The organism is Micromonospora xinjiangensis (assembly GCF_056150165.1).
Genome location: NZ_JAXCFO010000006.1, coordinates 228,580 through 284,483, shown reverse-complemented (window position 1 = coordinate 284,483; position 55,904 = coordinate 228,580). Strand labels below are relative to the sequence as shown.

The window sequence follows — 55,904 nt, the reverse complement described above, 5'->3', positions numbered from 1 at the left end:
GCCCGGGCAGCTGAACCAGCCCTGGTAACCGACCGTGATCTTGCCGACCACGTCGCCGGGCGGGCTGGCGGCGGCGGCCGGGGCGGGAGCGGCCAGGTCGGGAAGGGTGGCGAGCGCGGAACCCGCCGCCACGGTGCCGATCAGGGTGCGACGGGTGAGCGCCATGGGAACCGCCCCTTCGCCGGGTCGGGGAATTGACGGCCATCATGCCAGCCGCCGACATGAGACGGCAATAGTCAGACAGTCACCTGAAAAATGCCGATCATCCGGCTGTAAGAAGTGAATGGTACGGCCGGAGCCGGCCGCTGACCCGTAGGGTCGGCTCGCAGGGACGGTGCGGCGCGGGGCCGGGTGACACGATGGCGGCGGCAGCGGAGGACGGCGCGCGGGCGGTCGCGCGGCACCCGGCACGCCCCGCCTACCAGGAGCTCTTCTTCGACCTGGTCTACGTCTTCGCGCTGGTGTCGCTCAGCGGGACGCTTGTCGACGACCAGACCTGGACCGGGGCCGCCCGTACGCTGGTGCTGCTCTTCGCGTTCACGCTGATCTGGGCGCTGACGACGTGGGCGGGGGACACCCTCGACCTGGCCCGCCCGGTCGTCCAGGTGCAGGTCGTCGGCGTGGCGGGAGCCAGCCTGCTGCTGGCCGCCGCGGCGCCCGAGGCGTACGGCGACCGGGGACTGCTCTTCGCGGTCACGTACCTCGTCATCCATCTCGGCTCCAGCGCCTACTACCTGCTGTTCGCCCGGGACCCGGCGGAGCCGCGCCGCAGCGGCCGGGTCGCCTTCTGGGAGACCGTCGCCGGCGTCGGCTGGATCACCGGGGCGCTGGTCGACGGCGACGCCCGGCTGCCGCTCTGGGCGCTCGCGGTCGCCGTCGAGTTCACCGCCGCCGCACTCGGTTGGCCGGTGCCGGGGCTGGGCCGTTCCCAGCCCGCGGAGTGGCGGTTGGTCGGTGAGCGGGTGGCTGAGCGGTACCGGCAGTTCGTCATCGTGGCGCTCGGTGTGTCGATCTTCGTGACCGGGACGACGTTCAGCGGGAACGACTACACGATCGACCGGGGCTACGCCCTGGCGGTGGTGTTCACCACCGTGGTGCTCATGTGGCGGATCTACATCTACCGCGCGGGGGAGCTGCTGACCGAGGCCATCGCCCGCTCGACGAACCCGTCACTGCTCACCCAGTCCGCCGCGGTCACCCATCTGATCATGGTGGCCGGGATCGGCGGCACCGCGGTCACCAGCCAACTCGTCGTGGTCCGCCCGACCGGCGACACCCCGGGCTTCTGGGCCGCGGTCATCCTCGGCGGGCCGGCGTTGTTCCTGGTCGGGCGGGGGCTGCTCGACTACACGGTGTTCGGGCGGGTCTCCCGTTCCCGCGTGGCCGGGCTGGTGTTGCTGGCGGCCGTGGCACCGGCCTCCTCCGTCCTGTCACCGGTCGTCGTCGCGCTGGCCGCCATGGTCGTGCTCGCCCTGATCGCGGTCGCGAACCTGGTGAGCACCCGGCGGCGCGCGCGCATGCCGGCGCCCCCCGGGCACGGCTGACCGGCCACGCGGGCGCGGTCGGTCCGGCGGCGGCGCGCGGCACGTGGCCGCCGCCGGCCCCGCGGGCGACAGGGCGTTCGCGGATTACGGCTCTGCCCGGCGCCGACGATGCCTAGGCCCCGTCTCGAAGTGCGGGTAGCCACTCGTTGACGGCGGTGGCGTGGATGGTGGCCGGCAGCGGACCGGCGGGGTACGGTCGCCCGGCACGGTCAGCGAGGTCTCGGCTGTCTCAGCCTTCCTCCACGGCCTGCTTCGGCAGGGAGAGGCTGGCCGATGCTGTCGGCGCGGTGGGAGAGGGTCCGCGAAGTCCGGCGAGCACGTAGCCGAGGTGTCGCCGCCAGGCGTCCGGCGCGGCCTGTCCGGCGGTGTGGATGATGCCGCGCAATGCCCAGATGGTCGCCGCGACGTCGGCGAGGGTGACGGATGGTGCAGCCCCGCCCCCGCGCTGGGCGCGGTCGAGCAACTGGCCCGTTCGGGCCTCCAGCTCGCTGACGAGTTGGGCCGGTGCGAGCTCGCCCCACATGCCGTGCATGAAGCCACGCCTGGCGGCCAGCTGGTAACCAACGGTTTCGAAGTAGACGTCGAGGCAGCGCTGTGGTGGTTCGGTCAGGGCCTGCCCGGCCAGCTCGACCAGTTGACCGAAGAACGTGGCGAGGACCTCCCGAACCAGTGCGTCCTTGGTCGGGAAGCGCCGGTAGAGGGTGGCCGGGCTGACCTCGGCCGCGCGGGCGATCTCCTCCATGCTTGCTTCGGGCCCGCGTTCGGCGAACACGCGTTCGGCGGCGTCGAGTAGGCGCCTCCGGTTGGCGGCGGCGTCCCGACGCAGTGCGCCGGTCGCGGATGCGGACGTCATGGTCTTTCCCTTCTACGGCCGCCTGAGCAGCGCTGTGAGCGACGGTATGGAATTCCCCTCGTGCAGCGTCGCGACGGTCTTGACGATCGCGGCGCCGGTCTCGTCGCCGAGCACACCCGCGACGTTGTCGGTGAACTTGCGTTCGATGTCGGCTGAGGTCGCCGGGCGGGTCGGGTGGCCGCGGAATCCGGCCTGGTAATGCCCCAGGTGGGCGCCGTCGCGCAGCTCGATGTCGACGCGGGCGCTGAACACCGGGTCACCTGCCGGGATGGGCATCGCATACGGCTCGATCAGATCGCCGATGGCTAGGATCACCGGGTCGTTCCACCGGTTCGGGTCGAAGTAGTCGGCGGGCGCGTTGCGGCCGGTGACGAACTGCAAGCCGGCGCCGAACGCCAGACTGAACTGGGCGGAGATCGCGTCGGTCGGACGGGTGATGGCGGCGCCGTGGCCGACCGCGAAGTCGACGAGCCCGATCCGGATCCGCGCGATCTGCCCTGGGTCGATCGGAGTGCTCTCGCGCAGGTGACGGATCGCGTCGAGCGGTGCGTGCACGGTGCCGACAGCCGGGTAGAAGCGAAAGATCGTGTCCAGTACCTGCCAGTGCTGCCACGCGGCCCCCGGGATGTCCGCCCCCTCGGCGCCGCCGAAGAGCCCGAAGACGCCGCGATGCCCCTCGAAGATCGTCGGCGGGCCGGTCAGACCGAGCCGGGCGAGTTGCGCGGCCTCCGTACCGGCGCGGGCCGCGGAGCCGGCGTGCAGGCGCTTGACCTCGCCGCCGCTGCGGTCGTACTCCATCGTGCCGGAGGCGTCGCTGCCGGCGATCCCGAACGCCCGGGTCAGCTCGGCCGGGCTGAGCCGCAGGATGCGGCCGGCTGCGGCGGTCGCGCCGAACACCCCGAGAACCTTGGAACCGTGCCAGCCGGTTGCCAGCATGCCGCTGGTGGTCACCGCGCCCAACAGTCCCATCACCTGGATCCCGGCGGCCACTGCGGTGATCAGCTCGCGGCCGTCGGCGCCGTCACGCTCGGCCAGCGCCAGCGCGGCCGGCACCACGGCCGAGGAGGTGTGCCAGGCGACGGCGTGCGCGTCGTCGTACTCGCAACTGTGGCCGAGGGTGCCGTTGACGTAAGCGGCCTGCACTGCCGTGGTCTTCCGGTCGCTGCCGGTGACCGTGCTCTCGGGTGCGCCCGGTGCCGCTGCTGCCAGCTGGCGCACCGGCTGGATGTTGGGCAGGGTCGAGCCGAGTACCTGCACTCCGAGCTGGTCGAGGATCACCTGCTCGGTGCGCTCGACAACCTCGGCGGGCAGATCCTCGAAGCGCAGGCGGCTCGCCCAACTGGCCAGGCGTCCCGCGACAGTGTCTTCATCAGCCATAAATGACAGCATGCACTACCAATTGAGAGACCGCTCTGTCATTTACATCACTCAGGCAAACATCGTCGCTCGCTCAAGTCACCCCTGGACCGCCGCCGAGTCACCCTCGTCGAACCGGGCGCGGTCCGGACCGACTGGGGTGGCATCGTCGATGCGGATCCCCGAGGTCGGCGAGGACTTCCGGCGGGCCGTGGGCCGGATACACGACTTCCGCCGAGTTTCCGCCGCCTGGCCCGGCCGTGCTCGCGTACCAGCGGTCAGGCGGAGGGCTCGGTCATCGTCTTTAGCATGCGGGTGACGTGCGTTCGCAGCGTCTGCGGGTCGGCGTCGCGCAGCGCGCCGGTGCCGATGATCCGACGCATGAGCCACACGCCGGCGATGAGGGCCAGTCCCAGCTCGGCCCGCTCCTGCGCGTGCGGCCCTTGGAGGGCGTCGGCGAACCGGGCGCCGACGTGCTTCTCGATGCCGGCCCGGATGATCTCGGCGGCCCGTGGGTTGGCCGCCGACCTGAGCATCAGCTCGAACGGCCCGAGATGGTCGGCGTCCGGCGCGGTGCGGCCGATCAGGGCGCGCGCCGTCTCGCCCGCGAGATCGTCGGAACGTCGCGGAACCATCGTCGGCTGCGCGAACGAGACATCGACAACCTCGGCGAACAGGCCTTCCTTGGAACCGAAGTAGCGGTTCACCAGCATCGCCGTGACTCCGGCGTTCGCCGCTATCTCGCGTACGCCCACCCCGTCGTAACCGTGCCTGGTAAACGCGGTGACCGCCGAATTGAGGATCGCCTGCCGGGTATTCCCGGCATCGCGGGGCCTGGGCGTGGCGGTTGTCATACCGACCAAGTCTACAGGTGGCAACTTGGCGACGTAGTCTACGCGTGTAGACAGCATCGCTTCGATGACAAGGAGTTCTCATGGATCTGCGACTGGCAGGGCGTCGCGCATTGATCACCGGCTCGACGTCCGGGCTGGGTGAGGCCATCGCTCGGCTGCTCGCCGGCGAGGGTGCGGAGGTCGTCATCCACGGCCGCACCGACGAACGCGCGCGGGCGGTGGCCGACTCGATCGTCAACAACGGCGGTCGGGCCTCGATCACCACGGGTGATCTCGCCACCGACGCGGGCGCCGACCAGGCAGCCGAGGGCGCACTGGCCGGTGGGGCGGTCGACATTTTGGTCAACAACGCCGGCTCCTACGAACACCTCGACTGGGCCGGCGCCACCGCTGACATCTGGCAGCAGACCTACAACATCAACGTCGTGTCGGGCGTACGGATGATCCAGCGCCTCGTCCCGGCGATGCGGGAGCGGGACTACGGGCGGGTCATCACCATCGGCGGCGGCCTGAGCATGCAGCCGTTCAACAACCACCCGCACTACAACGCCTCGCTGGCCGCCCGGCACAACCTGGCCGTCTCGCTCGCCCGCGAGCTGGCCGGCACCCGGATCACCTCCAACGTCGTGTCGCCCGGCGCGATCCTCGTCCCGGCCGTCCAGGACTTCCTGACCAAGCTCTCGCCGGACCGCGGCTGGGGCGAGACCTGGGAGGAGATCGAATACAACTCGGTCCGCGAAATCGTGCCCAACGACCGGGTGCGGTACGGGCGGCCCGACGAGATCGCCGGAGCTGTCGCCTACCTCTGCAGCCCCTACGCCGAGTACATCAGCGGCGCCACGATCCGCGTCGACGGCGGAACCGTCCGCGGCGCCTTCTGACACGCGGCCACCGCCGGCCGCTGCCCATGCCGATCGTGTACGACGACACACCGGTTCAGCTGCGGCCGATCTCCCGTCAACCGACACGAGTCAGGTCACTCGGACAGGATCATCCGTCGTGGCTCGGCGGCCCCGCGGCGGCCGGGTCACGCCGGTGGCGGCTTCGCGGTCTCGGCGATACGACAAGCTGGCCGTCCGCTACGAAGCCACCAATCACGTCACCGCCATCAACGAATGGCTACCCGCACTTCGAGACAGGGCCTAGGCTCGAAAAGGACGCCGGCCGGTCGCGGACCCGGGCCGGCGCGCAGACCGGGCAGCGAGCGGGCATCGGGGGAGCCAGCATGGTCCAGCAGGACGGACGGTCGGACAGTCAGCCACGGCTGCACCAGCACGGCAGGGAGATCCAGCCGTTCGGCACGATGCGGCAGCTCCCCGTGGGCCTCTCCGACGACGTACGGGCGTACTCGTGCGGGCGGTTGAACCAGGTCCTCGCCGACAGCCGGATCCTCTACTCGCTCTACAAGAAGCACCACTGGCTCATGCGCGGGCCGACGTTCTACCAGCTCCACCTGCTGCTGGACAAGCACGCCGGTGAACAGCTCGAGCTGATCGACATGATCGCCGAGCGGATCCAGACGCTCGGCGGGATCGCGGTGGGCGACCCTCGACACGTGGCCGAGCTGACCCGGGTGCCGCGCCCGCCCGACGGCGCCGAGGAGGTCCCGGCGATGCTCTCGCGCCTGCTGGAGGCCCACGAGATGATCCTGACCGACGCGCACGACGCCGCCGCGCGGGTGGCGGAGCGCGGTGACGACGGCAGCAACGACCTCCTGGTGTCCAGTGTGATCCGCACCAACGAGCTGGAGACCTGGTTCGTCGCCGAGCACCTCGTCGACACGCCGGTCGTCCGGGTCTGAGCCCGGTGGCGGACCGGGTCTTCGTGGACAGGAAGCAGGTCGGCGCCTGGGTGGCCGGCTACGAGAAGGCGTGGCGGACGCCCGGCACGGAGGCGCTGGCCACGATCTTCACGGACGAGGCGAGCTACCGGCAGGGTCCGTACCTGGCGCCGCTGGTCGGCCTGCCCGCCATCTCCCTGATGTGGGAGGGCGAGCGCAGCGGCCCCGACGAGGTGTTCCAGATGACCAGCGACATCGTCGCGGTCGACGGCGACACGGCGGTGGTGCGTGTGGAGGCACGCTACGGAGACCCGGTCGACCAGGAGTTCCGCGACCTGTGGATCATCCGCTTCGCCGAGGACGGGCGCTGCTGGTCCTTCGAGGAGTGGCCCTTCTGGCCGGGGCGGCCCATCGCCCCCGACACCGACGGGCGCTGACCCGGCGCCACCGGGAGTCAGGCCGGCGAGGCGCGGACGAGGCGGGCTCGCGGAGCCGCCGTCTCCGCGACCAGGACGAACAGCAGGACCAGGTCCGCGACCGCGAGGACGGCCAGGGGCGGGAGCGGCGCCAGGACCGGGGCGAGCGCGGCGAGCACCGCGATTCCCAGTGCCCGTGCCCAGCGGAGCCGGCCGGTGACCACGGCGTCGAAGAGGCAGCCCCCGAGCAGGAAGAGCGCCGGCCCGCCGAGGAGGACGGCCAGCCAGGCGACCGGTGTGCTGCCGAGCGGCCGGTCGATGACCATCGACGCGCCGGTCGAGACGAGCAGCACCCCGGCCACCATCACCAGGTGGCTGTAGGAGGTGGAGGTGCCGGAGCGCACCCGCTCGACCGACGTGGAGTGGGGCGGTGTCAGCAGCCGCCGCATCCGGTGAACGTAGAGGTGGAAGAGCAGGACTCCGCTGCCGAAGGCGACGGCGCTCGCGGCGATCCGGGCCCCTTCGAAACCGCTGGCGACCAGCCCCATGCCGACGGAGAGGATCAGCTCGCCGATCGCGACGAGATAGATCTGCTGGTGCCGTTCGGACAGGTGCGCCCCGGTGAAGATCTGGCTGGCCAACTCGGTGCGCCCCAGCCGCGGGGTGGGCCAGCCGATCCGCGCCGAGCCGAGGTCGATCACCACGGCGACGCCCCAGAGCACCAGTCGCGCGGTCCCCTCCGCGAACACGCCGGCCACCCACGGCGTCGCGGTGACGACGAACCAGAAGAACACCCGGATGCTGCGGGCCTGGACGTCGCGGTTCACCCGGGTGCCGGGGATGAGCACGCTGTCGCGGACGACGTGGATGCCGAAGTACGCCGCGACGAAGAGCCACCCGTGCTCGCCGAAGGCCTGCGGGACCGCGATCCCCATCACCAGGGCGCCGAACATGACGAGCAGGACGGTCGCCTGGATGATGGGCAGCCGCGGGTTGAACAGGTCGGTGAGCCAGGCGGTCAGCACCCAGACCCACCAGGCGGCCATCAGCAGGACGGCGGTCTGTGCGACACCGCGCACGGAGAGGTCGTCGGCCAGCCCGGCGGAGAGCCGGGACAGCATGAAGATGTAGACCAGGTCGAAGAAGAGCTCCAGGAAGGTCGGTAACTCGGGCTCGCCGCGCCGACGCAGGAGCCGGGGGAGCGGGCTGGACGTCACCCCGTCTGCCTCCTCTGACCTGCGTCACGGACGCCGAGACCGGTGGGGGCACCTGCCACGCTACCGGGCGGTCGCCGGCGGCCACGCCGAAACGGCGGGTCGTGCCCCTGCGGCGGCCCGTGCCCCACCTGACTGCCAGGCCGGCCGTGGGGACTGGTGATTTCACCGATGCGGAGCCGGCGCACTCCCAGAAGACTGACGCACGTCGATATCCCCTCCGCTAGGGAGTTCCCGACGTGTCCGCACCCACCACCACCGGTCCCCGTACCCTTCTCGCCCGCGCCGCCCGGACGGCCATGGCTGTCGCCCTGGTCGCCGGCGGCGCCCTCGCCGCCTCGTCCGGGCCCGCCCAGGCCGCCGACAACCCGTACGAGCGGGGCCCCGCGCCGACCGTCGCGGTGCTGGAGGCAGCCCGCGGGCCCTTCGCCACCGCGTCGCAGAGCGTCTCCTCGCTGACCGTCACCGGCTTCGGTGGCGGCGTCATCTACTACCCGACCGACACCAGCCAGGGCACCTTCGGCGCGATCGCCATCTCGCCGGGCTTCACCGCCTCGTGGTCGAGCATCGACTGGCTCGGGCCGCGGATCGCCTCGCACGGCTTCGTGGTCATCGGCATCGAGACGCTCACCCGGCTCGACCAGCCCGACAGCCGCGGACGGCAGTTGCTCGCCGCGCTCGACTACCTCGTCCAGCGCAGTTCGGTGCGCGGCCGGATCGACGCCAGCCGGCTGGCCGTGGCCGGGCACTCGATGGGTGGCGGCGGCAGCCTGGAGGCCGCCCGCTCCCGCCCGTCGTTGCAGGCCGCCGTGCCGCTCGCGCCGTGGAACCTGACCAAGACCTGGTCCACCCTCCAGGTTCCCACCCTGATCATCGGCGGCGAGAGCGACAGCGTCGCCCCGGTCGCCAGCCACTCGGTGCCGTTCTACAACAGCATCCCCGCCTCCGCCGAGAAGGCGTACCTGGAGCTCAACAACGCCAGCCACTTCTTCCCGCAGACGGTGAACACGCCCACCGGCCGGCAGATGGTGGCCTGGCTCAAGCGCTTCGTCGACAACGACATCCGCTACGAACAGTTCCTCTGCCCCGGCCCGAGCGGGCTGCAGATCGAGGAGTACCGCAACACCTGTCCCAGCGCCTGACGGCGACGCGCGGGGCGGTCGCGCCGGCGGCCGCCCCGCGCGCTCGTCCGGCCCACCGGATCGACACATCGAAGGTATTGACGCGGTAACCGGGAAATGTACACTGCGAGTGTAAATAACGGCCGCCGCTATCCCCAGGGACGGGTGATGGAGCAAGGGCTCGCGCTGCACCACATCGGGGTCCGGTTCGGAGGCCTCACCGCACTCGACGACGTCTCGCTGCGGGTACCCCCCGGCCGGGTGGTGGGCGTGATCGGCCCCAACGGCGCCGGCAAGACGACACTGTTCAACGTGATCTGCGGCTTCGTCGCGCCGGAGACGGGATCGATCACCCTGGACGGTCGGCCGCTGCGGCCCCGCCCGCACCGGCTGACCCGGCTCGGCATCGCCCGGACGTTGCAGGGCACCGGGCTCTTCGCCGGGCTGACCGTGCTGGAGAACGTGATGGCCGGCGCCTCGCACACCGCGCGCGCCGGTCTCCTCCCGGCGCTGCTCGGCCTGCCCCGCAGCGACCGGGACGAGGCGCGGCTGCGCGCGGAGGCCCTCCACGTCCTCGACGGGCTGGGCATCGCGGCGCACGCCGACGCCGCGCCGGGCACGCTGCCCTTCGCCGTACGCCAGCGGGTCGCCCTGGCCCGCGCGCTCGCCGCGCGGCCCCGGCTGCTGCTGCTCGACGAGCCCGCCGGCGGCCTCGGCGCCGAGGACATCGCCGAGCTGGCCGAGCTGATCCGGCAGCTGCCCCGGCGTGCGGCCGACCCGTGCGCCGTGCTCCTCGTGGAGCACCACATGGACCTCGTGATGGCGGTCTGCGACGAGCTCGTGGTGCTCGACTTCGGCCGGGTGATCGCCGCCGGCACCCCCGACGAGGTCCGCGACGACCCGGCGGTCACCGACGCCTACCTCGGTGCCGCCGTCGACGAGGCGGCGGCATGAGCGACAGGGTGGTGGAGCGCGGTGCGGTGTCGCCCGGCGCGCTCGCCGGGCAGGCGGAGGACCTGCTCGTGGTGCGCGGCCTCGTCGCGGGCTACGGCGCCGCCCCGGTGGTGCGGGGCGTCGACCTCACGGTTCCCGCCGGCACCATCACGGCGGTGGTCGGCGCCAACGGGGCCGGCAAGACCACCCTGCTGCGGACGATCTCCGGCATGCTGCGCCCGCTCGACGGCCGGATCCGCCTCGACGGCGCAGACCTGCGCGGCGTCCCCGTCGAGCAGCTCGTCCGGCGCGGCATGGCGCACGTGCCGGAGGGGCGCGGCGTGATCGGCGAGCTGACCGTCGACGAGAACCTGCGTCTCGGCGGGTTGTGGCGGCGCGACCGGGCCGACGCCGCGCGTGCCCTGACGGAGGTCTACCAGCTCTTCGAGCCGCTGGCCCGGCGCCGGCGGCACCTCGGCCACCAGCTCTCCGGCGGTGAGCGGCAGATGCTGGCGCTCGGCCGCGCGCTGGTCGGCCGGCCGCGCCTGCTGCTGCTCGACGAGCCCTCGCTCGGCCTGGCGCCGCGGGTGGTCGCCCGGATCATGGCCCTGCTGCGGCAGCTGCGCGACAGCACCGGCCTCACCGTGCTGCTCGTCGAGCAGAACGTCCGCAGCGCCCTCTCCGTCGCCGACCAGGGCGTGGTCATGTCCCTCGGCCGGGTGGTCACCTCGGCCCCGGCGGCCGACCTTCGTGACGACGTCGACCTGCGCCACTCCTACCTCGGCTTCTGACCTCTCGGGAGGAGAACCTGTGGACCGCTTCGTCTTCCTCACCCTGGACGGCCTGTCCCGGGGAGCGGTCTACGCCGCGTTCGCGCTCGCCCTGGTGCTGATCTGGCGGGCCGCGCGCGTCGTCAACTTCGCGCAGGGCGCGATGGCCGTGGCCGCGGCGTACGTCGCCTACAGCGTCTCCGCGGCGACCGGATCCTACTGGCTGGGCTTCGCGGCCGCGCTCGCCGCCGGGCTGCTGCTCGGGGCGCTCGTCGACCGGGTGGTGATGCGGCACGTCGACCACGCCTCGCCGCTCAACCCGGTGATCGTGGCGCTCGGGCTGGTGCTGCTCATCCAGGCGGTCCTCGGCATGGTCTACGGCAGCGAGTTCCGCCCCGCCGGCACGCCCTTCTCCCGCGGCGCCTTCACCGTCGGCGGCCTCGCCGTGCTCTCCCCGTACGACCTTTTCGTCTTCGCCGCCGTCGCGGTGGTGGTGGTCGCGCTCGCCTGGATCTTCGCCCGCACCGCGGTCGGCCTGCGGATGCGGGCCGCCGCGTTCGCCCCCGAGGTGTCCCGGCTGCTCGGGGTCAACGTGGGCGGCATGCTCACCCTCGGCTGGGCGCTCGCGTCCGGGGTCGGCGCGCTGGCCGCCATGCTGGTCATCCCCACCGAGCTGGGCCTGCACCCGCACGCCATGGACCTGGTCTTCGTCTCGGCGTTCACCGCGGCGGTGGTCGGCGGGTTGGACAGTCCACCAGGGGCGGTCGTGGGCGGCCTGGTCGTGGGCCTGGTGCTCTCCTACGTCAGCGGGTACGCCGGCAGCGACCTCACCCCGCTCGCGGTGCTGGTCCTGCTGCTGGCCGTGCTGCTGGTCCGGCCCGGCGGCCTGTTCGCCCCGGTCGCGGCGAGGCGGGTGTGAGCGCCACCCGGGCGGCCACGCCGCCGCACCCGCGTACGGCCGGGGCGGGCGCCCGGGCGGGGGCCCCGCGCCGCCGGATCGGCACCCTGCTGCGCCACCTCGCCGTCGTGGCGGTCGCCGGGCTGCTGCTCGTCGGCGTGAGCTACGCGCTGGAGCCGTTCCGCAACTTCCAACTCGCCACGGTGGCGGCGTACCTGTGCGCCACCGCGGGGCTGACCGTCCTCACCGGGCTCAACGGCCAGCTCTCGCTCGGGCACGGCGCCCTGATGGCCACCGGTGCCTACACGGTGGCCTTCTGCCAGAACGCGTTCTACGACCGGGGCGTCACCAGCGCTTGGCTGCTGGTGGTGTCGCTGGCCGTGGCGGTGGTGGCCACGGTCGTGGTGGGCGCCGTCGTCGGGGTGGCCGCGGCGCGGCTGCGCGGGCCGTACCTGGCCGGTGTGACCCTGGCCGTCGCGGTCGTGGTGCCGGCGCTGACCGTCACCTTCGACGGGGTCTTCAACGGCGAGCAGGGGCTCTCCGTGCCCGTCGAGCCGCCGCCGCTGGCGCTCGGCCCCTACTTCCCCTACGAGCGGTGGCAGCTCTGGATCGCCGGGGCCGCCACCCTGCTCGCCCTGCTGCTCCTGGCGAACCTGGCGCGCAGCAGGTACGGCCGCACGTTCCGGGCGGTCCGGGACGACGAGGTCGCCGCCCGCCTCGCCGGCATCCACGTGGCCCGCACCCAGGTCCTCGCGTTCGTGGTGAGCGCCGCCACCGCCGGGCTCGGCGGCGCGCTGCTCGCGGTGCTCGCGCAGAGCGTGTCACCGGGCGCGTTCTCGCTCACGCTCTCCCTCTTCCTGCTCATGGCCGTGGTGATCGGTGGGCTGGGGCGGCTCGCCGGCGCGGTGTGGGGCGCCGTCCTGCTGGTCGCCCTGCCCGACCTCAGCCACTCGGTGACCGAGCAGCTCACCCTCCCGGCCGCCACGGCGCAGCGGCTCGAGGGGAACCTGCCGCTCGCCATCTTCGGGATCACCCTCGTCGTCGTCATGCTCGTCGCACCCGGCGGCGTGCAGGGCCTGCTGTCCCGGCTCGGCCGCGCGGCGCTCGCCCGCTGGCGGGCCCGCCGGTCCTGAGCCCCGGTCCGGCCGTCCCCCGGGCCGGGCGCCACACCCCCACCACGAAACCCCAGCGAGGAAAGGTCGGTGTTCCCCATGCACCGTACGGCGCGACGCGGACTCGCGATCGCCAGCACCATCGCTCTGCTCCTCGGCGCCACCGCGTGCGGCGACGACGGCGGCGGCACCGGGCGCGGCAGCGTCCCCGGCGTCACCGACACCGAGATCCTGGTCGGCACGCACATGCCGCTCACCGGCCCGGCCGCGGCCGGCTATTCGAAGATCGCGCCGGCCACGAAGGCGTACTTCGACTACGTCAACGCCAACGGCGGCGTGCACGGGCGCAAGATCACTTACAAGATCATGGACGACGGTTACAACCCGGCGAACACCCAGCAGGTCGTCCGCCAGCTCGTCCTGCAGGACAAGGTCTTCGCGATCCTCAACGGGCTGGGCACGCCGACCCACACCGGCGTGCTCGACTTCCTCAAGACCAACCGGGTGCCCGACCTCTTCGTCGCGTCCGGGAGCCGCAGCTGGGACCAGCCGGACAAGTACCCGGGCACCTTCGGGTTCAACCCGGACTACACGGTGGAGGGCAAGATCCTCGCCAACCACATCAAGACCAGCATGCCCGGGCGCAAGGTCTGCTTCCTGGGCCAGGACGACGACTTCGGCCGGGACAGCCTCCTCGGCGTGGAGAAGGTGCTGGGGGCGGGGGCGGTGGCCGTCAAGCAGACGTACGTCACCAGCAACACCAACGTGGCGCCCCAGATCGGGGCGTTCAAGGCGGCCGGGTGCCAGGTGGTCGTCCTCGCCACCGTCCCCGGGTTCACCGCGCTCTCCATCGGCACCGCCGCGCGGCTCGGCTTCCGGCCACAGTGGCTCGTCTCCAACGTGGGCGCCGACCACCCGACCCTCGCCAAGCAGCTCGGCGCGGCCGCCCCGCTGTTGGAGGGCCTGATCGGCGCCAACTACCTGCCGATGCAGAACGACAAGGCCAACCCGTGGATCCAGCTCTTCACCCGGATCAACGACGAGTACAACGGCGGCGCCGAGTTCGACGGCAACACCGTCTACGGCATGTCCGTCGGCTACCTCTTCGTGCAGGCGCTGCTCGCCGCCGGCAAGGACCTCACCCGCGAGTCGGTGATCGAGGCGGTGCGCAAGGGCGGCTTCCAGGGCCCCGGCCTCGCTCCGCTGCGCTTCTCGGCGGACGACCACTCCGGCTACGGCGGTGAGCGGCTCACCCGCGTGACCGGGGGAGTGCAGAGCTACTTCGGGCCGGCGTACGAGACCGACGAGGAGGACGGCCCGGTGACCGAGTACACCGCGGCGCCCGTCCAGCCCCCGGCCAACGGGGTGCCCTCCGGCTCCTGATCCGCCACCGGGCCCGGTCCGGCTCCGGCCGGGGCCGGCCCGGTTGGCCCAGCCGATGTCCCCGATGTCGCGGTGTCCCTGTCGGGCGCCGCGACATCGGGGAGTCGATCGTGGCCGCAGAGCCCGTCGGCGTCGCCGGCTCGCGCCCGCTCGGCGTGCGTTGACCCGGACGTGGACCACTCCTAATATTCGCACCGTGAATGCAAATTCTGGCCGCCCGCCGCTCGTCCCCGCGCGTCGTCGCGGGCGCGTCGAGCCGGGGTGCCCGCCCGGCCACCGGCCCGCGCGGGAGGTTCCCGACATGCTGCCCGGCCCGCCACCGGAGGGCGGGTCGACCTCCCTGCGCCGGGCCGCGGCCCCGGCGCAGCCTCTAGACTCGCCGGTGCCGCCGGGTGGGCCGTGGCGGTGGTGAGGGGGCGCAAGGCGATGAGCGGGGCGGCGGCACCGAGTCGGGTCGACGGGCGGACGCTGCGCTCCGAACGGACGCGGGCGGCGATCGTCGAGGCGCACCTCGCGCTCATCTCCGAGGGGGACCTGCGGCCGACGGGCGAGCGGATCGCCGAGCGGGCGGGCATCTCGCTGCGTACGCTCTGGACGAACTTCAAGGACATGGAGACCCTCTTCGAGGCCAGTGGGGCGGAGGTGCTCCGCCAGCAGGACGCCGCGTACCGGCCGGTCTCGCCGGCGTTGCCGCTGGCCAAGCGGGTGGACGCCTACTGCCGGCAGCGCGCCCGGCTGCTCCAGCTCATCGCGCCGTCGGCCCGGGCCGCCCAGATGCGCGAGCCCGTCTCCGACCAGCTGCACCGCAACCGGCTCAAGCACATCGAGCGGGTGCGCGACGAGGTCGAGACCCTCTTCGGCGCCGAGCTGGCGCGCGTGGGCGCGGGTCGCAAGCAGCTGGTCGACGCGATCGTGGCGGCGAGCATGTGGCCGGCGTGGTCGATGCTCCGCGACGGTCTGGGCCTCGGGGTGGACCAGGCGCGCGCCGTGATGGCGCGTACCGTCGGCGCGCTGCTGGCCCAGGTCGTCGAGGACTGACCACCCCGGGCCGTCCGGGCGACCTCCGATCCGTCGCGGCGCGACGCCCGGCCCGCCGGGTTTCGTCCCGCCGCCGGGAGGGTCCCGCCTCTTTCCAACCGGTTGCGGATAGGTGACACTCAATGCATGGTTAGTGCATCCTCGGTGCAAATAACCGTGCTGCGCGGCCGGGACGACGAGTGCCGCGCGATCCGCCGGCTGCTCGACGGCGTCGCCGCGGGCGGGGGAGCCCTGGTGTTCCACGGCGAGCCCGGCTCGGGCCGCAGCGCCCTCGTCGCCCACGCCCACCACACCGCCGGCGGGTGGACGGTCCTCGCCTCGACCGGGCTGGCCGAGGAGGCCGGCCTGCCGTACGCCGGGCTGCAACGCCTCCTCGACCCGGCGCTCGACCGGCTCGCGGAGCTTCCCGGCGCGCAGGCCCGGCTGGTGCGCCGGGCGCTGTCCGGCGCGGGCTGCCCGCCCGACCGCCGGCTCGCGCTCGGCCTGGCCGTCCTGCGGCTGCTCGCCGTCGTCGCGCGGGACCGCCCGCTGCTGTGCACGATGGACGACGTGGACCGGGGCGACCGGGCGACCGCGGAGACGCTCGGTGTCGTGGCCCGGCGACTGCGCCGGCTCCCGGTCGCCGTCGTGCTCACCGCGACGGCCGGGCCGCCCGACGGGCTGCCGCACCACCGGCTGCGCGCCCTCGACGAGGGGGACAGCATCGCCGTCCTCACCGACCGGCTGACCGAGCCGCCCGTGCCGTCGGTGGCCGCGGCGCTCGCGGTGCTCGCCCAGGGCAACCCGCAGGCGCTGGTCGACCTCGCGGCGACGCTCACGCCCGCCCAGTGCCGCGGCGACGAGCCGTGCCCCGCGACGCCGCCGGCGGACGGCGCGCTCGGTCGCTCCTACCGGACCCGGCTCGACCGGCTGCCGGGCGACACCCGCCGGATGCTGCTGCTCGCCGCGCTCGACGAGGACGGCGCGCCGGACACCCTGGTGCGGGCCGCCCGCGCCGGCGGCGTCCCGGTCGCGGCGCTCGCCCCGGCCGAGGTGGCCGGACTGGTCCGGGTCGAGGCGCACCGGGTCACCTTTCCGCACCCGGTGGCCCGGGCGGTGGTCGTCGCCGCCGCGCCCCTCGCCGAGCGTCGGGCCGCGCACCTGCGCCTCGCCGGAGTCCTGGACGACCCCGCCCACCGGCTCTCCCGGGCGCTGCACCTCGCCGCCGCCGCGGCCGGCTCCGACCCGGCGCTCGCCGCTGAGCTGGAGCGGGCGGCGGCCCACGCCGAGGCCGCCCGCGCGTCGGCCGCCCTCGAGCGGGCCGCCGCACTCACCGAGGATCCCGCCCGCGCCGCCGCCCGCCGGGTGGCCGCGGCGGCGTACGCCTTTGCCGGTGGCGATCCCCGACGGGCCCGCCTGCTCCTGGCCGGGCTCGGCGCCGGTCCGGTGCCGCCCGTCGCCGCCGCGCGGGCCGACCTGCTGCGCGCCGAGATCGAGTTGCGCGGTGGCCGCCTCCCGGTCGCGGTGCGCGCGTCGCTGGCCGCGGCCGACGCACTGGCCGGCACCGACCGGCCGCTCGCCCTGGCCGCGCTGGCCCGGGCGGGCGAGGCGTTCTGCTTCTCCGGCGAGCAGTACCGCTACGCCGACCTCGGCCGGCGGGCGCAGGCCCTCGTCCGCCCCGCCGACCCCACCGGGACGGCGCTGATCGGCACCTACCTCACCGGGGTGGCCGCGACCCTGCGGGGCGACCTGGAACGCGCCGGCCCCGCGCTGCGCCGCGTCGTCGTGCTCGCCGACCGGCTCGGCGGGCCGGCGCTCACGCCCGCCACGCTGTGTTGGGCGGCGTCGGCGGGCCTGCTCGTGGCCGTGGACGGTGCCGCGCACCGGCTCGCCGACCGCGCCGTCGAACTGGCCCGTGACCGGGACGAGATCTCCGCGCTGCCCCGGGCCCTGGAGCTGCGGGCCATCGCCGAGTACTGGCTGGGCCGGCACGAGGCGGCGGCGGAGAGCTCACGGGAGGGGGCGCGGGTCGCGCGCGCCACCGGCCAGGCCAACGCCGCCGCCGTCCACCTGGGAATGCTGGCCGTGCTCGCCGCGGTCCGGGCCGACCGGGAGACCTGCCTGCGCCGGCTCCGCGAGGTCGGCGAGGGGCCGGCGCCGCACAGCCGGCCCCGGGCGCTGACCCAGTGGGCCCTCGCCGTGCTCGACCTGACCGACGGCCGGCACGCCGCCGCCGCGTCGAGGCTCACCGCGCTGGCCCGCCCCGGCACCGGGCGGGGGCAGGTGCTCATCCAGGTGATGGCCACCCCGTACCTGGTGGAGGCCGCCGCGCACCTGCCGCACCGGCCGGCCGCGGCCGCCGCGCTCGCCCTCTTCGACCGCTGGGCCAGCAGCACCGCCAGCCCGTCCCGGCGGGCGCTGTCGGCCCGCTGCCACGCGCTGCTGGCACCGCGCGGCAGCGCCGAGGCGGAGGAGGCCTTCGTCGCGGCGCTGCGGCTGCACCCGGTGGACGCCGGCGCCTTCGAGCGGGCCCGCACCGCCCTGCTCTTCGGCCGGGAGCTGCGCCGGGCGCGCCGGCCGCGCGACGCGCGGACGCACCTGCACGACGCCTGGGAGGCGTTCGCGCTGCTCGGCGCGACCACCTGGGCCGAGCAGGCCACCGCCGAGCTGCGCGCGGCCGGCGAGTCGGTGGCCCCGCCCGACCCGGCCGCCGCCCGGCTGCTCACCGGCCAGCAGCTGCGGATCGCGCGGATGGTCGCCGAGGGGGCCACCAACCGGGAGGTCGCGGCCCGGATGTTCCTGTCCACCCGCACCGTCGACCACCACCTGCGCAACATCTTCCACCGGCTCGGCATCCGGTCGCGCACCGAACTGGCCCGGGCCCTCACCTGACGCGCGACCGCGCGAGCCCCGGCCGCACCCGCCGCAGGCCGCGCCGCCGGCACCGGACCTGCCGGGACCGGCCGGCTACGGCACCACGACCGTGCGGGCGCCCTCGCCCCGGGCCATCCGGTCGAAGGCCGCCGCCGCGCCGTCGAGCCCGGTCCGGTCGCTGATCAGCGGGGTGAGGTCCAGCGAGCCGTCGAGTACGGACCGGGCCAGCGCGGGCACGTCCCGGTCCGGATCGGACGAACCGTAGACCGAGGAGCGCAGCGTACGGGCCGAGTGAAAGATCTCCAGCGCGCCGAGCGGCACCACGTCGTCGCGGGCGCCCATGCCCACCACGGTCACCGACCCGCCGCGCCGGGCGGCCCGCCACGCCCCGCGGATCGTGGCGCCCCGCCCCACGCACTCGAAGGCGTGGTCGACGCCCCGCCCGTCGGTCCGCGCGCGTACCGCCCGGCTGAGCGAGTCGTCGGAGAGCAGGAACTCGGTGGCCCCGGCCGCGAGCGCCAGCCCGGCCTTGGCCGGCGAGACGTCGACGGCGAGCACGGGATCGGCGCCGGCCGCCCGCGCGGCCCCGACCACCGACAGCCCCACCCCCCCGAGGCCGATCACGAGCACCGACTCGCCGGGGGCGACGGCGGCCGTGCGGCGGACCGCGCCGACCCCGGTGAGCACGGCACAGCCCAGCAGCGCCGCCGCCTCGAACGGCAGCTCGGCGGGGACCGCGATCACCGCCGCCTCGGGCACCACCACCTCGTCGGCGAGCGCGCCGAGGCCGAGCGTGACGTGCAGTGGCTCGCCGCCCGCCGTACGCCCCCGGGCCACGGCCGGCGTGCCGCCCCGCTCGCAGAGCCACGGCTCGCCGCGCCCGCAGTACCAGCACCGCCGGCACGGCGGCGCCCAGTTCAGCACCACGTGCGCGCCGGGCGCCACCCGGGTGACGCCCGCGCCGACCTCGGTGACCACCCCGGCGGCCTCGTGGCCGAGCACCAGCGGGTACGGCGCGGCGACCGTGCCGTTCACCATGGACAGGTCGGAGTGGCAGACGCCGGTGGCGCGGACCGAGACGCGCACCTCGCCCGGCCCCGGGTCGGGCAGTGCGATCTCCTCCACCCGGGGCGACTCGCCGGCACCGCGCACGACCAGTGCCCTCACCGCTGGATCGCCTTCGTCTGGAGGAACTCGGCCAGGCCGTGGCGGCCCAGTTCACGGCCGATGCCGGACTGCTTGTAGCCGCCGAACGGGGCGAGCGGGTTGAACGGCGCCCCGTTGATGTCGACCGCGCCGGTCCGCATCCGCCGGGCCACGCGTACGGCCCGCTCCTCGTCTGCGGACCAGACCGCGCCGGCCAGACCGTAGCGGGAGTTGTTCGCCACGGTGACCGCGTGGTCGTCGTCGTCCACCGGGATCACCGCGAGCACCGGGCCGAAGACCTCCTCCTGCGCCAGCGCGCTGTCCGGGTCCACGTCGGCGATCACGGTGGGCGCCACGAACCAGCCGCGGCCGGGCACCGGGGCGTCCGGGCCGCCGGTGACCAGGCGGCCCCCGTCGGCGAGCCCGCGGGTGACGTGGCCGAGCACCCGTTCCCGCTGGGCGGCCGAGACGAGCGGGCCGAGCCGCGTGGCGGGGTCGAACGGGTCGCCGAGCCGGTAGCCCTCGGCGGCCTTGGCGGCCAGCGTGAGCGCCTCGTCGTAGCGGGACCGGTGCACCAGCATCCGGGTCCAGGCGGTGCAGGTCTGCCCGGAGTTCAGGAAGGCGTTGCCGACGCCGACCTTGACGGCGGTGACCAGGTCGGCGTCGTCGAGGATCACGTTGGCGGACTTTCCGCCGAGCTCCAGCGCCACCCGGGCGATCCGGTCCGCCGCGAGGTGCGCGACGCGGCGTCCGGTCGCGGTCGAGCCGGTGAACGAGACCATGTCCACGTCCGGGTGGGCGGCGATGGCCTCGCCGACGACCGGGCCGGTGCCGGTGATCAGGTTGACCACCCCCGGCGGGAGGCCGGCCTCGTGGATCGCGTCGAAGAGCAGGTACGACACGAGCGGGGTCAGCTCGGCCGGCTTGAGCACGACGGTGCAGCCGGCCGCCAGCGCCGGGGCGAGCTTCGCCACGACCTGGTGCAGCGGGTAGTTCCAGGGGGTGATGGCCCCGACCACGCCGACCGGCTCCCGGACGACTGTGGAGTTGCCCACGGTCTCCTCGGCCGGTGTGTGGGCGGCCAGCTCGACGTAGCTGTGCAGCACGGTGAGCGGCAGGCCGGCCTGGACCCGGGCGGCGAGCTTCAGCGGCGTGCCCAGCTCCAGGGCCACGGTGCGGGCGATCTCGTCGGCCCGCGCGGAGAGCGCGGCGTGCAGCCGGTCCAGGTGTGCCGCGCGCTCGGCCGGCGGGGTCGCGCCCCAGCCCTCGAAGGCGGCCCGGGCGGCGGCCACGGCCCGGTCGACGTCGGCGGCCGTGCCCGCCGGAACGGTCGCCACGATCTCCTCGGTCGCCGGGTTGTGCACCGGGAGGGTCGCCGCGTCGGCGGCGGTGACCCAGCGGCCGTCGAGGTAGAAGTCGGTCCGTGCGAGATCCATCGCGCCCCTCACGTACGTCGCCCGAAACTAGCGGTGCAAGTTTGACCGACCCTAGTACGCCTCGCCGGCCGGCGGGAGGGGTGGCAGCGGCCCGACGTGCTGCTCGTAGGTGCGCGACAGGCCGTCGATGAGCGCGTCGAGCCCCAGCGCGAACGCGCCCTCGTCGACCCGCTGCTGGTGCTCGGCGAGCCGGTGCGCCTGGGTCAGGTGCGGGTACTGCTCCGCGTAGACGCTCGGGTCCTCCACGAAGCCGCGGGCGAACGAGCCCAGCGCGGACCCGGCCACGAAGTAGCGCATCAGCGCGCCGATGTGGGTGGCCCGGGCAGGCGGCCAGCCGGCGTCGACGAGCCCGCCGTAGACCGCGTCGGCCATCGCCAGCGCGGCCGGCCGGCGGCCGGGCCCGCGGGCCAGGTACGGGACGATGTTCGGGTGCGCGGCGAGCGCGGCCCGGTAGGAGTGGCCCCACCGGCGCAGCGCCTCCCGCCAGTCGACCCGGCCGAAGAACGACACGTCCACCTTCGACGTGATGCTGTCCGCCACCGCGTCGAGGATCTCGTCCTTGGTGGCGAAGTGGTTGTAGAGCGACGGGCCGCGTACGCCGAGCTCGGCGGCGAGCCGGCGGGTGGAGAACGTCTCCAGTCCCTCGGCGTCGATCAGCGCGGCCGCGGCCTCGACGATCCGCTGCCGGCTGAGCAGCGCCTGCCGCGGCCGGGGCATCGGTCCCTCCTTCACTCGGTGCGCGGCGGCCCTCGCCGGTCCGCGCCGTCGCGCGCCGGCGGGCGGCCGGGTCGCCGGACCGCCGGGGCCCGGTGGTCCGCCGGAAACTCTGCCACAACGGGGTCTGGACGGATTTAAACTTGCAGCGCTAGTTTATGGCGCATGGACCTACGCCTCTCCGCCGAACAGGCGGCGGTCCGCCGGCTCGCCGCCGAGTTCGTCGACCGTGAGGTGCGACCGCACGCCGCGCGGTGGGACCGGCAGGAGGCCGTCGACCCGGCCATCGTCGGCAAGCTCGGCGCGCTCGGCTTCCTCGGCCTGACCGTCCCCGAGGCCGACGGCGGCTCCGGCGGCGACCACCTGTCGTACTGCCTCGTGCTGGAGGAGCTGGGGCGCGGCGACTCCGCCGTGCGGGGCATCGTGTCGGTCTCCCTCGGCCTGGTCGCGAAGTCGATCGCCGCCCACGGCTCCGCCGAGCAGCGGGCCCGGTGGCTGCCCGGGCTCTGCTCCGGTGCCGCGCTCGGCTGCTTCGCGCTCACCGAGCCCGACAGCGGGTCGGACGCCGCCGCGCTCACCACCCGCGCGGTGCGCGACGGCGGCGACTGGCTGCTCACCGGCACGAAGACCTTCATCACCAACGGCACCACGGCCGATGTCGCGCTGGTCTTCGCCCGCAGCGGCGACGTCGGCCACCGCGGCATCACCGCCTTCCTGGTGCCGACCGACAGGCCGGGGCTGACCCGGCGGGAGATCCACGGCAAGCTGGGCCTGCGCGGGCAGGCCACGGGGGAGCTGCGGTTCGACGGCGTGCGGGTGCCCGACTCCGCGCGACTCGGCGAGGAGGGCCGCGGTTTCCGTCTCGCGCTCTCCACCCTCGCCAAGGGACGGATGTCGGTCGCCGCCGGCTGCGTCGGCATCGCCCAGGGGTGCCTCGACGCCGCCGTCGCCTACGCCGGGCAGCGCACCCAGTTCGGCAAGCCGATCGCCGGGCACCAACTCGTGCAGCAACTGCTCGCCGCCGTCGCCGTGGACACCGCCGCGGCCCGGCTGCTGGTGTGGCGGGTGGCCGACCTCGTCGACCGGGGCGAGCCGTTCGCCACCGAGGCGTCCATGGCCAAGCTCTTCGCCAGCGAGGCCGCCGTGCGCGCCGCCAACAACGCGGTGCAGGTCTTCGGCGGCTACGGCTACATCGACGAGTACCCGGTCGGCAAGTACCTGCGTGACGCCCGCGTCGCCACCCTCTACGAGGGCACCAGCCAGATCCAGCACCTGCTCATCGGCCGCGCGCTCACCGGCGTGAACGCCTTCTGACCCCCAGGGAGCAACCGTGACCAGATTCGCCGACCGGGTCGCCGTCGTCACCGGCGCCGCGCGGGGCATCGGCGCCGCCACCGCCCACCGGCTCGCCGCCGAGAAAGCGGCCGTCGCCGTCGTCGACCTCGACGCCGACGCCGCCGCAGCGGTCGCCGACGAGATCACCGCGGCGGGCGGCCGGGCCGTCGGCATCGGTTGCGACGTGACCGACGCCGAGGCGGTCACCGCGATGACCGAGCGGGTGGCGCAGACGTACGGCGGCCCGCACGTGCTGGTCAACAACGCCGGCATCACCCGCGACGACCTGCTGTTCAAGATGCCCCTGGCGAGCTGGGACGCCGTGCTCACCACCAACCTGACCAGCATGTTCCTCTGCTGCCAGGCGGTCCAGCGGCACATGGTCGCGGCCCGCTACGGCCGGATCGTCAACCTCAGCAGCCGCTCCGCCCTCGGTAACCGCGGCCAGGTCAACTACGCCGCCGCCAAGGCCGGCGTCCAGGGCCTCACCGCCACCCTCGCCATCGAGCTGGGCCCCTTCAACGTCACGGTGAACGCCGTCGCCCCGGGCTACGTGGCCACGGCGATGACCGCCGCCACCGCCCAGCGGGTCGGCAGCAGCCCCGAGGAGCACCAGCGCCTGGCCGCCGCGCACACCCCGCTGCGCCGGGTCGCCCAACCGGCCGAGATCGCCTCGGTGATCGCCTTCCTGGCCAGCGACGACGCCTCGTACGTCAGCGGCCAGACCCTGTACGTCAACGGCGGCGCGCGCTGAGGCGCGCGTACCCACCCCACCACCCGGAGGAACCATGGACTTCGCGCTATTCGACGAGCAGCGGGCCATCCGCGACACGGCCCGCGACTTCATCGCCCGGGAGGTCATGCCGCTGGAGCCGGAGCTGCTGCGGCGCGAGCGCGCGCACCGGCCCGGCCTGGAGCGCGGCGAGCTGCGGGAGCTGCAGCTCAAGGCGCGCAAGTTCGGCTTCTGGGGCCTGGCCACCCCGCAGGAGTACGGCGGCATGGACCTGCCCGCCGTCACCCAGTCGCTGATCTGGACCGAGATCGGCCGCTCGTTCGTGCCGTTCCGCTTCGGCGGCGAGGCCGACAACATCCTGTTCCACTGCGACGAGGAGCAGAAGCGGGAGTACCTGCTGCCGACCATCGAGGGCGAGCGGCTGAGCTGCTTCGCCATCACCGAGCCGGGCGCCGGCTCGGACGCGGCCAACATCAAGCTCAGCGCCCGCAGGGACGGCGGCGACTGGGTCCTCAACGGCGAGAAGACGTTCATCACCGGCGGCAACGACGCCGACTTCGCCATCGTCATCGCGGTCACGGACCCGGAGAAGGGCGCCCGGCGCGGCGGCGCCACGGCCTTCCTGGTGGACCGGGAGATGGGCTGGCGCTCCGAGTTCATCCAGACGATGGGGGAGGGCGGCCCCGCGTCGCTGGTCTTCGACGACGTACGGGTGCCCGAGCGCAACATCCTCGGCGAGCTGGGGCAGGGCTTCGCCCTCGGCATGGAGTGGATCGGCAAGGGGCGCTACACCATCCCCTCGCACGCCGTCGGCATCGCCGAGCGGGCGCTGGGGATGGCGATCGCGTACGCCAACACCCGCGAGACGTTCGGCCGGCCGATCGGCGAGAACCAGGCGATCCAGTGGATGATCGCCGACTCGGAGACGGAGCTGGAGGCGGCCCGCTGGCTCATCCTGCGGGCCGCGTGGACGGTCGACCAGGGCCTGGACCCGCGGCACGCCTCGTCCATGGCGAAGCTCTACGGCGCCGGGATGGTCAACCGGGTGGTCGACCGCGTCCTGCAGATCCACGGCGGCATGGGCTACACCCGCGAACTGCCCGTCGAGCGCTGGTACCGGCAGGTCCGGCTCTACCGGATCTTCGAGGGCACCGACGAGATGCAGCGCCTCATCATCTCCCGCGACCTGCTGCGCGGCTACACCAAGCTCGGGGGTCACCTGGCATGAGGACCTTCGCCTCCCTCGACGAGCTGGCCGCCGCCGTCGGCGAGACCCTCGGCCCCGGGCCGTGGCAGCCCGTCGACCAGAAGCGGGTCGACCTGTTCGCCGACGCCACCGACGACCACCAGTGGATCCACGTCGACCCGCGGCGGGCCGCCGCCGGCCCCTTCGGCGGCACCATCGCCCACGGCTACCTGACCCTGTCCCTGCTGCCCGCGCTGGTCGGCGCGCTCTACCGGCTCGAGGGCGTGGGCATGGGCGTCAACTACGGGCTCAACCGGGTGCGCTTCCCCGCGCCGCTGCGGGTCGGCGCCGCCGTCCGGGCCCGCGCCACCCTCGCCGACGTGTCCCCGGTGGACGGCGGCGTGCAGGTGGTCAACGCGGTCACCGTGGAGTCCGACGCGGGCGGCAAGCCGGTCTGCGTCGCCGAGACGGTCAGCCGCCTCTACCGGGGGGCCGCGCGGTGACCGCGCTGTCGCTCGCCATGGTCCTGGCCGAGTCCGCCCGCCGGCACGCCGACACCGTCGCGGTCGTCGACGGCGAGATCCGGGTGACGTACGCCGAGCTGTGGCTGGAGGCCCGCAGCTACGCCGCGGGCCTGCGGGAACTCGGCGTCGGCCCGGGCGACCGGGTGGCGCTGCTCGCCCCGAACGTGGTCGACTTCCCGCGCGTCTACTACGGGGCCCTCGCCGCCGGCGCCGTGCTGGTGCCGGTGCACCTGCTGCTCACCCCGGACGAGGCCGGGCACGTGCTGCGCGACAGCGGGTCGACGCTGCTGGTCTGCCACACCGCCCAGCTCGCCCTGGGCGCCGCGGCCGCGGCCGCAGCCGGGGTCCGGCTGGTGACCGTCGGGCCGGCCGTGCCGGGCGCGCCGGGGCCCCGGCTGGAGGACGTGAGCGAGCGGGTGGCCCCGCTGCCGTCGTACGTCACCCGCGAGGCCGAGGACGCCGCCGTGGTGCTCTACACCAGCGGCACCACCGGCGAGCCCAAGGGAGCCCTGCTCACCCACGTCAACCTGGTCATGAACGCCACCGTCAACGTCTTCGACGCCAACGACGCGCGCGCCGACGACGTGGTGCTCGGTTGCCTGCCGCTGTTCCACAGCTTCGGCCAGACGGTGGCGATGAACGGCACCTTCCGCATCGGCGCGACGCTCGTGCTGCTGAGCCGGTTCACCGGGCCCGACGCGATCGACCTCATGCTGCGGGAGGGCGTGAACGTCTTCCACGGCGTGCCGACCATGTACGTGGCGCTGTTGGACGCCGCCCGCGGCCGGGCCGAGCTGCCCCGGCTGCGGCTGTGCGTCTCCGGCGGGGCGTCGCTGCCGGTCGCCGTTCTGGAACGCTTCCACACCACGTTCGACACGACCGTCTTCGAGGGGTACGGGCTGTCGGAGACCTCACCCACGGCCACCACCAACCAGCCGCACTTCGGCACCCGGGCCGGCACGGTCGGGCACCCGATCTGGGGCGTGGAGGTGGAGATCGCCCGCGCCGACCTGGACGACCGCGTCGAGCTGCTGCCGGCCGGCGAGCTCGGCGAGATCGTCATCCGCGGCCACAACGTCTTCGCCGGCTACCTCGGTCGTCCCGAGGCGACCGCCGAGGCCGTGGTCGACGGCTGGTTCCGCAGCGGCGACCTGGGCCGCAAGGACGCCGACGGGTTCGTCACCATCGTCGACCGCAAGAAGGACCTGATCATCCGGGGCGGCTTCAACGTGTACCCGCGCGAGGTGGAGGAGGCCCTGGCCCGTCACCCGGCCGTCGGCCAGGTCGCGGTGATCGGCCTGCCCGACCAGCGGCACGGCGAGGAGGTCTGCGCGGTGGTGGTGCCGGACCCGGCCGGACCGGGCGCCCCGAGCGAGCAGGAGTTGATCGACTGGGCGCGGGAGCACCTGGGCCGGCACAAGTACCCGCGCCGGATCCGCTACGTCGACGCCCTCCCGCTCGGCCCGAGCCACAAGGTGCTCAAGCGCCACCTCCGCGAAGCCCTGACCCCCGTCCCCAACCCCGACCCCACCCCCAACCCCGACCCCACCCCCAACCCCGCCGATCATGCAGTTGTGGTCGTTGACAAAGGTGGCCTAAGCCGCGATTCGGGCGCCACAACTGCATGATCGACGTGGGGCGGGTGCGGGCCCGGGGCGGGTGCGGGCCCGGCGCGGGTGCGGGGGCGGGGTGGGTGGGTTAGTCGCGGTGGTCCTCGTCGTCCGGGATGATCGACTCGCGTTGCTCCAGGGCGTCGGCCGGGTTGGCGTCCTCGGGCAGGGAGGTCAGCGAGTCCTGCTCACCCGGCGGTGGTGAGCCCTGCTCGGCGACGTCCGCCTCGGTGGCGTCCAGCGGCGGGGTGGTGGGGGTGACGTCCTGCGCCGCGTCGTCCACGACCGGCTGGCTCTGCTCCAGCGCGTCGGCCTCCGGCGGTACGCGCAGCGGGTCGTCCGGGTTGACGGTCATGTCGCCTCCTCGGGAACTCCGGTCGGGGTCGCCCCCATAGTTCCCCCATGACGCGCCGGAAACCCGGACACCGCCGGGCCAATCCGCCGTTACCGCCCAGCCGGGCGGGGTACCCGCGAGCATGCCCGAGGGTCATCTCATCCACCGGTACGCCCGGCAGCAGCACTCGGACCTCGCCGGCCGCGCCCCGGCGGTCGCCAGCCCGCAGGGCCGCTTCGACCCCGGCCCCTACGCGGGGCGGACGCTGCGGGCCGTCGAGGCGTACGGCAAGCACCTGCTCTACCACTTCGACGACAGCCCGACGCTGCACGTGCACCTCGGCATGCGCGGGCTCTTCCTGCGCCACGGCGACCCGAGCGTGGCGCCGCGCGGGGGCGTACGCCTGCGGCTGGCCACCGACTCGGTGGCGTACGACCTGATCGCGCCCATCCGGTGCGAACCGCTCCCGGGCGACGGCGAGCGCGCACTGCGCGCCTCCCTGGGCCCGGACCCGCTGCGGGCCGACGCCGACGCGGACGACGCGGTGCGCCGCCTGGCGGGGGCCGGTGGCGCGGTCGGCGCGGCCGTGCTGGACCAGTCGGTCTGGGCGGGCATCGGCAACGCGTGGCGTGCGGAGCTGCTCTTCCTGGCCGGCCTCGACCCGGACACGCGGGGGATCGGCCCGGCCGCCGCGCGTGAGGTGTGGGATCTCGCGGTGCGGTACCTGGCGCTCGGCCGTGACGCCGGCCAGGTGGTGAGCGACCCGACGGCGCCGGACGAGCGGTGGGTCTACAAGCGCGAGACGTGCCGTCGGTGCGGTGCTCCGGTGCGCCGCTGGACCCTGGGCGCCCGCACCGCCTACGCCTGCCCGGTCGACCAACCCCGGCCCGCGCACCCCTGAGCCCCGGCCGCCCCCGCGCAGCCCCCGCGACCTCTGGGTGCCCCGGCCCCCGCGCACGGGCCCTCGTGGCGCAGGGCCGGGCGAGGTGGGGCGGCCCAGTAGGTTGTTGCGCTATCTAGGTTGCGGCGCTAGGTTCCTTCCCGGCAACGGATGATCGCGGTAGGGGCGGGGATGGATCAGGAACGGCGGGCGCAGTGGCTGCGCGGGGTGCTCGACCTCTGCGTGCTCGCGCTGGTCAGTCGGGGCGAGTCCTACGGCTACGAGCTGTCCCAGGCGCTGCGCGCCCACGGGCTCGGCGCCGTGCAGGGCGGCACCCTCTACCCGGTGCTGCTGCGGTTGCAGCGGTCCGGCCTGCTCACCGCGCACTGGCGGGAGGGCGCGACCGGCCCCGCCCGGAAGTACTACCGGATCAGCCCGGCCGGCAGCGCGGCACTGCGCGCCGCCGCCACCGACTGGACCGCCTTCGCCGGCAGCGTGGGCGCGATACTGAGCGAGGAGCCGAAGCGGTGAACGACAACGCCTGGCTCGCCGCCCTCACCGGCGAGCTACGCCGGCACGGGGTGGGGCCCGACCTGACCGGACACGTGGTCGCCGAGGCGGCGACGCACCTCGCCGAGAGCGGGGAGCATCCGCTGCGGGTCTTCGGCCCGCCGGAGGCGTACGCCCGGGCGGTCGCCGACAGCCTCGGCGGGCCGGACCGGCGCCCGCCGCGCCGGCAGCCCGGCCCGGTGCGGCTCGCCGCGCGGGGCATCACGAAGCGGTACCGGGGTCGGATCGTCCTCGACCGCGTCGACCTCACGGTGCGCGCCGGTGAGATCGCCGCGGTGGTGGGCGCCAACGGCGCCGGCAAGAGCACGTTCCTGCGCGTCTGCGCCGGCCTGGTGAGCCCCGACGCCGGCACCGTGCAGGTCAACGGCGACCTCGGCTACTGCCCGCAGGACGGCGGCACCTCCGAGTTCCTCGACCCGGAGGAGCACTTCGTGCTCGTCGGCGCCGGGCGCGGCCTGGGCCGCGGCGAGGCGCGCCGGGCCGGTCGCCGCGGGGCCACCGCGCTCGACTGGACGCCGCCCCGGCGGACCCAGGCGCGGCACCTCTCCGGCGGCACGCGGCAGAAGCTGAACCTGGTGCTGGCCCGGCTGGGCGAGCCGGACGTCCTGCTGCTCGACGAGCCGTACCAGGGCTTCGACCGGGGCACCTACCTGGACTTCTGGCACGAGGTGTGGCGCTGGCGCGACGCCGGCAAGGCCATCGTGGTCGTCACCCACCTGCTCAACCAGCTCGACCGTGTCGACATCGTGCTCGACCTGACCGCCTCCCGGGAGCGCGACGCATGACCAAGATCCTCGTGGTGGCCGAGACCGCCCTGCGCGAACTGGTGCGCCGGCGGTCCGTGCTGGTCATCCTGCTGCTGCTCCCGCTGGCCTTCTACCTCAGCCGCCGGGGCGACCACCTGGGCCAGTCCATCCGCTTCGTCTGCCTCGGCCTGGGCTGGGCGCTGAGCACCGCGGCGCTCTTCGCCGGCAGCGGCGCGCGGGGCATCGAGCCCCGGCTGCGCCTCTCCGGCTACGGCAGCCTGCACCTGGTGCTCGGGCGGCTGCTCGCCCTGTGGACCGTCGGGGTCCTGCTCTCGCTGCCGTACCTCGTGCTCATCCTGGTCGACCAGCACGACGTCCGGTACGGCGCGATCGCCCTCATCATGGCGCTCACCGTGGTCGTGGCCGTCCCGTTCGGGCTGCTGCTGAGCGCCGTGCTGCCGCGTGAGCTGGAGGGGACGCTGGTGCTCCTGACCGTGGTCGGCCTCCAGATGGTGATGGATCCGGCGGACAGCATCACCCGCGCGCTGCCCTTCTGGTTCAGCCGGGAGATCGGCACGTACGCCATCGACCACACCGATGGCGGCTACCTGACGCGGGGGCTGGTCCAGGGGGTCACCTTCGCGGTCGTCCTCACCCTGCTGGTGGTCCTGGCCGCCGCCCTGCGGCTGCGCCGCCGCCGGCACCTGCGGTTCGCGAACGCGTAGCCGGCGCCGAGCGGCCGGGACGCTCCCCGGGCCGCGGTGGTGTCACGACGGGCCGGCCGCCAGCTCGTCCGCCCGGTCGGTGAGCGCCCGGCGCTCGGCCGGCCCGTCGCTGATCGCCGCGGCCTCCCGCAGCAGCGTCACGGCCCGGGCCCGGTCACCCGTGCGCGCGGTCAGCTCCGCCTCGACGGCGAGCGCGCCCGGGTAGCCCGCCAGGCCGCCGCCGGCACGCGCCTCGGCCAGGAGGGCGAGCCCCGCCCCGGGCCCGTACGCGAAGCCGTGCGCCAGCGCCCGGTTCAGCCGTACCACGGGCGAGGGCTGCCGCTCGGCGAGCCGGTCGTACCACCCGGCGATGGCCGGCCAGTCCGTCGCCGCCGGGCCGGGGGCGGTCGCGTGGCACGCGGCGATGTGTGCCTGGAGGGCGTACGGACCGTCCTGGCCGGCCCGGGCCAGCGCGTCGAGCCCCTCGGCGATGGCGGCGTGGTCCCAGCGCGACCGGTCCTGCCGGTCGAGGGTCAGCAGGCGGCCCTCCGGGTCGCGGCGGGCGGCCCGGCGCGAGTGCTGGAACAGGAAGAGCGCGAGCAGGCCGGAGACCTCCGGTTGACCGGGCAGCAGCCGCTCGACCAGCCGGGCCAGTCGGATCGCCTCGTCCGCGAAGGCCGGTTCGCCGTCCGCGTCGTAGCCCCGGGTGAAGAGCAGGTAGAGCACGGCCAGCACGCCCGGCAGCCGCTCCACCAGGGCCGGCCCGGTCGGTACCCGGTACGGGATGCGGGCCTGGGTGATCTTCGCCTTGGCCCGGGTCAACCGCCGGGTCATGGTCGACTCGCTCACCAGGAAGGCGCGGGCGATGTCGGCGGTGCTCACCCCGCACACCGTCCGCAGGGTGAGCGCCACCCGTGCCTCCATCGCCAGCGCCGGGTGGCAGCAGGTGAAGACGAGCCGCAGCCGGTCGTCCACCACCTCCTCCTCCCCGACCACGTCCGGCGCCGACTCCGGGCGGGAGAGCGGCGCCAGCTCACGCAGCTTGCGGCGCTCCACGTCGGCGCGGCGCACCACGTCGACGGCCCGGTTCCGGGCGACCGTCATCAGCCAGCCGCCCGGATTGGCGGGCACCCCGTCCCGCGGCCAGCGTTCGACGGCGAGAGCCAGGGCCTCCTGCGCGCAGTCCTCGGCGAGCGTCCAGTCACCGGTCACCCGGATCAGCGTCGCCACGATGCGCGCGAAGGACTCCCGGCCCGCGACGGCCACCGCCCGGGACGCGTCCGACACCGACTCAGGCGTCCGGGTCCGCGAACGGCCGCAGCTCGATCCGGCCGGCGTACGCCATCGGGTGGCTGCGGGCCACCTCGATCGCCTCGTCCAGATCGGCGCACTCCAGCAGGTCGAAGCCCACGATCACCTCCTTGGTCTCGGCGAACGGCCCGTCGGTGGTCAGCAGCTCCCCGCCACGGACGCGGACGGTGGTGGCCGCGGTCGCCGGGGCCAGCCGGTCACCCGCCAGCCGCTGGCCCCGCGCGTCCCGCTCGGCCACCCACTGCTCGACGTCCGGCGCCGCCGTCGGATCGGCGTCGGGCTCGGTGTCGGTGCAGACGAACATCAGGTACTTCACGCCTCACTCCTTCTCGTGGTGACTGCACCAGGGTGACGAACGAGCCGACCCGATCCGGACAGCGGACGGCGGAGAGTTTCCGGCGATTCGCCGGCGCCGTCAGCCGTGCGTCCGGGCCAGCAGGTCGCGCACCTCCGTGGTGGTACCGGTCTCGCCGAGCCGGGGGAAGATCCGCTCAATGCTGCCGCGGTGAGCCTCGGCGTCGAGGTCGGTCATCGCGTCGGTGGCGAGGGTGACGTGGTAGCCGTGCTCGTGCGCCGCCCGCGCGGTCGACTCCACGCCGATGCTCGTGGCGATGCCGCCCAACACGATCTGGGTCACCCCCCGGCGGCGCAGTTGGAGGTCCAGGTCGGTGCCGTGGAAGGCGCCCCAGTTCCGCTTGGTGACCACGATGTCGCCCGGGTGCCCGCCCAGCTCGTCGACGAGCACGTCCCAGCCCCGGGGGCGGGGCCCGGCCGGAGCGCGGTCGGTGCGGCCCGGGGTCGCGTCGGACCCGTCGGGCGCGGCGGTGACCCGCACCAGCACGACCGGGAGCCCGGCGGCGCGGAAGGCGTCGGCGAGTCGGACGCCGCGCGCCACCACCTCGGCCGCCGGGTGGGGCGCGGTGGGCGCCGCCACGATGCCGCGCTGGAGGTCGACGAGCACGAGGGCGGTGCGCGGGTCGAGGGTGGTGAGGGCCATGAGGTGTCCTTTCGGGGGGTTCGGCGGTCCGTCAGCCGGACGCCGCGCCGGTCGGCGTGCCGATCCGGCGTAGCGAGCGGTCGGGCAGGACCACGACGAGCAGCAGCGCGGCGCTGGCGAGCATGACCAGCGCCAGTTCGTGCAGGCCGGCGGTGTCGGCGCCGGGGCCGAAGGTGGCGGCGCTCGCGGCGGCGGCCACCATCGCGCCGAGGTAGGTGAACGTGCGCAGCAGACCGGCCGAGGACCCGATCCGCGCCGGGTCGGCCTGGTGGTAGAGGGCGTTCTGGTTGGCCAGGCCGAGCAGTCCCTGGGGTACGCCGGCGAGCACGGCCACGACGACGAGCAGCCACAAGCCGCTGTCCGGCTGCACGAGCAGCAGCAGGGCGCAGGCGGCGAGCTGCGTGCCCGCGCCGACCAGCAGCTTGCCGCGTACGCCACGACGGCGCCCGGTCAGCGCCGACACCGCGATCGCGGTCACGAACAGCGGCAGCAGGATGAACCCGGCGGCCGAGGCGGACAGGCCCCGACCCTCCTCCAGCCACTGGGTGTAGCCGTAGAGCCAGGCGTAGGAGACGGTGAAGGTGAGCAGGTTGCGGCCGTACGTCGCGAGCAGCGGCAGGTTCCCGCCGAGCACCCGCAGGTCGAGGAAGGGCTCGGCGGTGCGCAGCTCGCGGACGACCAGCCCGGCGCCGGCGGCCACGGCGACCGGCAGCAGGTAGAGGTTGCCGAGGCGGGGGCTCATGAGCAACAGCAGCACGGCGGTCAGCAGCACGGCGAACAGCGCCATCCCGGGTAGGTCCAGCCCGCCGGACGCGGTGGTGGCGGTCCTCGGCATCCGGCGGGCGCCGAGGAACAGGCAGGCCAGGGCGAGCGGGATGTTGACCGCGAAGATCGTGTGCCAGCCGCCGACGCCGATGAGCAGCCCGCCGAGGCTGGGCCCGACCGCGGCGACGGTCTGCGCGGAGATCGCCAGCGCGGTGAGCACCCCGCCGGGGTTGTCCTCGCCCGTGCGCCGGGACTCGTGCCGCAGCAGGGACATCGCGGCGGGGTAGCCCGCACAGGTGCCGAGCCCCAGCAGCACCCGGGCGACGACCAGCACGCCCAGCGACGGCGCGAGGACTCCGAGCAGGCCGGCGACGCCGGTCAGCGCGGTGCCGGCCAGGTAGAGCCGGCGCGGGCCGTACCGGTCGACCAGCCGCCCGACGACGGGCTGCCCGATCGCGGTGGCGAGGTAGAGCGCCGAGACGAGCCAGGCGGTACGCGACGGGGGCGCGCCGAACGTCGCCCCGATCGGCACCAGCGCGACGGCGATCATGGAGGAGTTGATCGGGTTGAGCACGGCGCCGAGGATCATGGGCGCGACGAGCCGACGGTCGAAGCCGGGCGGGCGTCCGGCCTCGCGTGCGGTCTCCGCCGGGGTGGCGCGGGTCGTCATGATCCGGTGAGGCGGTCGAGCAGGGTGAGCGCCTCGACGATCGTGCGCCGCTCGGCGTCGGTGTAGCGCTCCCGCAGGGCGCGGGCCAGCCACTCCTCACGCACCTGCCGGTCGCCCTCGACGCGTGCCTGACCGGCGTCGGTGAGCGAGACGACCTGGCGGCGCCCGTCGGCCGGGTCGGGGGTGCGCGCGACCAGGCCCTGCTCGCCCAGCGGGGCGAGGATCGCGGCCATCGACTGGGGTCGGACGCGCTCGGCGGCGGCCAGGTCGCTGGCGGAGGCGGGACCGGTCGTGGCGAGCCGGCTCAGCACCGAGGCCTGCGAGGCGGTGAGACCGTCGCGGTCGGGGACCTCGCGCAGTCGACGGCGGAGCCGGCTGAACACCACCCGCAGCTCGTGCGCGAGCCGGGCCGCGTCGGCGGGGACGTCGCTACCGGTCACCAGCCCCACGCTAGAACCGTCAGCCTGGACTGAACAGTTCAGGCTGACGATTGTGAGGCGCGGAACAGCGCCCCGTCACCGGGCCGGGTGGGCGGCCGCCGTGCCCGGTACCGACCCGAACGCGGTGAGGAACCGGTCGCGGAAGGCGTCCATCGGCCAGACCGGCGCGTCCGGCCGGGGACGCAGGCCGGCCTGCCAGCCCCAGCCGGTGATCCGGTCGAACACGGCCGGGTCCCGGGCGACCAGGGTGACGGGGACGTCCCGACTGGCGTCCGGGCCGGTCACCACCGGCGCCGGCTGGTGGTCGCCGAGGAAGACCAGCACCAAATCGTCGTCGCCGTAGGTCTCGACGTACGAGACCAGCGTCTCCAACGAGTACGCGATCGCCTGCCGGTAGCCGGCCCGCACCTCCGTGCCGCCGCGCCCCACGGCGTCCCCCGGGCCCTCGACGCGGGCGGCGGCGTGCGCGAACACCGAACCGTCGCCGACCTCGTCCCACCCGACGAGTCGCGGCACCGCCGTCCACGGTGAGTGACTGGAGATCAGCGGGATCTCCGCCATCACCGGCGGCCGGTCCTTCGGTGCGCGTTCGGCGCGCTGGAACGTCGCGAGCGTGTACTGGTCCGGCATGGGGGCGTAGCTGAACTTGGGGCCGCGGTAGCCGAGACCCGCGGTGTCGTAGTACCCGTCGTAGCCGAAGAACGCGCCCTCCGGCCAGGGCTGGGTGGCCGCCGGCATGACACCCACCGTGCGCCAGCCGGCGCGGCGGAACGCGCTGTTGAGGGTGAGCCGGTCGCTGGCGAGCAGGGCACGGTGCCGCTGCTCGTTGTCGATCCAGAGCCCGGACAGCAGCGTGTCGTGGGCCAGCCAGCTGCCGCCGCCCGTGGTGGGGGAGGTGAGGAAGCCGCTGCGCGCGTCGTACCCGGCGGCCCGCAGCCGGTCGTAGCCCGCGTCGAGGACCGGGTTGACCCCGGAGGAGAGCTCCGGGTCCTCGACGGCGCTGCGCCCGTAGCTCTCCACGAACGCCAGGACCACGTCCTTGCCGCGCAGCGCGGTGAGCAACCGGTCGGCGGGCGTGTCCCGGAACGGGTCGGTGGTGAGCTCGGCGGCGAAGGCACCCCGGTCGTGCAGGCGGTCGCGCACCTGCGCGGCGTGCGCCTCGACCAGCGCCGTCGTGCCGGTGTCGGCCACCGGCACGCCGAACGCGGCGCACGCCACCCAGGCCACGGTGAGTCCGGCGACCGCGCGCGTCGCGGCCCGGTCGTGCCGGGCCACCAGCCGGCTCACCCGCCGCACGGCGAACGTCATCGACACCAGCAGCGCGGCCGCCAGCAGCGCCGCGCCGACCGCCGCCCCGACGGCGCCGGCCCGGCCCACGGCGTCGCTGAGGAAGCCGTACGCGTCGTCGAGCAGCGCCCAGTCGAGCACGAGGTCGAACGGCCGGGAGAGGGCGGTGCGAAAACCCAGGTCGGCGAGGCGGAGCACGGCGAGCAGGCCCAGCGCCGGGCCGGCCACGAGCACCACCGCCCGTCGCCCGCGCGGCGGCAGCGCGATCAGCAGGGCGAGCCCGAGCAGACCCTCGAGGGGGATCCGCAGGAACGCGGTGGCGTCGAGCCGGTCGGCGCGGTCCGGGCCGACCAGGGCGGCGAGGACCAGCAGGACGGCGAGCGCGCTGACGAGCCCGGAGAGGGCGAGCCGCCACGCCGGGCGGCCGGCTGGCGTACGCCCCGGCCCGGCGTCGTCCGGGCCGGGAGCGGGACCCACCGTGCCGGCGTCGTCCGGCTCGCCGTCTCCCCGGCGTCGCGGGCGCCCCGCCTCGGGCGACCGCATCAGCGTCCCCAGCCGGCGGAGCGTGGGCCCGGGGCGGCCAGCGCCGGAGGGCGGGCCGGTGCGCCGGAGGCGGCCGGTGCCGGGACACGGGCCGGGGTGTGGGGCGGCGCGCCGGACGTGGCCGGTGGCGGGGCAGGAGTGCCGTTCCCGAGCGCCTCGGGGCGGATGGTCCCACCAGCCGGTCGCGTCCGGCTCCGCGGCGACCGGTGCCGCCACAGCCACCGGACGTCCCGGCCGAACGACTCGACGAGCAGGGCCAGCGCGGCCGCCACGAGCAGCGTGGCCAACGGCCCCGGCCGCAGCGCGGCCGCGGTCAGCACGACTCCCTGGCACGCCGCGACGACCTTGCGCCACTGCCGGGGCGGCAGGGTGCCCCGCATCCACGGCAGCGCCCAGCCGGCGGCGACGAACGCGTACCGCATCCCGCCGACGGCCAGCACCCAGACCCCGGCGGTCGGGGCGACGTGCACGCTGAGCACGAGCAGGAGGATCGCGTCGACCTCCATGTCGAAGCGGGCGCCCAGCACGCTGGCTGTGCCCGTCCGGCGGGCCACCCGGCCGTCGACCGCGTCCAGCAGCAGCGCCACCGCGGCGAGGGTGACGAGCACACCGACCGGCGCGGGCCGGGCGGTCGCATCGGCGACCAGCGCGGTCACGGCGCCGACCAGCACCGACCGGGTGAGCGTCACCCGGTCCGCCGGACCGAGCCGCCCGGCGCCGGCGCGGCGCAGCCCTCGGCTGAGCAGGGCGGCGCTCACCACGCCGTAGCCGGCGCCGGCCAGCCAGCCCGCGCCGCCCAGGCCGGTGGTGGCCGCGAGGACGGCGAGCAGGGCGATCTGGGCAGTCAGCCCGACCAGGGGACCAGTTCGAACCGTTCGCACCGTGCCTCCGTGTTTATGATCGACGACCCTGCCAGGGAACACGGAAACGACGACCGTTCGGTTCGGTCGGGGCGCAGTGAAGGAGCAGCCGGTGACCCGTGAGGCGCACGCCTTCTGGCTCCGTACGCCCGGCGAGGGGGAGATCCGCCCGGTGGGCCTGCCCGAGCCCGGCCCGGACGAGGTGCGGGTGCGTACCCGCTGGTCCGGGGTGAGTCGGGGCACCGAGACGCTGGTGTTCTCCGGCCGGGTGCCGGCCGACCAGTACGCCGTGATGCGCGCCCCCTTCCAGGACGGTGACTTCCCGGCGCCGGTGAAGTACGGCTACCTCAACGTCGGTGTCGTGGAGCAGGGCCCGGCGCGGCTGCGCGGCCGGACCGTGTTCTGCCTGTACCCCCACCAGACCGCGTACGTGGTGCCGGCCTCGGCGGTGGTCCCGGTGCCCGACACCGTGCCGGCCTCCCGGGCGGTGCTCGCCGGCACGGTGGAGACGGCCGTGAACGCGCTCTGGGACGCCGGCCCGCTGCTCGGCGACCGGGTCACCGTGGTGGGCGCGGGGATGGTGGGCTGCTGCGTGGCGGCGCTGCTCGCCCGCTTCCCCGGCGTCCGCGTGGAACTCGTCGACACCGATCCGGGCCGGGCCGCCGTCGCGGAGGCGCTCGGCGTCGACTTCGCGTCCCCCGACGCCGCGGCCGGCGGGCGGGACCTCGTGGTGCACGCCAGCGCCACGGCCGCCGGCCTGCAGCGCTCGCTGGACCTGCTCGTGCCCGAGGGCACCGTCGTCGAGCTGAGCTGGTACGGCGACCGCCCGGTGCAGCTGTCGCTGGGCGGGGCGTTCCACAGTGGCCGGTTGACGATCCGGGGCAGCCAGGTGGGCACCGTGGCGCCGGCCCGGCGGGGCAGCCGCAGCTACGCCGACCGGCTCGCGCTGGCCCTGGACCTGCTCGCCGACCCCGCGTTCGACGCGTTGATCACCGGGACGTCCCGCTTCGCGGAGCTGCCCGACGTGCTGAGCCGCCTGACCTCGGGCGACCTGCCCGCCCTCTGCCACCTCATCAGCTACGACGAGGAGTGACCGTGTTCAGTGTGACCGTCCGTGATCACATGATGATCGCCCACAGCTTCCGCGGCGAGGTCTTCGGGCCCGCCCAGCGCTTGCACGGCGCGACGTTCGTGGTGGACGCCACGTTCCGCCGTGCCGAGCTGGACGCGGACGGCGTGGTGGTCGACATCGGTCTGGCGACCGAGCAGCTCAAGGCGGTCCTCGGCGAGCTCACCTACCGGAACCTCGACGACGAGCCGGCGTTCGCCGGGGTCAACACCACCACCGAGGTGCTCGCCCGTACGGTCGCCGACCGGCTCGTCGAGCGCGTGCACGCCGGCCGGCTCGGCGAGGGGGCGCGCGGACTGGCGGGGGTCACCGTGACCCTGCACGAGTCGCACGTGGCCTGGGCCAGCTACGAGCGGGCCCTGTGAGACGCTCCGCCGCACCGGCGGCGGCACCGGAGGAGGTGACCGGCGGCGAGGTGCACGTCGTGCTGCCCAACGACATTGACGACCCGGCCTCGCCCAGCGGCGGCAACCACTACGACCGCCGCGTCTGCCAGGGCCTCGCCGAGCGGGGCTGGACCGTACGGGAACACCCGGTCGCCGGGGAGTGGCCACGGCCGGACGGCGCCGCCCGGGCGGCGCTCGGCGGGGTGCTCGCGGCGCTGCCCGACGGCGCGGCGGTCCTGATCGACGGGCTGGTCGCCTCGGCCACGCCGGAGGTGCTGGCCCCGCAGGCCGACCGGCTGCGGCTGGTCGTCCTGGTGCACATGCCGCTGGGGCACGACGCCGAGGCCCGGGCGCTGTCGCTGGCCCGCGCGGTGGTGACCACCAGCGGCTGGACGCGCGATCGCCTGCGCGACCGGTACGGCCTGCCCGCCGTCCGCGTGCACGTGGCCGCCCCCGGGGTGGACCCCGCGCCGCTGGCGGCCGGTTCCGGCACCGGCGGATCCCTGCTCTGCGTCGCGGCGGTCACTCCGACGAAGGGTCACGACGTGCTGGCCGCGGCGCTCGCGCTGATCCCGGAGCTGCCCTGGACGTGCGTCTGCGTCGGCGCGCTCACCCGGGACCCCGGCTTCGTCGCCGACCTGCGCACGAGGCTCTCCGCCGACGGGCTGGCCGCGCGGGTACGGCTGGCCGGGCCGTCCACCGGGCCGGCGCTGGACGCCGCGTACGCCGCCGCCGACCTGCTCGTGCTCCCGTCGCGCGCCGAGACGTACGGCATGGTGGTCACCGAGGCCCTGGCCCGCGGCGTCCCGGTGCTCGGCACGGCCACGGGCGGCCTGCCCGAGGCGCTGGGCCGGGCACCCGGCGGCGGGATCCCGGGGCTGCTGGTGCCGCCGGAGGACCCGGCGGCGCTGGCCGCCGCGCTGCGCCGCTGGCTGGACGACGCCGACCTGCGGGCCCGACTCGGCCGGGTGGCGCGGGACCGGCGGGGGACGCTCGCCGGCTGGCCGGAGACGGCGCAACGGGTCGCGGCGGTGCTCGCGGAGGTGACGGCGTGACCACGGACGTCCTGCTGCCCTTCGCGGCCTGGCTCGGGCTGCGGGAGCCCGCCGACGCGGCGGCCCGCGCCGCCACGCTGGTCGACGCCGTCCGCGACCGGCTCCCGGCCGGCGGCCCGCTGGTCGTCCACGACCTGGGCAGCGGCACCGGCTCGATGCTGCGCTGGCTCGCGCCGCTCCTGCCGGGGCCGCAGCACTGGACCCTGTACGACCGCGACCCCGAGCTGCTGGCCCTGGCCGCCCGGTCGGCCGGGTCGGGCGGCGTGGCCGCCGCCGACGGCGCCGCCGTGTCGGTGACCACCCGGCGGGTCGACCTCACCCGGCTCACCAGCACGGACCTCGCCGGGGCGGACCTGGTGACGGCGTCCGCGCTGCTGGACATGCTCACGGCGGAGGAGATCGAGCGGACGGTGGCCGCCTGCGTCGGCGCGGTCGGCCCGACCCTGCTGATGATCTCCGTCACGGGTCGGGTGCGGCTCACCCCGGCCGACCCGCTGGACGCGGAGATCGCCGCCGCGTTCAACGACCATCAGCGCCGCGCCGTCGACGGTCGGCCGCTGCTGGGGCCCGACGCCGTGGACGCCACGGTGGCCGCCTTCGCCCGGCACGGCGTGCCGGTCCGCCGCCGGCCCAGCCCGTGGCGGCTCGGCCCGGGCCAGGCGCGGCTGACCGCCGAGTGGTTCCGGGGCTGGGTCGACGCGGCCTGCGAGCAGCGGCCCGAGCTGGTCGACCGGGCGGTCGGGTACGCCCGGCGCCGCCTGGCCGAGGCGGCGGCGGGCCGGCTCACGGTGGTGGTCGAGCACGAGGACCTGCTCGCCGGCTGAACCGTTCGCCCGCTCGGCCCGTGCCTATCGATGAGAGCGATCTTCGATGGGGAGGACCGGCGCGATGTTCTGGTCGTGGGCGCGGGCACTCGGCGGGATCGGCCTGCTCGCCGCGCTGCTGTGGCAGGTGGGCGGCGGGCCGTTCCTCGACGGTCTGGCGCTGATCGACGGCCGGGCGCTCGTCGCGGCTCTCGCCATCGGGGCGGTGACCACGGTCTGCGGCGCGTGGCGGTGGAGCCTCGTGGCGGGCGGGCTCGGCGTCCGGCTGCCGCTGCGGACCGCCGTGGCGCACTGCTACCGGGCGGTCTTCCTCAACGCGACGCTCCCCGGCGGCGTGCTCGGCGACGTGCACCGGGCGGTGCGGCACGGGCGGGACGCCGGTGACGTCGCGCGGGGCGTCCGCGCGGTGGTCTGGGAGCGCACCGCCGGTCAGGTGGTCCAGGTGGTCCTCGCGCTGGTGCTGCTCGCCGCGTTCCCGTCACCCGTGCGGCCGTACCTGCCGACGGTCGCCGCCCTGCTGGCCGCCGGGGCCCTCGGCGCGGTGCTGTTGGCCCGGCTGCTACCCCGCGCCGGCCGGTCCCGGTGGGCCCGGGCGGCGCGCGGGGCGGTCGCCGACGTCCGGTCGGGGCTGCTGGCCCGCCGCCTCTGGCTCGGGATCCTGGTCGCCTCCGCGGTGATGGTCGCCGGTCACCTCGCCACGTTCGTGGTCGCGGCCCGCACCGCGGGCGCCACCGCGTCCCTGCCCCGGCTGCTCCCGCTCATCCTGCTCGCCCTGCTGGCGATGGGCCTGCCGCTGAACGTCGCCGGTTTCGGCCCGCGGGAGGGGGTGGCCGCGTGGGCGTTCGGCGCCGCCGGCCTGACCGCCGCGCAGGGGGTCGCGACCGCCACGGTGTACGGGGCGCTGGTGCTGGTCGCCAGCCTGCCGGGCGCCGTCGTCCTGCTCGGTCGGCGGATCGGCCGCCGCTCGAAGGGCGGGACCGGGCCCTGCGTGGTTGAGTGATGGCACGGTGCCGGAACGCGCGGCCCCACCGGGTCGCGCTGGACGAAGGAGACCCATGTCGGAAGCACTCCCTGTCGCGACGATCCGCACCCAGGTCACCGTGCCGTTGCGGTTCCCGGACGGGTACGCCACGACCGCCCGCCTGTTCACCTTCAAGGGGCTGGTCGACGGCCGGGAGCACCTCGCGTTCGGTCTCGGTGACTGGGCGGGCGCCCTCGACCGGCACGCCGCCGGAGGCGCCGCCCCGCTGGTGCGTCCGCACAGCGAGTGCCTGACCGGGGACGTGTTCGGCAGCCAGCGCTGCGACTGCGGCCCGCAGCTGCGCGAGGCGGTCGAGCGGATCGCGGACGCCGGTGGCTTCCTCCTCTACCTTCGGCAGGAGGGCCGGGGCATCGGCCTGTACGCCAAGCTCGACGCGTACGCCCTCCAGGACGCCGGCCTGGACACCTACGAGGCGAACGTGGCGCTGGGCCACGGCGAGGACGAGCGGGACTACTCGGCCGCCGCCCAGATGCTGGCCACCCTCGGCGTCACGGGCATCGCGCTGCTCAGCAACAATCCGGAGAAGGCGCTCCAGTTGGACCGGCTGGGCGTGACGGTGACCGAGCGGGTGCCGACCGGGCTGTACCTGTCCCCGGCCAACGCCGACTACCTGGCGGCCAAGGCCGGCCGGGCGGCCCGCACCCCCGACCTCCCGGCCGTCCGGTGACGCCGCAGCCGGCGCGGCCGTACGTGCTGCTCAGCTGCGCCACCTCCATCGACGGCTACATCGACGACGCCACCGACCAGCGGCTGCTGCTCTCCAACGAGGACGACTTCGACCGGATCGACGAGGTGCGGGCGAGCTGCGACGCGATCCTGGTGGGCGCGGGCACGGTCCGCCGCGACGACCCGCGACTGCTGGTGCGCTCGGCCGGGCGGCGGGCGGAGCGGGTGGCGCGGGGACTGCCGGCGACACCCGCCAAGGTCACCGTGACCGCCTGCGGCGACCTCGATCCCGGGGCCCGGTTCTTCACCGCCGGCGAGGCGGAGCGCCTGGTGTACTGCGCGAGCGGCGCGCTGGAGAAGACCCGGGAGCGGGTCGGCCACCTCGCCGACGTGGTCGACGGCGGTGATCCCGTGGACCTTCCGGCCGTGGTCGCCGACCTGGCCGTCCGGGGCGTACGCCGGCTGATGGTCGAGGGCGGCGGGACGGTGCACGCCCAGTTCCTCGCCGCCGGCCTCGTCGACGAGTTGCACCTGGTCCTCGCGCCGTTCTTCGTGGGTGACTGCCGGGCGCCGCGCTTCGTGGGCGACGGCCGATACCCGTGGCACCCGGGCCGGCGGGCCAGGGTGGCCGAGGTGCGCCAGATCGGCGACGTGGTGCTGGTGCGCTACGCCCTCTCCGACCGCTGCGTGCGCTGACGCGGCCCGGCGTGGCGGCCGGGGCCCGGGCCCCGGCCGCCGGGGGTGCCGTTCCGGTTTGTGGTCGCGGCTGCCGGGGCGGCGCGCCCGCGGCGCGGTTGTGGCGGCCGGGGCGCGAAACGGGGCGCCGGTCAGAGGGCGGACGTCAGGCGTTCGACCACGGCCCGGGCGGGGCCGGTGGTGGCGTGCCGGTAGCCGGTGCCCGCCCACAGGTGCAGCCGGTCCGCGTGCCCGGCCGCGGCGGCCGCCGCCCGCATGCCCCGGGTCAGGTGGTGCACCTCCGGGTAGCCGAGCGGCGCCGCCGGCTCGTACCGATCGATGAACGCGTTGCGCAGGCCGCGGGCCGGCCGTCCGGTGAAGGCGCGGGTCAGCACGGTGCCGGTGCGGGCCGGGTCGGCCAGCGCCTCGCGGTGGGTGCGGCTGGCGCCGCTCTCGTCGGTACGCAGCAGCAGGGTTCCCACCGCGACCGCGCTCGCGCCGGCGGCGAGCAGGTCACGCACGTCCTGTGGGCCCGCGACGCCGCCGGTGGCCACCACGGGCAGGCCGGCGGCGACGGTCACGTCCCGCACCAGCGGCAGGGTGGAGGTCGGCGGCGCCGGCCGGCTCGGGGTGTGGGTGCCGCTGTGGCCGCCGGCCTCGGTGCCCTGGGCGACGAGCCCGTCGACGCCCAGGTCCCGGGCGGCGAGTGCCTCGTCCACCGAGGTGACGGTGACCAGGACCCGTGAGCCGGCGCGGCGAAGCCGGGCCAGCGCCGCCGGGTCGGGCAGCCCGAACGTGAAGCTGACCACCGGCACGGGGTGCCGCACCAGCAGGTCGATCTTGTCGGCCCAGTGGTCGTCGTCGTGCACCAGCGGCGCCGCGGCCAGGTCCAGCCCGTACGGCTCACCCTCGGCGGCGATCGCGCGGGCGTACCGGCGGAAGGTGGTCTCGTCGATCTCGCGCGGGCCGGGCACGAAAAGGTTGACGCCGCACGGGGTGTCGGTGGCCCGCAGGTCGGCCAGGTCGGCGGCGACCGCGTCGGGCGTCCGGTAACCGGCCGGAAGGAAGCCGAGCCCGCCGGCCGCCGTCACGGCCCGTACCAGGGCCGGGGTGGTGCCGCCTCCGGCCATCGGCGCCCCGACGAGCGGCGTCGGGCGGTCGAGCAGGCGGGTCCACGGCTCACCGGTCACCGGCTCAGCCTATCGACGGCGCGACGGCCGGCCGGCCGCGCCGTGGCGGGTCCACCCACGGCATTGATCGCGCCTGATAGACCGGGAGGGGAGGCGCGCAGAGAGGACGTCATGACCGAGGGAACGCCGGACCGTGCCCTGACCGCCGCGCTGGCCGACGCCGCGGCGATCCGGAGCACCATCGAACGCAAGGCCAGCCACAACCAGAACGTCATCGGTCTGCATCTCACGGTCGTCGCGGCCGTGGCCGGGTTCGTCCTCGCCGAGAAGGCCGATCCGCGCCTCCTGCTCCTCCTGCCGCTCGTCAGCGCGGCGCTGGGCCTCAACGTCGTCTCGCAGTACCGCGACATCCGCATCGCGGGGGAGTACATCGAGCAGGTGCTGAGCCCGGCCATCGCCCGGCACACCGGCGACCCGACGCTCTTCGGCTGGGAGGCCTTCTACTGGGCCCGGAAGCGCAACGGGCACCTCGCGCAGGCCGCGGCCATGGGTCTGATCTTCCCGGGCGTCTCCTCGGTGGCCCTGGCCGCCACCCTGCCCGCCGTCCGGACCGGCACGGATCTGCTCGCCTGGTCGGTCGGGGCCGCGATGCTGGCGCTGTTGCTCGCCGGCTGGTCGAACCGGCTGTGGGAGATGGTGCGCGCCCGGCGCGCGCCGGACCGCCGGGCCACCGTGTCCGTGGTGCCGGAGCCGGCGGGACGGGTGACGCCGGGCCGGGCCGCGGAGGCCGAGGCCGCCCAGCTGTGAGGGCGCCGCCGAAGGGCCACGCCGGCGGGGGTTTCCGCTGCGGCCGCCGGGGAAGCCTGCGGGCATGGCCGAGACCTTCGCGGACCAGGACCTGACGACCCTCCGGTCGATCGCACGGGGCGCCGGGATCCCGGGCGCCGAGCGCATGCCGCACGACCAGTTGGTCGAGATGCTGCGCCGTGCCGGGTTGGCCGAGCCGGACGGCGGACCGGCCGACACCAGGCTGGCCGAACGGGACGAACCGGGTGTTTCCTCGCCTTACCGCGGCAAGGGCGTCGGACGTCGCGAGTCCGCCGGCGGCCCGGGCGCCCAGACGGCCTCGGCCGCCGACCAGCAGCCCGCCGAGGCCGTCGACCAGCCGACGGAGGACCCGGCGCACCTGGCGGGGCTACCCCGCAGCAGCCTCGACCTCGGGGACGAGAGCACCGGCGGGCGTGCCGCCGAGGAGTCGATCGGCGCCCGGCCCGGCGAGTCCGGCACCGAGATCGACGACCGCACCCAGCGCTGACGTCCCCCTCCAGTGCCGACGTCCCCCTCCAGTGCCGACGTCCGCACCCAGCGCTGACGTCCGCCCCCGTCCCGGGCGCGGCGCCCCGGCACCCGGGCGCTAGCCCGGCAGGGGTCTGATCAGGGAGATGCCGGAATCGGCGTAGCCGTGCCGGCGGTAGAAGCGCACCGCGCCGGTGTTGGCGTGGTGGATCCCGGCCGACAGCCGGCTGATCCCCCGGTCGGTGGCCCACCGTGCGGCCGCGTCCAGCAGTGCGGATCCCACCCCGAGCGCTCGGGCATCGGCCCGCACCACCGGGTGGACCCGCGTCGAGGCCCGGGACGCAGGATCTGGTGCTCCGGCGGCTCGGGGTTCCGCAGCACCTCGACCATCCCGACCACCCCGGCCGTCGCGGCGCTCGGCGACGAGGATCGCGTCCCGCCCCGACGCGTCGGTCACCGCCGCGGTGAGGTGGCGCACCACCACCTCCCGCCGCGGAACGCGGTAGACGGCCGGGCGACCACCCGGCGACCGGCCGGACGGCCCGCGACCCGGGTACGTCCGCGGCGACGTCTCCTGCACTTGTCGGAAGCCGCGGCGGTCCACCTACCGACATCTGCACAGTGACCGTGGCCGGTGGGACTCATAGATTCACCTTCGGCGTGATCATCGGGACGGTGCGTGTCGCCGGCTCGATCGCCCCGCCTTCCGAGCCCCCGACCTGAGAGGTGACGTGATGCACCCTCTGCCCCCCAGGCGCGCGGTGTGGCGTTCGGTGCTGGCCGCCGCGGTCGCGACCGTCCTGGTCTCGACCGGCTCCGCCGGACCGGCCACCGCCGCACCGGGCCACCCACCGGACGGACCCGCCCCGTTCCAGGTGCTCGACCCGCAGGACTGGCAGAACCCGGACACGATGACGTGGGACGACTACGTCCCGGTGCCCGGCAAGAACTGGGCCGACCCCACCGTGCGCGGGTCGGTCCGCAACTTCAACATCGCACTGGTCACTCTGGACTATCCCGACCAGCCGTTCGTCGTCACGCAGCCCCCGAACTCGACGGTCTTCGGCAACCCGCAGGCCAGCGCCAGCAACATCCCGCGGGACCAGGTCGCCCAGTTCTACCGGGACTTCCTCAACAAGCCGGGTGAGCTGAACCGGGGCCACACCCTGCACGAGTACTGGATGCAGGACTCCAACGGCCGCTACGGCGTGGACCTCACCGGCTTCGGGCCGTACGAGATGCCGGCGAAGTCGTACCAGTACGGCATCGACAACGGCTTCAACCCCGGCGCCTGCCCCTCCGGCGAGACGTGCGCCAAGAACATCCGCACCGACGGGCTGGGCGCCTGGCGCGCGGCGGTCGGCGAGGAGGTGGCCGACAGCTTCGAGCTGGTCTTCATCCTCTCCGCCGGCCAGGACGAGTCGTCCACCTGGCAGGAGTTCGGCCAGATGATGTTCCAGACCAAGGAGGACGTGCCGGACGCGTGGGGCCCGCCGGACCCGGCCCTGCCCAACTACGCGTCGACCCGGTACGTCCCGTGGACGTCGTGGAAGGCGGCGGCCACCATCTGGCCGAACGCGGGCGGCGGCTCGTCGACCCAGGCGGAGAGCTCCGGCATGGGCGTGTACGCCCACGAGCTGAGCCACCTGCTCAGCATCGGCGACAACTACAACAACCCGTACGGCACCCCGTTGCGCCGCGCGTACACCGGCATCTGGAGCATGATGTCGCGCGGCTCCTTCAACGGCCCCGGCGGCCCGCACACCCGCTGGCAGATTCCACCGGTGAACGGCGGCTCGATGGGCTCGCTGCACACGCTGCGGGACAAGATGAAGATCGGGTTGGTCGGTGAGGAGCACGTGCTGCGCCTCTCGCGGGAGGGGCTGGCGACCTCCGGCCTGGTCGTCGCCGACGTCACGGCCCGGGCGGTGGACGCCGGCGAGGGCGGGCTGACCGGCGTCAACATCGCCATGGACGCCGACCGTTCGCCCGCGTGCACGGTCAACACCGACCCGCTCTGCGACGGCGGCCGGTACAACAACTACACCGTCGAGGTCGTCGACCGGATGGGCGCGGACTCGTTCACCCCGGACAGCGGCGTGCTGATCAGCAAGACCAAGAACACCGACAGCGCGCCGTTCCAGTGGGTCGTCGACGCCAACCCGCAGGACATCGACATGGTGGACTTCTACCAGCCCGACGGCACCCCGCAGAAGATCACCATGGGCGACTACCGGCAGCTCTCCGACGCGCTGTTCCACGCGGGCGCCAACTCGGGCAGCGAGTACGAGTACGTCGACGAGGCCAACCGGCTGCACTTCTACGTGCTCAACCTGCGCCGGGACCGCGCCGGCGTGCTGTCGTACACGGTGGCCGTCCGTTCGCTGGACGGCGCCGGGCCGAGCCGGCACGGCGTGAAGCTGTCCAAGGGCCACCTGGTGACCCGGGGCAAGCCGACCGGCAAGGGTGCGAGCTGCACGTTCGACCTCACCAACACCGGCCGGTACGTGGCCGCCGGCCAGCCGCACCCGGAGGACGTGACGGAGCAGCTGAAGTCCGACGTGTACCGTCTCACGGCGAGCGTCGGCGGCAACGGCTGGCGGGTGGAGCTGCCGAACGAGCTGGCCACGGCCCGGTTCGGCGCGACCACGCCGGTCAACGTCTCGGTGGGCGCCAGCCGCCACGCGAGCGCGACCACCCTGGTGACGCTCACCGCCACCTCGGAGAGCGACCCCAGCAAGACCGTGACCAGCCAGTGCCGCGTCGAGCGGCCCCGGGCCCTGCTCGGCTGAGCCACGGCACGCCCCGGGGTGGTGGGTGATCCCGTACCCACCACCCCGGGCCCCGCCCCGGTGGCGGCCACCCCGCCCGGGCCCCACCCCCGACGACCTGGGAGGACGGATGCGGCGCCTGCTGGCAGCCCTGTTGCTGCCGTCGCTGCTCACCGGCGCGTTGACCGCCTGCGGTGACGGGGAGGAGGCCCGCTCGGCGACGACCGTGCGGGTGCTCGTCCGGGACATCAACATCCGGCCGGAGGGCGTCGAGTGCGCCGGCACCGGCCCCTACACCCACTTCCACAACCGTGCGCCGTTCCAGGTGATTGACGCGGCCGGCGAGACGCTGGCCGAGGGCGTCCTACCCGGCGGCACGTCGGTGGCGACGTTCGAGGAGGACCTGGAGGTGCAGCGGGTGCCCACGTACTGCGAGTTCGCCGTGCCGGTCACGGTGGCCGCGCGGGACGCGTACCGGCTGGTCGTCGACGGCCGCCCGCCGATCGCCCTCACCCGCAACGACAGCGAGGGCCCGGCGCTCGTCGCGGTGGTGCCGTCATGACCCTCCGCCGTACGCTCCGCTGGGCCGCCGCCGCGCTGGTGCTGGTCGGCGTCCTCGCCGCGGCCGCCTGCTCCGGTGGTGACGACGGCGCGGCACCGGAGCAGCCGGTCGTCGGCGGCTCCTCCGCGCTGCCCGGGCCGGCGCCCGCGGGGCTCGCGCTGCGCCCGCCCCCGTCCGGCGCGCCCGGAGCGCCCGCCGTCACCGGCACGCTCACCGACGGCAACCGCGTCGCCTTCGCCGACCTGTGGGCCGACCGGCCGGTCGTGCTCGTCTTCTTCACCTCCTGGTGCACCGTCTGCGCGCAGCGGCAGGACGCCCTCAGCGAGCTGGCCCGCACCCACCGGGACACGGTGGTGTTCGTCGGTGTGGTCGCCGAGGACCAGGCGCCGGACGTGCAGCGGTACCTGCGGGAGCACCGCGTGGAGTACCCCGTCGTGGTCGACGACGGCGGCGCGATATCGCGGTCGTACGCCGTCCGCGAGCCACCCGCGGTGGTCGTCGTCGCCAAGGGCGGCGCGCTGCTGCGGGGCTGGCCCGGCGGGCTGGACGCGGCCGCGCTCGACGCCCGGCTGCGCGAGCTGGTGTTGGCCGCCTGACCGACCGGCCGCCGCCCCCCGCCGCCGGCTGCGCGCCGCCGCCGGCCGCGCGTCACGGCCGGCTGCGCGTTGCGGCTGCGTGCCGCCGCGGCCGGGTGGCGGCTCAGCGCAGCAGCACCGGCCCGGCGTCGATCGGGGTCCGGAACAGGGCGTACGGCTTGCGCCGCTGGTCCTGCCCGCCCTGGTAGGTGGCCTGACGGTGCAGCTGGTTGGCGGTGACGTACAGGTGCCCGTCGGCGGCCACCGACATGGTGTCGGGCCAGAGCAGCCGCGGATCGTGCACCAGCGTCTCGAACTGCCCGTCGGGCAGCCGCCGGAACACCGCGTTGTGCTCGTACGACGTGAGGTAGATCCGCCCGGCGTCGTCGCTCTCCAGGCCGTCCGACCCGGTGCCCTTGTCGCCCTCGTCGACGACCGCGTCGGCCGCCTCCTCGTCGGGCAGCGAGGCGTCCGCCAGGGCGTCGGTGGACACGCTGTACAGGCGGCGGGACGCCAGCGGACAGTAGTAGAGCCGGGACCCGTCCGCGCTGATGGCGATCCCGTCGGAGCCCATCGCCAGCGGCCTCGGCGGGCCGTCCGGCGGCCGCTCCAGCAGCGGCCGCCCCTCGACCATCGGCCGGTACCCGTGCAACGACTCCGCCTTCGTCGACGGGTGGTCGTGCAGGCGCCGCCACGAGTGCCCCGACGCCAGGTCGACGACGACGATCCCGTTCGGGCCGGTGGACGCCGAGTCGGTGAGGTACGCGAGGCCGGCCGTGCCCCGGCTCAGGTCGAAACGGACGTCGTTGAGGTACGTGCTGGGCAACGCCACCTCGGCCGGGAACGTGATCACCTGCGCGACCTGGTTGGTGTCCAGATCCACCCGCACCAGCTTCGGCCCGCCGGGTTTCGTCGGCTGGAACATCGGGCTGCCGGTGTCCACCACCCAGAGCCGGTCGGCCGGGTCCACCACGACCGACTGCACGGACACGAACGCCTGCGCGTCGTCGTTCCCGCCGGGGGAGTTCCACCGCTCGTCGGGGAAGGGCACCTCCCGGCCGTCGCGCAACTCGACCACGGTGGCCGGCGGCTGGTCACCCCACTGGGGGAAGTTGACGAAGATCCGCCCCGTGTGCGAGACGGTCACGCCTGTCGGCATCGGGCCGGTGAAGGTGTGCACCAGCTCCAGCTCGCCGACCGGCTCGTCGCCGGCCGGCCCGTTCACGCCGCACCCCCGCCGCGGTTCCGGCTCCGGCGCCCGCGGCTGGCGGGCCGGACGAGGCTTCCCATGACGTACCCCCTGGACGCTGGCGGCTCTGCGGACCGCCCCGTGCTTCCCGAACAATCCCCCCTGAAACCGCCCCCTCCCGCCCCCACTCCCGTCGATCTTGCAGTTGTGGTGCCAGGGTCGGTCCCTGTCCGTACCTTTCGTCACCGACCACAACTGCATGATCAACGCGGGCGGGGGCGGAGGAGGTGGGTGGCGGCGCTGAGTAGGAACAGGGCGCCGGACAGGATCAGCCAGCGGGTCAGGTAGGGGGTCCGGTCCTGATCGGTCGCGGCGTGGTAGGTGTCCTCGCCCCAGCCCAGCACGCTCGGCAGGAAGACCAGGAAGAGCAGCCCGGAGCCCAGCAGCGGCACCCGGAGGTGGCTGAGCAGAGCCCGCCGGCCGCGCTCCCGTGCCGGATCGCCGCGGTGGCCGGCCGGGGCCGTCGGGTCCTGTGCCGGGCCGTCGGCGCAGTGGCGTGCCGGGTCGGCCGGGTTCGGTGCCGATTCGGCTTGCGGGGCCGGCCCGGAGGGCAGCCCCACCAGCCGGCGCAGCGCCCGGTCCACCGTCGCGTACAGGGGGAAGAGGACGAGATCGTGGGCGATCACGGCGCCGACGAACCAGAGCAGCATCCGGCCCGCCGTCGCCTCCCCGGCCACCCGCAGCACCACCCAGCCGGTGACCACGAAACAGGCCACCAGGACGAGCAGGTGCCGGGGCCCGGCGCCGTACGCGGCCCGCAGCCGGGCCCGCGCCTCAGCCATCGGTGCGGAAGTCGATGTCGGCCACCCACTTCGTGCAGTGCACGCCGGGCAGCGCCGGGACGATGATCCGGGCCGGAAAGCCGTGGTCGAGTGACAGGTCCGCCCCGTTGACGCGCAGCGCCAGCAGCGAGTCGCGGTCGCGCACCTGGTTGGCCTGGAGCGTGGCCTGCCGGAACAGCCCGTTCCGCTCCAGGGACCGCACGTGCGCGGAGGCGGGCTCCGGCACCCCGGCGAGGGCGGCGAGGTCCCGCAGCCGCACACCCGTCCAGGTCTGCGTCGTGGACCAGCCCTCCACGCAGGCGATCGGCAGGCGCGCGGTGTGCTGCGCCATCGCCAGCAGCCGGGCGCGGTCGAGCGTGATCGTGCGTCCGTCCCCGTGCAGCGCCAGCCGCCAGCCGGGGCCGGTGTCGGCGGCCCGGACGCCCGCCGCCTCGGCACTCCGGTTCACCGGGAAGCCGTTGGCGCCCTCGCCCGGGTCCTCGCCGCGGGGCAGCAGCCAGGCGGTGCGGCGCAGCGGGCCGTCCAGGCTCTGCCCGACGGTCAGCGCGGCCAGCAGCAGCGAGCCGCCGCCGACCAGGGCGACCGCGCCGCGCCGGCTGACCGTGGGCGGGCCGGGCCGCTCCGGCACGAGGCCGTCCGGGTCGGGCGGTTCGGGTCGGGTCGCCGCGGCGGGCGTCCGCAGCTCCGCGCCGGCCGGGCGGGACCGCAGCGCGGTCACCAGCCGGGGCAGCTTCAGCACCACGTGCACGACCAACGCGGCGGTGAACACCCAGGCCCCGAAGTAGTGCGCGGTGTAGAAGTCGAAGCCGAAGACGTACGCGTACTGGATGTTCAGCAGACCGGTGGCGATCTGGAAGAGGATCCCGCCGACGAGCAGCAGCAGGGAGAGCCGTTCGAGCACCTGCGCCACCGAGCGGGCGGGCGGCCAGTCGAAGAGCTTCGGCACCACCGACCAGAGCTTGGCCAGCACCACCGGGATCAGCACGATCCCGAGCCCCACGTGCAGGCCCTGGGTGAGGCGGAACAGCCACGCCGGCCGGGTCGGCCACTCGAAGTGCGGCAGCCGCAGCCACCCGACGTCCGTGGGGAACGCCTGACCGAACTGCGGGCCGTACGCGGCGTAGTCCAGTAGCCCGGTGACGATCACCAGCGGCAGCGTGGCGAGCAGCACGGCACCGTACACCGAGGTCAGCCACGGCCCGCGCAGCGGACTGCGCCATCCCCGGGTGACCGCGTCCGTGCCGGGTGGGCGGTGCCGGTCCACTGCCCGCCAGAAGCGCCGGGGCGCGCCGTAGCCGCCCGCCCGGTCGCCGGAGGCGGTGGGGTCCTGGGCGGACGGTCCGGGGCGGCTCGCGGACACCGTGCTTCTCCTCGCGCTCGGACGGTCGACTCTCCTGGACATGGTGGCCGACCGCCGGGCTCCCGGACCGGGTTTGCGGCATTACGGGAGGCTTACCGGTCCGGCGGCACCACGACCACCACCCAGACGACCTGTTGCGAACTCCTTACGGGAATCGCGTACCGGCCTCCCCGGCCACCCGGCTGACCTACCGTGACCCGACATGCGGGTACTGGTCACCGGCGCGGCCGGGTTCATCGGATCGCAGGTCGCCGACCTGCTCGCCGACGCGGGGCACGAGGTGGTGGCGCTGGACGCGCTGCTGCCGCAGGCGCACGGCGGGGAGCCGCCGGCGTGGGCGCACCGGCACGACCTGGTGCGCGGGGACGTCCGCGACGCCGCGCTGCTGGACCGCCTGCTGCCCGGGGTGGACGCGGTCTGCCACCAGGCGGCGATGGTGGGGCACGGCCTCGACCCGTCCGACGCGCCGGGGTACGCCGCCCACAACGACCTCGGCACCGCCGTGCTGCTCGCCGCGATGTACCGGGCCGGCGTGTCCCGCCTGGTGCTGGCCAGCTCGATGGTGGTCTACGGCGAGGGGCGCTACGTCTGCGCCGGTCACGGGGTGGTGCGCCCGTCCCGGCGGCGCGCCGAGGACCTGCTCGCCGGGCGGTACGACCCGACGTGCCCTCGCTGCGGCGACCCGCTCGCCCCGGCCCTGGTGCCGGAGGACGCGCCGCTGGAGCCCCGCAGCACGTACGCGGCCACCAAGCTCGCCCAGGAGCACCTGGCCGGGGCGTGGGCCCGGCAGACCGGGGGCGGGGTCTGGGCGCTGCGGTACCACAACGTCTACGGTCCCCGGATGCCCCGCGACACCCCGTACGCGGGCGTCGCCTCGATCTTCCGCTCGGCGCTCGCCGCCGGGCGGCCGCCGCGGGTGCTGGAGGACGGCCGGCAGCGCCGCGACTTCGTGCACGTCACCGACGTGGCGCGGGCGAACCTGTCGGCGCTCACCGCCGCACCGCCGCAGGCCGCACTGGTGCCGGTCAACGTCTGCTCCGGCGAGCCGCACACCGTCGGCGAGCTGGCGCGGACCCTGGCCGACGCGATGGGCGGGCCGTCACCCGTGGTGGTCGGCGGGTCCCGGGCGGCCGACGTGCGGCACGTGGTCGCCGACCCGGCCCGGGCCGCCGACCTGCTGGGCTTCACCGCCCTGGTGAGCTTCGCCGACGGCGTGGCCGCCTTCGCCACGGACCCGCTGCGCGGACCCGCCGCGCTGCCGGCCTGACCGCCCGGCTCCCGGACCGCGCCGCTGTCGCGGCCCGCCGCTAGGAGACCGTCCAGAGCAGGTGGTTCACGGCGAGCGCGGTGACCGCCTGCCCGGCGAGCCACCAGCGCCGGGCGCCGGCGGGCAGCAGCGCGGCGGCCACCAGCAGCCAGACCGCGAACGGCAGCCAGATCCGCTCCACCTCGGCCTTGCTCAGCCCGGACACGTCTGCCGCCGCCACGGCCACCGCCGCGGCGAGCGGCAGCAGGACGGCCGGGCCGGCTGCGCGTACCGCCGTGGCCAGCGCCGCGCGGCGCCAGCCGCCGCGTGCGGCGGCCAGGGCGGCGACCACCGCGCGGCGCAGCGCCGGCCCGACCACCGGGCCGGCGGAGAGCAGCAGGGCCGCGAGGTTGGCCCAGACCCAGTAGGAGTAGGGGCGTTCGCCACCCCAGCCCTGGTGGTAGCGCTCCACGACCAGCCGGTACCCCTCCCACCAGGAGAAGCCGGCCAGCGCGAACGTGACCGCCACGGCGGCGACGCCGGCGGCGGCGGCGAGCAGCGCGCGCGGCCGGGCCGCCGGGCGCAGCGCGAGCACCGTGAGCGCCAGCGCCGCGACCAGCACGAAGCCGTACGACAGGTGCAGCGCGAAGCCGAGCAGGACCCCGCCGAGCGCCGCGGTGGCCGGGCCGCGCACCGCCAGCAGGGCCAGCCCGGCGGCCACCACGGCGGCGAAGATGCCGTCGGCCGACGCGCCGACCCAGACCGCGCCGGGCAGCAGCACCAGGAACGGCACCGCCGCCCGCGCCGCCTCCGGGGCGCCCAGCGCCCGCAGGGTGACCGGCACCGACACCGCGATCGTCGCCCCGACCAGCACGCAGGCCAGCCCGGCGGCGGTGCCGCCGCCCAGGCCGATCCGGTCCAGCCAGACGAAGAGCAGCAGCGCGCCCGGCGGGTGCCCGGCCGTGTGTGTGGACCAGGAGTCCGGCTGGAAGTCGAGGATCCGCGCCGTGAACCCGGACAGCAGCGCCGCGACGTCCCCGACGCCCGGCACCTCCGACAGGTACTCCGCCTGTACGGTGAGCCGCCGGGTGAGGCCCGCCGACCAGCCGTCCACCAGGGCCAGCGACAGCGTCCAGGCGACCGCCGCCAGCCAGCCGGCAGCCAGCAGGGCGCCCCAGCGGGCGGTACGCGCCCAGCGCGCACCCCAGGCGACGACCACCACCGCGACCAGCAGCGCGGCCGGGGTGCCCCAGCCCAGGTGCGGCCGCCAGGTGGCGTAGAGCGGGGCGGCGTCGGCGTACAACGCCACGCCGCGCGCGTTCAACGCCAGCCCGACGCCGACCGCGGTGGCGAGCAGCACCACCTCGACGGCGAGCACCGTCAGGTCGGCCCGGTGGCGGCGGGCCGGGGTCCGCCCGGCGGCGGCGACGAGCGCGGGTGCGGAGGTCATGACCCTCGGACGGTACGGCGGCGCGACGCCCGGGGGGAGCCGAACGGCGCGGCTGTCACCGTCCGGTAAGAATCGCCCGCGCGGTAAGCGTTCGGTAAGGACGTTCCGCCCCCGGACGCCCCGGTGGCGACCTAGCGTCGGCCGTATGCCGACCCTGACCCACCGCGCGCCGATCGACGTGGTGCTGCCCTGCCTGGACGAGGCCGCCGCACTGCCGGGCGTGCTGGCCGCCCTGCCGGCGGGCTACCGGGCCGTCGTGGTCGACAACGGCTCGCGCGACGGTTCGCCGGAGGTCGCCGCCCGACACGGCGCCCGGGTGGTCCACGAGCCGCGGCGGGGCTACGGCGCCGCGGTGCACACCGGACTGGAGGCCGCGGAGAGCGACCTGGTGTGCGTGCTCGACGCCGACGGCTCGTTCGACCCGGGTGAGCTGCCCGCGCTGGTCGCGCCGGTGGCCGAGGGGGCGGCGGACCTCGCGGTGGGCCGCCGCCGGCCGGTGGGCGCGGGAACGTGGCCGTGGCACGCGCGGGCCGGGACGGCCCTGGTCGCGGCGTTGCTGCGGCGCCGGGGCGTGCCGCTGCGCGACCTCAGCCCGATCCGGGTGGCCCGCCGGCGGGAGCTTCTCGCCCTCGGCGTCACCGACCGGGCCTTCGGCTACCCGCTGGAGCTGCTCATCCGGGCGGCCGCCGCCGGCTGGCGGATCCACGAACTCGACGTGCGGTACGCCCCCCGCGCCGCCGGCACCCGCTCGAAGGTCTCCGGTTCGGTACGCGGCACGCTGCGCGCCACC

General features: G+C 75.1%; 56 protein-coding genes and 1 pseudogene (2 of these 57 only partly in view). 35 read left to right on the top strand and 22 right to left on the bottom strand.

The window, feature by feature from the left end:
• Positions 1-165: the 5' end (the start) of a galactose-binding domain-containing protein gene (locus SM573_RS22835; protein ID WP_474617012.1), read on the bottom strand. 2,208 nt of this gene lie to the left of the window's left edge; the window shows 165 of its 2,373 coding nt (coding positions 1-165); it begins with the start codon at positions 163-165; its stop codon lies off the left edge, out of view.
• A gap of 194 nt (positions 166-359) precedes the next feature.
• Between SM573_RS22835 and SM573_RS22830 the strand changes: the two genes are divergently transcribed.
• Positions 360-1,544, top strand: a complete 1,185-nt coding sequence (locus tag SM573_RS22830; RefSeq protein WP_474617011.1) for a low temperature requirement protein A — start codon at positions 360-362, stop codon at positions 1,542-1,544.
• A gap of 229 nt (positions 1,545-1,773) precedes the next feature.
• On the opposite strand, the gene SM573_RS22825 is transcribed toward SM573_RS22830, so the two are convergent.
• The 3 genes from SM573_RS22825 to SM573_RS22815 all read right to left on the bottom strand — a co-directional run bounded on the left by SM573_RS22825 (position 1,774) and on the right by SM573_RS22815 (position 4,607).
• Positions 1,774-2,397, bottom strand: coding sequence for a TetR/AcrR family transcriptional regulator (locus SM573_RS22825; RefSeq protein WP_474617010.1), 624 nt, complete (start codon positions 2,395-2,397; stop codon positions 1,774-1,776).
• 12 nt (positions 2,398-2,409) lie between these two features.
• Positions 2,410-3,774, bottom strand: coding sequence for an MmgE/PrpD family protein (locus SM573_RS22820; RefSeq protein WP_474617009.1), 1,365 nt, complete (start codon positions 3,772-3,774; stop codon positions 2,410-2,412).
• A 257-nt stretch (positions 3,775-4,031) separates the two neighbouring features.
• Complete coding sequence (locus SM573_RS22815) at positions 4,032-4,607, bottom strand: TetR/AcrR family transcriptional regulator (protein ID WP_474610600.1); 576 nt, start codon at positions 4,605-4,607, stop codon at positions 4,032-4,034.
• A gap of 80 nt (positions 4,608-4,687) precedes the next feature.
• Between SM573_RS22815 and SM573_RS22810 the strand changes: the two genes are divergently transcribed.
• The 3 genes from SM573_RS22810 to SM573_RS22800 all read left to right on the top strand — a co-directional run bounded on the left by SM573_RS22810 (position 4,688) and on the right by SM573_RS22800 (position 6,824).
• The gene (locus SM573_RS22810; RefSeq protein ID WP_474610599.1) at positions 4,688-5,488 is read left to right on the top strand and encodes an SDR family NAD(P)-dependent oxidoreductase; all 801 of its coding nucleotides are present in this window, start codon (positions 4,688-4,690) and stop codon (positions 5,486-5,488) included.
• 344 nt (positions 5,489-5,832) lie between these two features.
• Entirely contained in the window at positions 5,833-6,408 is a 576-nt protein-coding gene (locus tag SM573_RS22805; RefSeq protein ID WP_474610598.1) for a Dps family protein, read from the top strand.
• 23 nt (positions 6,409-6,431) lie between these two features.
• On the top strand, positions 6,432-6,824 hold the full coding sequence (locus SM573_RS22800) for a nuclear transport factor 2 family protein (RefSeq protein WP_474617008.1): 393 nt from the start codon (positions 6,432-6,434) through the stop codon (positions 6,822-6,824).
• Between the two features lie 17 nt (positions 6,825-6,841).
• Here SM573_RS22800 and SM573_RS22795 read toward each other — a convergent pair whose 3' ends face one another.
• Positions 6,842-8,020, bottom strand: a complete 1,179-nt coding sequence (locus SM573_RS22795) for a low temperature requirement protein A (protein WP_474610596.1) — start codon at positions 8,018-8,020, stop codon at positions 6,842-6,844.
• Positions 8,021-8,316: 296 nt separating this feature from the next.
• Here SM573_RS22795 and SM573_RS22790 point away from each other — a divergent pair, with 296 nt between their 5' ends.
• From SM573_RS22790 to SM573_RS22755, 8 genes are all read left to right on the top strand, one after another.
• Positions 8,317-9,159, top strand: coding sequence for an alpha/beta hydrolase family protein (locus SM573_RS22790; protein ID WP_474610970.1), 843 nt, complete (start codon positions 8,317-8,319; stop codon positions 9,157-9,159).
• Positions 9,160-9,306: 147 nt separating this feature from the next.
• Positions 9,307-10,092 carry an ABC transporter ATP-binding protein gene (locus tag SM573_RS22785; RefSeq protein ID WP_474610595.1) on the top strand — a complete coding sequence of 262 codons (786 nt, stop codon included), beginning with the start codon at positions 9,307-9,309 and terminating at the stop codon, positions 10,090-10,092.
• Entirely contained in the window at positions 10,089-10,862 is a 774-nt protein-coding gene (locus SM573_RS22780) for an ABC transporter ATP-binding protein (protein ID WP_474610594.1), read from the top strand. The genes SM573_RS22785 and SM573_RS22780 overlap by 4 nt, the downstream gene beginning before the upstream one ends.
• Before the next feature lie 19 nt (positions 10,863-10,881).
• Positions 10,882-11,760, top strand: coding sequence for a branched-chain amino acid ABC transporter permease (locus tag SM573_RS22775; protein ID WP_474610593.1), 879 nt, complete (start codon positions 10,882-10,884; stop codon positions 11,758-11,760).
• Positions 11,757-12,872, top strand: a complete 1,116-nt coding sequence (locus tag SM573_RS22770) for a branched-chain amino acid ABC transporter permease (protein ID WP_474617007.1) — start codon at positions 11,757-11,759, stop codon at positions 12,870-12,872. The genes SM573_RS22775 and SM573_RS22770 overlap by 4 nt, the downstream gene beginning before the upstream one ends.
• Positions 12,873-12,950: 78 nt before the next feature.
• Positions 12,951-14,234 (top strand): ABC transporter substrate-binding protein, encoded by a 1,284-nt coding sequence (locus SM573_RS22765; RefSeq protein ID WP_474610969.1) that lies wholly within the window; start codon positions 12,951-12,953, stop codon positions 14,232-14,234.
• Between the two features lie 426 nt (positions 14,235-14,660).
• On the top strand, positions 14,661-15,272 hold the full coding sequence (locus tag SM573_RS22760) for a TetR/AcrR family transcriptional regulator (protein ID WP_474610968.1): 612 nt from the start codon (positions 14,661-14,663) through the stop codon (positions 15,270-15,272).
• A gap of 126 nt (positions 15,273-15,398) precedes the next feature.
• Positions 15,399-18,143, top strand: a complete 2,745-nt coding sequence (locus SM573_RS22755) for a helix-turn-helix transcriptional regulator (protein WP_474617006.1) — start codon at positions 15,399-15,401, stop codon at positions 18,141-18,143.
• Between the two features lie 75 nt (positions 18,144-18,218).
• Here SM573_RS22755 and SM573_RS22750 read toward each other — a convergent pair whose 3' ends face one another.
• The 3 genes from SM573_RS22750 to SM573_RS22740 are packed head-to-tail and all read right to left on the bottom strand — an operon-like array spanning position 18,219 to position 21,424.
• Entirely contained in the window at positions 18,219-19,292 is a 1,074-nt protein-coding gene (locus SM573_RS22750; RefSeq protein ID WP_474617005.1) for an alcohol dehydrogenase catalytic domain-containing protein, read from the bottom strand.
• Positions 19,289-20,707 carry an aldehyde dehydrogenase family protein gene (locus tag SM573_RS22745; RefSeq protein WP_474617004.1) on the bottom strand — a complete coding sequence of 473 codons (1,419 nt, stop codon included), beginning with the start codon at positions 20,705-20,707 and terminating at the stop codon, positions 19,289-19,291. Before SM573_RS22745 ends, SM573_RS22750 begins: the two co-directional genes overlap by 4 nt.
• Positions 20,708-20,758: 51 nt before the next feature.
• Positions 20,759-21,424 (bottom strand): TetR/AcrR family transcriptional regulator, encoded by a 666-nt coding sequence (locus SM573_RS22740; protein ID WP_474617003.1) that lies wholly within the window; start codon positions 21,422-21,424, stop codon positions 20,759-20,761.
• 162 nt (positions 21,425-21,586) lie between these two features.
• Between SM573_RS22740 and SM573_RS22735 the strand changes: the two genes are divergently transcribed.
• The 5 genes from SM573_RS22735 to SM573_RS22715 are packed head-to-tail and all read left to right on the top strand — an operon-like array spanning position 21,587 to position 26,827.
• Positions 21,587-22,735, top strand: a complete 1,149-nt coding sequence (locus tag SM573_RS22735; protein WP_474617002.1) for an acyl-CoA dehydrogenase family protein — start codon at positions 21,587-21,589, stop codon at positions 22,733-22,735.
• A gap of 16 nt (positions 22,736-22,751) precedes the next feature.
• Entirely contained in the window at positions 22,752-23,510 is a 759-nt protein-coding gene (fabG, locus tag SM573_RS22730) for a 3-oxoacyl-ACP reductase FabG (RefSeq protein ID WP_474617001.1), read from the top strand.
• Positions 23,511-23,544: 34 nt separating this feature from the next.
• Positions 23,545-24,717, top strand: coding sequence for an acyl-CoA dehydrogenase family protein (locus SM573_RS22725; protein ID WP_474617000.1), 1,173 nt, complete (start codon positions 23,545-23,547; stop codon positions 24,715-24,717).
• Complete coding sequence (locus SM573_RS22720) at positions 24,714-25,178, top strand: MaoC family dehydratase (RefSeq protein WP_474616999.1); 465 nt, start codon at positions 24,714-24,716, stop codon at positions 25,176-25,178. The genes SM573_RS22725 and SM573_RS22720 overlap by 4 nt, the downstream gene beginning before the upstream one ends.
• Positions 25,175-26,827: a long-chain-fatty-acid--CoA ligase gene (locus SM573_RS22715; RefSeq protein WP_474616998.1), complete on the top strand. Its 1,653-nt coding sequence runs from the start codon at positions 25,175-25,177 to the stop codon at positions 26,825-26,827. Before SM573_RS22720 ends, SM573_RS22715 begins: the two co-directional genes overlap by 4 nt.
• 70 nt (positions 26,828-26,897) lie before the next feature.
• Here SM573_RS22715 and SM573_RS22710 read toward each other — a convergent pair whose 3' ends face one another.
• Complete coding sequence (locus SM573_RS22710) at positions 26,898-27,164, bottom strand: hypothetical protein (protein ID WP_474610582.1); 267 nt, start codon at positions 27,162-27,164, stop codon at positions 26,898-26,900.
• A 121-nt stretch (positions 27,165-27,285) separates the two neighbouring features.
• Between SM573_RS22710 and SM573_RS22705 the strand changes: the two genes are divergently transcribed.
• The 4 genes from SM573_RS22705 to SM573_RS22690 all read left to right on the top strand — a co-directional run bounded on the left by SM573_RS22705 (position 27,286) and on the right by SM573_RS22690 (position 30,064).
• Positions 27,286-28,044, top strand: a complete 759-nt coding sequence (locus tag SM573_RS22705; RefSeq protein ID WP_474610581.1) for a DNA-formamidopyrimidine glycosylase family protein — start codon at positions 27,286-27,288, stop codon at positions 28,042-28,044.
• A 171-nt stretch (positions 28,045-28,215) separates the two neighbouring features.
• Positions 28,216-28,554, top strand: coding sequence for a PadR family transcriptional regulator (locus SM573_RS22700; RefSeq protein ID WP_474610580.1), 339 nt, complete (start codon positions 28,216-28,218; stop codon positions 28,552-28,554).
• Complete coding sequence (locus SM573_RS22695) at positions 28,551-29,378, top strand: ATP-binding cassette domain-containing protein (protein WP_474610579.1); 828 nt, start codon at positions 28,551-28,553, stop codon at positions 29,376-29,378. Before SM573_RS22700 ends, SM573_RS22695 begins: the two co-directional genes overlap by 4 nt.
• Complete coding sequence (locus tag SM573_RS22690) at positions 29,375-30,064, top strand: hypothetical protein (protein WP_474610578.1); 690 nt, start codon at positions 29,375-29,377, stop codon at positions 30,062-30,064. Before SM573_RS22695 ends, SM573_RS22690 begins: the two co-directional genes overlap by 4 nt.
• 42 nt (positions 30,065-30,106) lie before the next feature.
• Here the strand turns inward: SM573_RS22690 and SM573_RS22685 are convergent, their stop codons facing one another.
• From SM573_RS22685 to SM573_RS22655, 7 genes and pseudogenes are all read right to left on the bottom strand, one after another.
• On the bottom strand, positions 30,107-31,330 hold the full coding sequence (locus SM573_RS22685; RefSeq protein WP_474610577.1) for an RNA polymerase sigma factor: 1,224 nt from the start codon (positions 31,328-31,330) through the stop codon (positions 30,107-30,109).
• 4 nt (positions 31,331-31,334) lie between these two features.
• A complete protein-coding gene (locus SM573_RS22680) occupies positions 31,335-31,670 on the bottom strand; it encodes a YciI family protein (RefSeq protein ID WP_474610576.1) in 336 nt (111 codons plus the stop codon).
• Between the two features lie 99 nt (positions 31,671-31,769).
• Complete coding sequence (locus SM573_RS22675) at positions 31,770-32,351, bottom strand: hydrolase (RefSeq protein WP_474610575.1); 582 nt, start codon at positions 32,349-32,351, stop codon at positions 31,770-31,772.
• 31 nt (positions 32,352-32,382) lie between these two features.
• Positions 32,383-33,786 (bottom strand): MFS transporter, encoded by a 1,404-nt coding sequence (locus SM573_RS22670; protein ID WP_474616997.1) that lies wholly within the window; start codon positions 33,784-33,786, stop codon positions 32,383-32,385.
• Positions 33,783-34,226: a MarR family winged helix-turn-helix transcriptional regulator gene (locus SM573_RS22665; RefSeq protein WP_474610573.1), complete on the bottom strand. Its 444-nt coding sequence runs from the start codon at positions 34,224-34,226 to the stop codon at positions 33,783-33,785. The genes SM573_RS22670 and SM573_RS22665 overlap by 4 nt, the downstream gene beginning before the upstream one ends.
• 75 nt (positions 34,227-34,301) lie before the next feature.
• On the bottom strand, positions 34,302-36,056 hold the full coding sequence (locus SM573_RS22660) for a sulfatase (protein ID WP_474616996.1): 1,755 nt from the start codon (positions 36,054-36,056) through the stop codon (positions 34,302-34,304).
• 179 nt (positions 36,057-36,235) lie between these two features.
• A pseudogene (locus SM573_RS22655) lies at positions 36,236-36,937 on the bottom strand (CDP-alcohol phosphatidyltransferase family protein); the annotation flags it as partial.
• A 91-nt stretch (positions 36,938-37,028) separates the two neighbouring features.
• Between SM573_RS22655 and SM573_RS22650 the strand changes: the two are divergent.
• The 7 genes from SM573_RS22650 to SM573_RS22620 are packed head-to-tail and all read left to right on the top strand — an operon-like array spanning position 37,029 to position 42,714.
• The gene (locus SM573_RS22650) at positions 37,029-38,009 is read left to right on the top strand and encodes a zinc-dependent alcohol dehydrogenase (protein WP_474610571.1); all 981 of its coding nucleotides are present in this window, start codon (positions 37,029-37,031) and stop codon (positions 38,007-38,009) included.
• A gap of 2 nt (positions 38,010-38,011) precedes the next feature.
• Entirely contained in the window at positions 38,012-38,410 is a 399-nt protein-coding gene (locus SM573_RS22645) for a 6-pyruvoyl trahydropterin synthase family protein (protein ID WP_474610570.1), read from the top strand.
• Positions 38,407-39,486, top strand: a complete 1,080-nt coding sequence (locus SM573_RS22640; protein ID WP_474616995.1) for a glycosyltransferase family 4 protein — start codon at positions 38,407-38,409, stop codon at positions 39,484-39,486. Before SM573_RS22645 ends, SM573_RS22640 begins: the two co-directional genes overlap by 4 nt.
• A complete protein-coding gene (locus tag SM573_RS22635) occupies positions 39,483-40,310 on the top strand; it encodes a methyltransferase domain-containing protein (protein WP_474610568.1) in 828 nt (275 codons plus the stop codon). Before SM573_RS22640 ends, SM573_RS22635 begins: the two co-directional genes overlap by 4 nt.
• A 46-nt stretch (positions 40,311-40,356) precedes the next feature.
• Complete coding sequence (locus SM573_RS22630) at positions 40,357-41,310, top strand: lysylphosphatidylglycerol synthase transmembrane domain-containing protein (protein ID WP_474616994.1); 954 nt, start codon at positions 40,357-40,359, stop codon at positions 41,308-41,310.
• 55 nt (positions 41,311-41,365) lie between these two features.
• Positions 41,366-42,019 carry a GTP cyclohydrolase II gene (locus tag SM573_RS22625; RefSeq protein WP_474616993.1) on the top strand — a complete coding sequence of 218 codons (654 nt, stop codon included), beginning with the start codon at positions 41,366-41,368 and terminating at the stop codon, positions 42,017-42,019.
• On the top strand, positions 42,016-42,714 hold the full coding sequence (locus tag SM573_RS22620) for a RibD family protein (protein ID WP_474616992.1): 699 nt from the start codon (positions 42,016-42,018) through the stop codon (positions 42,712-42,714). The genes SM573_RS22625 and SM573_RS22620 overlap by 4 nt, the downstream gene beginning before the upstream one ends.
• A gap of 131 nt (positions 42,715-42,845) precedes the next feature.
• On the opposite strand, the gene SM573_RS22615 is transcribed toward SM573_RS22620, so the two are convergent.
• On the bottom strand, positions 42,846-43,883 hold the full coding sequence (locus SM573_RS22615) for an NAD(P)H-dependent flavin oxidoreductase (protein WP_474610564.1): 1,038 nt from the start codon (positions 43,881-43,883) through the stop codon (positions 42,846-42,848).
• Positions 43,884-43,994: 111 nt separating this feature from the next.
• Here SM573_RS22615 and SM573_RS22610 point away from each other — a divergent pair, with 111 nt between their 5' ends.
• A complete protein-coding gene (locus SM573_RS22610; protein WP_474616991.1) occupies positions 43,995-44,630 on the top strand; it encodes a hypothetical protein in 636 nt (211 codons plus the stop codon).
• 64 nt (positions 44,631-44,694) lie between these two features.
• Positions 44,695-45,138, top strand: coding sequence for a hypothetical protein (locus SM573_RS22605; protein ID WP_474610984.1), 444 nt, complete (start codon positions 44,695-44,697; stop codon positions 45,136-45,138).
• Positions 45,139-45,237: 99 nt separating this feature from the next.
• Here the strand turns inward: SM573_RS22605 and SM573_RS22600 are convergent, their stop codons facing one another.
• Entirely contained in the window at positions 45,238-45,429 is a 192-nt protein-coding gene (locus SM573_RS22600) for a GNAT family N-acetyltransferase (RefSeq protein ID WP_474617106.1), read from the bottom strand.
• Between the two features lie 424 nt (positions 45,430-45,853).
• On the opposite strand from SM573_RS22600, the gene SM573_RS22595 reads away from it, so the two are divergent.
• The 3 genes from SM573_RS22595 (at position 45,854) to SM573_RS22585 (ending at position 49,048) form a co-directional block, all read left to right on the top strand.
• Positions 45,854-47,911 (top strand): M6 family metalloprotease domain-containing protein, encoded by a 2,058-nt coding sequence (locus SM573_RS22595; protein WP_474610561.1) that lies wholly within the window; start codon positions 45,854-45,856, stop codon positions 47,909-47,911.
• Between the two features lie 109 nt (positions 47,912-48,020).
• Positions 48,021-48,452, top strand: coding sequence for a hypothetical protein (locus SM573_RS22590; protein ID WP_474610560.1), 432 nt, complete (start codon positions 48,021-48,023; stop codon positions 48,450-48,452).
• Positions 48,449-49,048 carry a TlpA family protein disulfide reductase gene (locus SM573_RS22585; protein WP_474616990.1) on the top strand — a complete coding sequence of 200 codons (600 nt, stop codon included), beginning with the start codon at positions 48,449-48,451 and terminating at the stop codon, positions 49,046-49,048. The genes SM573_RS22590 and SM573_RS22585 overlap by 4 nt, the downstream gene beginning before the upstream one ends.
• Positions 49,049-49,151: 103 nt before the next feature.
• Here SM573_RS22585 and SM573_RS22580 read toward each other — a convergent pair whose 3' ends face one another.
• From SM573_RS22580 to SM573_RS22570, 3 genes are all read right to left on the bottom strand, one after another.
• A complete protein-coding gene (locus SM573_RS22580; protein WP_474610558.1) occupies positions 49,152-50,252 on the bottom strand; it encodes an L-dopachrome tautomerase-related protein in 1,101 nt (366 codons plus the stop codon).
• A gap of 227 nt (positions 50,253-50,479) precedes the next feature.
• Positions 50,480-51,058: a hypothetical protein gene (locus tag SM573_RS22575; RefSeq protein ID WP_474616989.1), complete on the bottom strand. Its 579-nt coding sequence runs from the start codon at positions 51,056-51,058 to the stop codon at positions 50,480-50,482.
• The gene (locus SM573_RS22570; protein WP_474610556.1) at positions 51,051-52,418 is read right to left on the bottom strand and encodes a molybdopterin-dependent oxidoreductase; all 1,368 of its coding nucleotides are present in this window, start codon (positions 52,416-52,418) and stop codon (positions 51,051-51,053) included. Before SM573_RS22570 ends, SM573_RS22575 begins: the two co-directional genes overlap by 8 nt.
• Positions 52,419-52,620: 202 nt before the next feature.
• Between SM573_RS22570 and SM573_RS22565 the strand changes: the two genes are divergently transcribed.
• On the top strand, positions 52,621-53,685 hold the full coding sequence (locus SM573_RS22565; protein ID WP_474616988.1) for an NAD-dependent epimerase/dehydratase family protein: 1,065 nt from the start codon (positions 52,621-52,623) through the stop codon (positions 53,683-53,685).
• 40 nt (positions 53,686-53,725) lie between these two features.
• Here SM573_RS22565 and SM573_RS22560 read toward each other — a convergent pair whose 3' ends face one another.
• Positions 53,726-55,114 carry a hypothetical protein gene (locus tag SM573_RS22560; protein WP_474616987.1) on the bottom strand — a complete coding sequence of 463 codons (1,389 nt, stop codon included), beginning with the start codon at positions 55,112-55,114 and terminating at the stop codon, positions 53,726-53,728.
• Positions 55,115-55,259: 145 nt separating this feature from the next.
• On the opposite strand from SM573_RS22560, the gene SM573_RS22555 reads away from it, so the two are divergent.
• Positions 55,260-55,904, top strand: the 5' portion of a protein-coding gene (locus SM573_RS22555) for a glycosyltransferase family 2 protein (protein ID WP_474610553.1). The gene runs 45 nt beyond the window's last position; the window shows 645 of its 690 coding nt (coding positions 1-645); its start codon is at positions 55,260-55,262; its stop codon lies off the right edge, out of view.

Coding starts and splice junctions, on each gene's coding strand:
- SM573_RS22820 (WP_474617009.1), bottom strand. CDS start 3,774: ATGGCTGATGAAGACACTGTCGCGGGACGCCTGGCCAGTTGGGCGAGC.
- SM573_RS22825 (WP_474617010.1), bottom strand. CDS start 2,397: ATGACGTCCGCATCCGCGACCGGCGCACTGCGTCGGGACGCCGCCGCC.
- SM573_RS22745 (WP_474617004.1), bottom strand. CDS start 20,707: ATGGATCTCGCACGGACCGACTTCTACCTCGACGGCCGCTGGGTCACC.
- SM573_RS22720 (WP_474616999.1), top strand. CDS start 24,714: ATGAGGACCTTCGCCTCCCTCGACGAGCTGGCCGCCGCCGTCGGCGAG.
- SM573_RS22575 (WP_474616989.1), bottom strand. CDS start 51,058: ATGGCTGAGGCGCGGGCCCGGCTGCGGGCCGCGTACGGCGCCGGGCCC.
- SM573_RS22605 (WP_474610984.1), top strand. CDS start 44,695: ATGGCCGAGACCTTCGCGGACCAGGACCTGACGACCCTCCGGTCGATC.
- SM573_RS22670 (WP_474616997.1), bottom strand. CDS start 33,786: ATGACGACCCGCGCCACCCCGGCGGAGACCGCACGCGAGGCCGGACGC.
- SM573_RS22740 (WP_474617003.1), bottom strand. CDS start 21,424: ATGCCCCGGCCGCGGCAGGCGCTGCTCAGCCGGCAGCGGATCGTCGAG.
- SM573_RS22630 (WP_474616994.1), top strand. CDS start 40,357: ATGGGGAGGACCGGCGCGATGTTCTGGTCGTGGGCGCGGGCACTCGGC.
- SM573_RS22610 (WP_474616991.1), top strand. CDS start 43,995: ATGACCGAGGGAACGCCGGACCGTGCCCTGACCGCCGCGCTGGCCGAC.
- SM573_RS22705 (WP_474610581.1), top strand. CDS start 27,286: ATGCCCGAGGGTCATCTCATCCACCGGTACGCCCGGCAGCAGCACTCG.
- SM573_RS22700 (WP_474610580.1), top strand. CDS start 28,216: ATGGATCAGGAACGGCGGGCGCAGTGGCTGCGCGGGGTGCTCGACCTC.
- SM573_RS22560 (WP_474616987.1), bottom strand. CDS start 55,114: ATGACCTCCGCACCCGCGCTCGTCGCCGCCGCCGGGCGGACCCCGGCC.
- SM573_RS22675 (WP_474610575.1), bottom strand. CDS start 32,351: ATGGCCCTCACCACCCTCGACCCGCGCACCGCCCTCGTGCTCGTCGAC.
- SM573_RS22765 (WP_474610969.1), top strand. CDS start 12,951: ATGCACCGTACGGCGCGACGCGGACTCGCGATCGCCAGCACCATCGCT.
- SM573_RS22710 (WP_474610582.1), bottom strand. CDS start 27,164: ATGACCGTCAACCCGGACGACCCGCTGCGCGTACCGCCGGAGGCCGAC.
- SM573_RS22690 (WP_474610578.1), top strand. CDS start 29,375: ATGACCAAGATCCTCGTGGTGGCCGAGACCGCCCTGCGCGAACTGGTG.
- SM573_RS22625 (WP_474616993.1), top strand. CDS start 41,366: ATGTCGGAAGCACTCCCTGTCGCGACGATCCGCACCCAGGTCACCGTG.
- SM573_RS22780 (WP_474610594.1), top strand. CDS start 10,089: ATGAGCGACAGGGTGGTGGAGCGCGGTGCGGTGTCGCCCGGCGCGCTC.
- SM573_RS22565 (WP_474616988.1), top strand. CDS start 52,621: ATGCGGGTACTGGTCACCGGCGCGGCCGGGTTCATCGGATCGCAGGTC.
- SM573_RS22660 (WP_474616996.1), bottom strand. CDS start 36,056: ATGCGGTCGCCCGAGGCGGGGCGCCCGCGACGCCGGGGAGACGGCGAG.
- SM573_RS22810 (WP_474610599.1), top strand. CDS start 4,688: ATGGATCTGCGACTGGCAGGGCGTCGCGCATTGATCACCGGCTCGACG.
- SM573_RS22815 (WP_474610600.1), bottom strand. CDS start 4,607: ATGACAACCGCCACGCCCAGGCCCCGCGATGCCGGGAATACCCGGCAG.
- SM573_RS22760 (WP_474610968.1), top strand. CDS start 14,661: ATGAGCGGGGCGGCGGCACCGAGTCGGGTCGACGGGCGGACGCTGCGC.
- SM573_RS22725 (WP_474617000.1), top strand. CDS start 23,545: ATGGACTTCGCGCTATTCGACGAGCAGCGGGCCATCCGCGACACGGCC.
- SM573_RS22785 (WP_474610595.1), top strand. CDS start 9,307: ATGGAGCAAGGGCTCGCGCTGCACCACATCGGGGTCCGGTTCGGAGGC.
- SM573_RS22595 (WP_474610561.1), top strand. CDS start 45,854: ATGCACCCTCTGCCCCCCAGGCGCGCGGTGTGGCGTTCGGTGCTGGCC.
- SM573_RS22790 (WP_474610970.1), top strand. CDS start 8,317: ATGGCTGTCGCCCTGGTCGCCGGCGGCGCCCTCGCCGCCTCGTCCGGG.
- SM573_RS22585 (WP_474616990.1), top strand. CDS start 48,449: ATGACCCTCCGCCGTACGCTCCGCTGGGCCGCCGCCGCGCTGGTGCTG.
- SM573_RS22805 (WP_474610598.1), top strand. CDS start 5,833: ATGGTCCAGCAGGACGGACGGTCGGACAGTCAGCCACGGCTGCACCAG.
- SM573_RS22830 (WP_474617011.1), top strand. CDS start 360: ATGGCGGCGGCAGCGGAGGACGGCGCGCGGGCGGTCGCGCGGCACCCG.
- SM573_RS22735 (WP_474617002.1), top strand. CDS start 21,587: ATGGACCTACGCCTCTCCGCCGAACAGGCGGCGGTCCGCCGGCTCGCC.
- SM573_RS22755 (WP_474617006.1), top strand. CDS start 15,399: ATGGTTAGTGCATCCTCGGTGCAAATAACCGTGCTGCGCGGCCGGGAC.
- SM573_RS22590 (WP_474610560.1), top strand. CDS start 48,021: ATGCGGCGCCTGCTGGCAGCCCTGTTGCTGCCGTCGCTGCTCACCGGC.